The 52,971-nt window shown below is 36.0% G+C and carries 56 protein-coding genes; 28 read left to right on the top strand and 28 right to left on the bottom strand.

Annotation, left to right across the window (positions count from 1 at the left end; all coding sequences use genetic code 11):
• Window positions 1-927 (top strand): hypothetical protein (locus tag M900_RS00665; protein WP_021272907.1); only part of this gene is annotated, 927 nt, incomplete at its 5' end.
• A gap of 15 nt (window positions 928-942) precedes the next feature.
• On the opposite strand, the gene M900_RS16775 is transcribed toward M900_RS00665, so the two are convergent.
• The 3 genes from M900_RS16775 to mgtE all read right to left on the bottom strand — a co-directional run bounded on the left by M900_RS16775 (window position 943) and on the right by mgtE (window position 3,550).
• Entirely contained in the window at window positions 943-1,491 is a 549-nt protein-coding gene (locus M900_RS16775; RefSeq protein WP_021272880.1) for an HNH endonuclease, read from the bottom strand.
• A gap of 206 nt (window positions 1,492-1,697) precedes the next feature.
• Entirely contained in the window at window positions 1,698-2,162 is a 465-nt protein-coding gene (locus tag M900_RS00655) for a DUF3617 domain-containing protein (protein WP_021272869.1), read from the bottom strand.
• An 11-nt stretch (window positions 2,163-2,173) separates the two neighbouring features.
• Window positions 2,174-3,550: a magnesium transporter gene (gene mgtE, locus M900_RS00650; protein ID WP_021272900.1), complete on the bottom strand. Its 1,377-nt coding sequence runs from the start codon at window positions 3,548-3,550 to the stop codon at window positions 2,174-2,176.
• Window positions 3,551-3,649: 99 nt separating this feature from the next.
• On the opposite strand from mgtE, the gene M900_RS00645 reads away from it, so the two are divergent.
• Window positions 3,650-4,753, top strand: coding sequence for a methyltransferase (locus M900_RS00645; RefSeq protein WP_021272881.1), 1,104 nt, complete (start codon window positions 3,650-3,652; stop codon window positions 4,751-4,753).
• Between the two features lie 48 nt (window positions 4,754-4,801).
• Window positions 4,802-5,797: a type I glyceraldehyde-3-phosphate dehydrogenase gene (gap, locus tag M900_RS00640; protein WP_021272911.1), complete on the top strand. Its 996-nt coding sequence runs from the start codon at window positions 4,802-4,804 to the stop codon at window positions 5,795-5,797.
• Between the two features lie 22 nt (window positions 5,798-5,819).
• On the opposite strand, the gene M900_RS16770 is transcribed toward gap, so the two are convergent.
• Complete coding sequence (locus M900_RS16770) at window positions 5,820-6,287, bottom strand: Hsp20/alpha crystallin family protein (protein WP_021272905.1); 468 nt, start codon at window positions 6,285-6,287, stop codon at window positions 5,820-5,822.
• Between the two features lie 89 nt (window positions 6,288-6,376).
• Entirely contained in the window at window positions 6,377-6,727 is a 351-nt protein-coding gene (locus tag M900_RS00630; protein ID WP_157680500.1) for a hypothetical protein, read from the bottom strand.
• A gap of 71 nt (window positions 6,728-6,798) precedes the next feature.
• Between M900_RS00630 and M900_RS00625 the strand changes: the two genes are divergently transcribed.
• The 3 genes from M900_RS00625 to M900_RS00615 are packed head-to-tail and all read left to right on the top strand — an operon-like array spanning window position 6,799 to window position 9,945.
• Window positions 6,799-7,392, top strand: coding sequence for an energy transducer TonB (locus tag M900_RS00625; protein WP_034730599.1), 594 nt, complete (start codon window positions 6,799-6,801; stop codon window positions 7,390-7,392).
• A gap of 60 nt (window positions 7,393-7,452) precedes the next feature.
• Window positions 7,453-9,453: a TonB-dependent receptor domain-containing protein gene (locus tag M900_RS00620; RefSeq protein WP_021272893.1), complete on the top strand. Its 2,001-nt coding sequence runs from the start codon at window positions 7,453-7,455 to the stop codon at window positions 9,451-9,453.
• 9 nt (window positions 9,454-9,462) lie between these two features.
• Window positions 9,463-9,945, top strand: coding sequence for a hypothetical protein (locus M900_RS00615; RefSeq protein ID WP_021272914.1), 483 nt, complete (start codon window positions 9,463-9,465; stop codon window positions 9,943-9,945).
• 14 nt (window positions 9,946-9,959) lie between these two features.
• On the opposite strand, the gene M900_RS00610 is transcribed toward M900_RS00615, so the two are convergent.
• Entirely contained in the window at window positions 9,960-10,844 is an 885-nt protein-coding gene (locus M900_RS00610) for a DMT family transporter (protein WP_034730594.1), read from the bottom strand.
• Between the two features lie 163 nt (window positions 10,845-11,007).
• Here M900_RS00610 and M900_RS00605 point away from each other — a divergent pair, with 163 nt between their 5' ends.
• The gene (locus M900_RS00605) at window positions 11,008-11,202 is read left to right on the top strand and encodes a cold-shock protein (RefSeq protein WP_021272866.1); all 195 of its coding nucleotides are present in this window, start codon (window positions 11,008-11,010) and stop codon (window positions 11,200-11,202) included.
• Window positions 11,203-11,263: 61 nt separating this feature from the next.
• Here the strand turns inward: M900_RS00605 and M900_RS00600 are convergent, their stop codons facing one another.
• Window positions 11,264-11,704, bottom strand: coding sequence for a hypothetical protein (locus M900_RS00600; protein WP_021272889.1), 441 nt, complete (start codon window positions 11,702-11,704; stop codon window positions 11,264-11,266).
• Between the two features lie 50 nt (window positions 11,705-11,754).
• Between M900_RS00600 and M900_RS00595 the strand changes: the two genes are divergently transcribed.
• Complete coding sequence (locus tag M900_RS00595; RefSeq protein WP_021272870.1) at window positions 11,755-12,384, top strand: hypothetical protein; 630 nt, start codon at window positions 11,755-11,757, stop codon at window positions 12,382-12,384.
• Here the strand turns inward: M900_RS00595 and M900_RS00590 are convergent, their stop codons facing one another.
• On the bottom strand, window positions 12,385-12,933 hold the full coding sequence (locus M900_RS00590) for a hypothetical protein (protein ID WP_034730590.1): 549 nt from the start codon (window positions 12,931-12,933) through the stop codon (window positions 12,385-12,387).
• 150 nt (window positions 12,934-13,083) lie between these two features.
• Here M900_RS00590 and M900_RS00585 point away from each other — a divergent pair, with 150 nt between their 5' ends.
• Window positions 13,084-16,056: a hypothetical protein gene (locus M900_RS00585; protein WP_021272878.1), complete on the top strand. Its 2,973-nt coding sequence runs from the start codon at window positions 13,084-13,086 to the stop codon at window positions 16,054-16,056.
• 104 nt (window positions 16,057-16,160) lie between these two features.
• Window positions 16,161-17,909 carry a BCCT family transporter gene (locus M900_RS00580; RefSeq protein ID WP_021272913.1) on the top strand — a complete coding sequence of 583 codons (1,749 nt, stop codon included), beginning with the start codon at window positions 16,161-16,163 and terminating at the stop codon, window positions 17,907-17,909.
• A 38-nt stretch (window positions 17,910-17,947) separates the two neighbouring features.
• Here the strand turns inward: M900_RS00580 and M900_RS00575 are convergent, their stop codons facing one another.
• Window positions 17,948-18,355 carry a hypothetical protein gene (locus M900_RS00575; protein WP_021272890.1) on the bottom strand — a complete coding sequence of 136 codons (408 nt, stop codon included), beginning with the start codon at window positions 18,353-18,355 and terminating at the stop codon, window positions 17,948-17,950.
• Between the two features lie 68 nt (window positions 18,356-18,423).
• Between M900_RS00575 and M900_RS16765 the strand changes: the two genes are divergently transcribed.
• Both M900_RS16765 and M900_RS00565 read left to right on the top strand, forming a co-directional pair.
• Complete coding sequence (locus M900_RS16765; RefSeq protein ID WP_198295914.1) at window positions 18,424-19,161, top strand: biosynthetic peptidoglycan transglycosylase; 738 nt, start codon at window positions 18,424-18,426, stop codon at window positions 19,159-19,161.
• A 68-nt stretch (window positions 19,162-19,229) separates the two neighbouring features.
• Complete coding sequence (locus M900_RS00565) at window positions 19,230-19,727, top strand: Hsp20/alpha crystallin family protein (protein ID WP_021272884.1); 498 nt, start codon at window positions 19,230-19,232, stop codon at window positions 19,725-19,727.
• Window positions 19,728-19,736: 9 nt separating this feature from the next.
• On the opposite strand, the gene M900_RS00560 is transcribed toward M900_RS00565, so the two are convergent.
• Window positions 19,737-20,147, bottom strand: a complete 411-nt coding sequence (locus M900_RS00560) for an MAPEG family protein (RefSeq protein WP_021272915.1) — start codon at window positions 20,145-20,147, stop codon at window positions 19,737-19,739.
• Between the two features lie 135 nt (window positions 20,148-20,282).
• Here M900_RS00560 and M900_RS00555 point away from each other — a divergent pair, with 135 nt between their 5' ends.
• Both M900_RS00555 and M900_RS00550 read left to right on the top strand, forming a co-directional pair.
• Window positions 20,283-21,872: an ABC-F family ATP-binding cassette domain-containing protein gene (locus M900_RS00555; protein ID WP_021272872.1), complete on the top strand. Its 1,590-nt coding sequence runs from the start codon at window positions 20,283-20,285 to the stop codon at window positions 21,870-21,872.
• Window positions 21,873-21,976: 104 nt separating this feature from the next.
• Window positions 21,977-22,696, top strand: coding sequence for a penicillin-insensitive murein endopeptidase (locus M900_RS00550; protein WP_021272891.1), 720 nt, complete (start codon window positions 21,977-21,979; stop codon window positions 22,694-22,696).
• Here M900_RS00550 and M900_RS00545 read toward each other — a convergent pair.
• The 3 genes from M900_RS00545 to M900_RS00535 all read right to left on the bottom strand — a co-directional run bounded on the left by M900_RS00545 (window position 22,686) and on the right by M900_RS00535 (window position 25,506).
• Window positions 22,686-23,249: a hypothetical protein gene (locus M900_RS00545; RefSeq protein WP_021272867.1), complete on the bottom strand. Its 564-nt coding sequence runs from the start codon at window positions 23,247-23,249 to the stop codon at window positions 22,686-22,688. The genes M900_RS00550 and M900_RS00545 overlap by 11 nt on opposite strands.
• Window positions 23,250-23,252: 3 nt before the next feature.
• The gene (locus M900_RS00540; protein ID WP_021272868.1) at window positions 23,253-24,503 is read right to left on the bottom strand and encodes a hypothetical protein; all 1,251 of its coding nucleotides are present in this window, start codon (window positions 24,501-24,503) and stop codon (window positions 23,253-23,255) included.
• Window positions 24,504-24,636: 133 nt separating this feature from the next.
• Window positions 24,637-25,506 (bottom strand): endonuclease/exonuclease/phosphatase family protein, encoded by an 870-nt coding sequence (locus M900_RS00535; RefSeq protein WP_021272883.1) that lies wholly within the window; start codon window positions 25,504-25,506, stop codon window positions 24,637-24,639.
• 189 nt (window positions 25,507-25,695) lie between these two features.
• Here M900_RS00535 and M900_RS00530 point away from each other — a divergent pair, with 189 nt between their 5' ends.
• Window positions 25,696-27,120: a phosphatidylserine/phosphatidylglycerophosphate/cardiolipin synthase family protein gene (locus tag M900_RS00530; RefSeq protein WP_021272879.1), complete on the top strand. Its 1,425-nt coding sequence runs from the start codon at window positions 25,696-25,698 to the stop codon at window positions 27,118-27,120.
• Here the strand turns inward: M900_RS00530 and M900_RS00525 are convergent.
• Window positions 27,117-27,854 carry an acyl-[acyl-carrier-protein] thioesterase gene (locus tag M900_RS00525; protein WP_021272917.1) on the bottom strand — a complete coding sequence of 246 codons (738 nt, stop codon included), beginning with the start codon at window positions 27,852-27,854 and terminating at the stop codon, window positions 27,117-27,119. The two genes, M900_RS00530 and M900_RS00525, sit on opposite strands and share 4 nt — an antisense overlap.
• A gap of 93 nt (window positions 27,855-27,947) precedes the next feature.
• On the opposite strand from M900_RS00525, the gene M900_RS00520 reads away from it, so the two are divergent.
• A complete protein-coding gene (locus tag M900_RS00520; RefSeq protein ID WP_021272899.1) occupies window positions 27,948-28,469 on the top strand; it encodes a lipocalin family protein in 522 nt (173 codons plus the stop codon).
• On the opposite strand, the gene M900_RS00515 is transcribed toward M900_RS00520, so the two are convergent.
• Window positions 28,466-29,398, bottom strand: a complete 933-nt coding sequence (locus M900_RS00515; RefSeq protein ID WP_021272864.1) for a DUF2817 domain-containing protein — start codon at window positions 29,396-29,398, stop codon at window positions 28,466-28,468. The genes M900_RS00520 and M900_RS00515 overlap by 4 nt on opposite strands.
• A 41-nt stretch (window positions 29,399-29,439) precedes the next feature.
• The gene (locus M900_RS00510) at window positions 29,440-31,440 is read right to left on the bottom strand and encodes a urocanate hydratase (RefSeq protein WP_021272863.1); all 2,001 of its coding nucleotides are present in this window, start codon (window positions 31,438-31,440) and stop codon (window positions 29,440-29,442) included.
• Between the two features lie 175 nt (window positions 31,441-31,615).
• On the opposite strand from M900_RS00510, the gene M900_RS00505 reads away from it, so the two are divergent.
• Both M900_RS00505 and M900_RS00500 read left to right on the top strand, forming a co-directional pair.
• Window positions 31,616-31,957, top strand: a complete 342-nt coding sequence (locus tag M900_RS00505; protein WP_021272906.1) for a hypothetical protein — start codon at window positions 31,616-31,618, stop codon at window positions 31,955-31,957.
• Window positions 31,958-32,122: 165 nt separating this feature from the next.
• Window positions 32,123-32,605 carry a CarD family transcriptional regulator gene (locus tag M900_RS00500; protein ID WP_021272888.1) on the top strand — a complete coding sequence of 161 codons (483 nt, stop codon included), beginning with the start codon at window positions 32,123-32,125 and terminating at the stop codon, window positions 32,603-32,605.
• On the opposite strand, the gene lysA is transcribed toward M900_RS00500, so the two are convergent.
• Window positions 32,595-33,818, bottom strand: coding sequence for a diaminopimelate decarboxylase (gene lysA / locus M900_RS00495; RefSeq protein WP_021272916.1), 1,224 nt, complete (start codon window positions 33,816-33,818; stop codon window positions 32,595-32,597). The two genes, M900_RS00500 and lysA, sit on opposite strands and share 11 nt — an antisense overlap.
• A 66-nt stretch (window positions 33,819-33,884) precedes the next feature.
• Window positions 33,885-34,487, bottom strand: coding sequence for a sterol desaturase family protein (locus tag M900_RS00490; RefSeq protein ID WP_021272876.1), 603 nt, complete (start codon window positions 34,485-34,487; stop codon window positions 33,885-33,887).
• A gap of 207 nt (window positions 34,488-34,694) precedes the next feature.
• Between M900_RS00490 and M900_RS00485 the strand changes: the two genes are divergently transcribed.
• The 4 genes from M900_RS00485 (at window position 34,695) to M900_RS00470 (ending at window position 38,849) form a co-directional block, all read left to right on the top strand.
• On the top strand, window positions 34,695-36,032 hold the full coding sequence (locus M900_RS00485; protein WP_157680499.1) for a hypothetical protein: 1,338 nt from the start codon (window positions 34,695-34,697) through the stop codon (window positions 36,030-36,032).
• The gene (locus M900_RS00480) at window positions 36,022-36,498 is read left to right on the top strand and encodes a hypothetical protein (protein WP_021272894.1); all 477 of its coding nucleotides are present in this window, start codon (window positions 36,022-36,024) and stop codon (window positions 36,496-36,498) included. Before M900_RS00485 ends, M900_RS00480 begins: the two co-directional genes overlap by 11 nt.
• Window positions 36,499-36,639: 141 nt before the next feature.
• The gene (locus M900_RS00475) at window positions 36,640-38,226 is read left to right on the top strand and encodes a hypothetical protein (protein ID WP_021272896.1); all 1,587 of its coding nucleotides are present in this window, start codon (window positions 36,640-36,642) and stop codon (window positions 38,224-38,226) included.
• 50 nt (window positions 38,227-38,276) lie between these two features.
• A complete protein-coding gene (locus tag M900_RS00470; protein ID WP_021272874.1) occupies window positions 38,277-38,849 on the top strand; it encodes a glutathione S-transferase family protein in 573 nt (190 codons plus the stop codon).
• Here M900_RS00470 and M900_RS00465 read toward each other — a convergent pair.
• From M900_RS00465 to M900_RS00425, 9 genes are all read right to left on the bottom strand, one after another.
• Window positions 38,839-39,912: a peptidogalycan biosysnthesis protein gene (locus M900_RS00465; protein ID WP_021272898.1), complete on the bottom strand. Its 1,074-nt coding sequence runs from the start codon at window positions 39,910-39,912 to the stop codon at window positions 38,839-38,841. The two genes, M900_RS00470 and M900_RS00465, sit on opposite strands and share 11 nt — an antisense overlap.
• Window positions 39,896-40,414, bottom strand: coding sequence for an NADPH-dependent FMN reductase (locus M900_RS00460; RefSeq protein ID WP_021272875.1), 519 nt, complete (start codon window positions 40,412-40,414; stop codon window positions 39,896-39,898). The genes M900_RS00465 and M900_RS00460 overlap by 17 nt, the downstream gene beginning before the upstream one ends.
• A complete protein-coding gene (gene astE, locus M900_RS00455; protein WP_021272871.1) occupies window positions 40,407-41,429 on the bottom strand; it encodes a succinylglutamate desuccinylase in 1,023 nt (340 codons plus the stop codon). The genes M900_RS00460 and astE overlap by 8 nt, the downstream gene beginning before the upstream one ends.
• Complete coding sequence (gene ilvA, locus M900_RS00450; RefSeq protein ID WP_021272909.1) at window positions 41,429-42,637, bottom strand: threonine ammonia-lyase; 1,209 nt, start codon at window positions 42,635-42,637, stop codon at window positions 41,429-41,431. The genes astE and ilvA overlap by 1 nt, the downstream gene beginning before the upstream one ends.
• 24 nt (window positions 42,638-42,661) lie before the next feature.
• Window positions 42,662-43,162: a TetR/AcrR family transcriptional regulator gene (locus tag M900_RS00445; protein ID WP_021272885.1), complete on the bottom strand. Its 501-nt coding sequence runs from the start codon at window positions 43,160-43,162 to the stop codon at window positions 42,662-42,664.
• 20 nt (window positions 43,163-43,182) lie between these two features.
• Window positions 43,183-43,662: an FxsA family protein gene (locus tag M900_RS00440; protein ID WP_021272903.1), complete on the bottom strand. Its 480-nt coding sequence runs from the start codon at window positions 43,660-43,662 to the stop codon at window positions 43,183-43,185.
• Window positions 43,663-43,728: 66 nt separating this feature from the next.
• The gene (locus tag M900_RS00435) at window positions 43,729-45,567 is read right to left on the bottom strand and encodes a DUF4105 domain-containing protein (protein WP_021272902.1); all 1,839 of its coding nucleotides are present in this window, start codon (window positions 45,565-45,567) and stop codon (window positions 43,729-43,731) included.
• Between the two features lie 33 nt (window positions 45,568-45,600).
• Window positions 45,601-46,029: a DUF3015 family protein gene (locus M900_RS00430; protein WP_021272897.1), complete on the bottom strand. Its 429-nt coding sequence runs from the start codon at window positions 46,027-46,029 to the stop codon at window positions 45,601-45,603.
• Between the two features lie 71 nt (window positions 46,030-46,100).
• Window positions 46,101-46,796 (bottom strand): SH3 domain-containing protein, encoded by a 696-nt coding sequence (locus tag M900_RS00425; protein WP_021272892.1) that lies wholly within the window; start codon window positions 46,794-46,796, stop codon window positions 46,101-46,103.
• A 151-nt stretch (window positions 46,797-46,947) separates the two neighbouring features.
• Here M900_RS00425 and M900_RS00420 point away from each other — a divergent pair, with 151 nt between their 5' ends.
• From M900_RS00420 to M900_RS00410, 3 genes are read left to right on the top strand one after another with little or no spacing between them, the layout of a single operon-like run.
• Window positions 46,948-47,676: a hypothetical protein gene (locus M900_RS00420; RefSeq protein ID WP_021272886.1), complete on the top strand. Its 729-nt coding sequence runs from the start codon at window positions 46,948-46,950 to the stop codon at window positions 47,674-47,676.
• Complete coding sequence (locus M900_RS00415) at window positions 47,676-48,029, top strand: hypothetical protein (protein ID WP_021272910.1); 354 nt, start codon at window positions 47,676-47,678, stop codon at window positions 48,027-48,029. The genes M900_RS00420 and M900_RS00415 overlap by 1 nt, the downstream gene beginning before the upstream one ends.
• Window positions 48,014-49,033 (top strand): hypothetical protein, encoded by a 1,020-nt coding sequence (locus M900_RS00410; protein WP_021272901.1) that lies wholly within the window; start codon window positions 48,014-48,016, stop codon window positions 49,031-49,033. The genes M900_RS00415 and M900_RS00410 overlap by 16 nt, the downstream gene beginning before the upstream one ends.
• 6 nt (window positions 49,034-49,039) lie before the next feature.
• Here M900_RS00410 and M900_RS00405 read toward each other — a convergent pair whose 3' ends face one another.
• Window positions 49,040-49,549 carry a TerB family tellurite resistance protein gene (locus M900_RS00405; RefSeq protein ID WP_021272877.1) on the bottom strand — a complete coding sequence of 170 codons (510 nt, stop codon included), beginning with the start codon at window positions 49,547-49,549 and terminating at the stop codon, window positions 49,040-49,042.
• Between the two features lie 123 nt (window positions 49,550-49,672).
• Between M900_RS00405 and clpS the strand changes: the two genes are divergently transcribed.
• The 3 genes from clpS to M900_RS00390 all read left to right on the top strand — a co-directional run.
• On the top strand, window positions 49,673-50,041 hold the full coding sequence (gene clpS, locus M900_RS00400; protein ID WP_021272882.1) for an ATP-dependent Clp protease adapter ClpS: 369 nt from the start codon (window positions 49,673-49,675) through the stop codon (window positions 50,039-50,041).
• Window positions 50,042-50,057: 16 nt separating this feature from the next.
• On the top strand, window positions 50,058-52,421 hold the full coding sequence (gene clpA / locus M900_RS00395) for an ATP-dependent Clp protease ATP-binding subunit ClpA (RefSeq protein WP_232422275.1): 2,364 nt from the start codon (window positions 50,058-50,060) through the stop codon (window positions 52,419-52,421).
• A 368-nt stretch (window positions 52,422-52,789) separates the two neighbouring features.
• On the top strand, window positions 52,790-52,971 hold a 182-nt coding region (locus M900_RS00390), incomplete at its 3' end, for a hypothetical protein (protein WP_021272918.1).

Here is a 52,971-nt window from a genome sequence, read left to right as displayed (position 1 = left end):
ATGAATCTTGGCATGGTTTGCATCAATCATCTTATGATATATCGCTGCCCAAATTTAGACTGCCATTCAACTACTAAAAACAAACTTATTTCCAAAGATGGATTCTTTTTTCGGAGAAGTGATTCGAGAAAAATCCAACGTTTTGTCTGCAAAACTTGCGGAGGAAAGTTTTCTCGTGCAACTTTCGCTCTTGAAAAATATCAAAAGAAAAGACGCATCAACCGAAGACTATTTTTAGATCTCGCTACGAACAACTCCATGAGATCATGTGCGAGAAAATACAAGGTAAACTACAAAACTGTACAAAGTCGCATGAATTACTTCTCTAGAAAGGCAAAAAAGAACCAAAAGAAGTTTCTTAAGAATTTAGAAAAATCTAAAGTACAAGCGATGCAATTTGATGATTTGGTCACTAGTGAGCATACTAAAATGAAGCCGCTTTCGATTACTATAGCAGTCGACAAAGAACGTCGATATATACTTGCAGCAAAGGTTTCAAGCATTCCTGCATTTGGACTACTCGCTGATAAATCACGAAAAAAATATGGATATCGACCAAGTGATCATGAAAGAGGATTAAAAGTAGTATTTGAAAAGATTAAAAATGTTGTCGCTCAAGATGCAACAATTCAATCAGATGAGCACCAAGCATATCCAAAATTTGTGAGTAGGTATTTTCCTGAAGCTGAATATAAGAGATACAAAGGGGGACGAGGTTGTATCGCTGGACAAGGTGAACTAAAGAAGCTCAGATTCGATCCACTTTTTACACTTAATCACACGTGCGCCATGTTTAGGGCAAGTGTTAACAGACTAGCAAGAAGAACTTGGTGTACGACAAAGAGAATCGACATGCTTCAAAAGCATGTCGATATTTTTATAAATTACTATAACTCTATTTATTTGAGGGATGTTGTCCCCATTTAACTGGAGCAGTTTATATTAAGAGAGGGGAAGGACTCGAGGGTACTCCTTGTTTTTCAACTCAGCTTTAAACCTTTTACTGGCTAGAGCTTGCAATAGTTCGAAGTTATAGACATATTTTCTTTGTAGAAGTTTATTTTCATTCACTTCACGTAAAAGTGCTATGAGATGATTAGACTTCCTATAGTCTGTTTCGTCTGTAAACGATTTGCTTTTATTGCAGTCCGGACAAAGTACTTGTAAATTATCGATCATATACTCTAGATGAGGGTAGCGTGATTTAGGTTTAATATGATCAATATGCATTGATTCTGTTTTAGTTCCGCAACAAAGGCAACGTTCACCTTGTATGGCCAAAACTTTTTCTCTGAGATACTTCCAGTTAGAAGTGTCTCCATAAACTACTTTCGAATCTGTAGTTTGGTTTAAATCGGAAAACTTAATCTCCATCTGTGCATGACTTAATTTCTTCGACGGTAGTATTAAAACTGTGAACACGCAAATCATGGCAATTAAGCTACTAACGTAGAGCGTACCTGAAATAAGGATTCCTTGAAAATCAATCATTGTTCTCTCCTTGTGCATGTGTGTGTGCATTCGTGAAAGTTTTTATTCCTTAAAAACTAACTCTATATTTCTTATGAACCTCCTTTAAGAACACAATGTTCTTAAAGATACTCTCGCAAAATTGATGCCAACAATTCGTAAAATATTGATTATTAATTGACTGCAAAAAGACACCGAGTAAAACGCTCGGTGATTATTTGACTATGTTATTTGCAATTAGATTTGATGAAAGCACCACTGAAAGTGATTTTCATGTTTTTGCCTGATGCGTCTTTTCCGGAGAAATCACCCGTATAACTTTCGGTATTTGTTCTTTTTAAAGTTGCTGTCCCTGTGATTTTTCCTTCACATGCTACAGATGTAGAGAGTTGGTCCGCTGAATTTTTAATAATTTTTATTTTACAGTCTTTGTTTTGTGGAATTAATTTTTCAGGAGAAGTTAGCATTTCTTTTGTTATACACTCTTCTGTTTTTCGAGGACCCATCTGCGAAGCCATCATCGAAAGGACCATTTGAGCTTGCTCTTTTGGAAGGTTTTTAATTTGTGCCTGAACCTGTGGAAGGCTCATGATTGAAGCTGCATCAAGATTTACTGTTTGTTCCCAAAGACCAGGTTTGATATCAAGTGCGTAAATTTTTGAAGCAATAAGAAAACCAAGTAGTATCTTCATAAAATTCTCCATTAGAGCATGATTAATTTTGCAAGACCAAGAAAGCTAAAGAAGCCAACTATGTCAGTGATTGTTGTCAGCAGAACAGTACTTGCGACTGCTGGGTCAATATCTAACTTTTCACAAATCAGTGGAATAATTGCACCGAAGAATCCAGCAAAGAGTAGGTTGATAATTGTAGATAAACCAATAACAACGCCAAGTAGTGGCATCTTAAACCAAACGTAAGAAAGTAACCCTACGATGATTGCAAACATAAAACCATTAGCGAGGGAAAGAATGACTTCCTTTATAATTGTTTCTTTTGCATCTTCTTCGGAGATGTCACCAATCGCGAGCTGTCTAACTGTAACGGTTAAACTTTGAGTACCTGCATTTCCTCCCATCGATGCTACGATAGGCATAAGGATGGCAAGAGAGACAAGAGATTGAATTGTTGAATCAAAGAAAGAGATAACAATCGACGCTGCAATTGCAGTTAAAAGATTAATTCCAAGCCAAACAGCTCGTGTTTTAATAACGTTAAATAGGTTCGAGTCTTGCTCTGCCTCATCATTAACCCCGGCAAGACCATAGATCTGCTCTGTAGCCTGTTCCTCGATAATATCGTAAATGTCGTCGGATGTAATACGTCCAATTAGAATACCGTCCTCATTGAGAACAGGGATTACTGAAAGGTTATACTTACTTACTTTTTCAACAACGTCAGAAATGTCTTCAAGGTGATTACAATTAATTTGGGTATATTCTTTTTCCTTGTCTTCAACAATATCTTTGAAAGTCTTTTTAAAGTCCATAATAATAACTTCTTCAAGACCAATCGAGCAGATGAACTTCTGGTTTCGATCAACAATGAAAACATGATAGATATTATCAATTTCTCTTTCGGACTTCAGTTTTGCAAGCTTTTCAATTGATGCACCAATAGTGTCATTTAACTTCGCATCGAAAACTTCGGTCTGCATATATGAACCGGCGGCGTCTTCATCATATGAGATAAGTGACTCGATAAGATCACGATCTTCTTTATTGATGTTTGCAAGAATACTTTCCGCAATAGTTTCATGGTTTTCACTAATATTTTGGATGAAGTCAGCAGCATCATCGGTATCCATTTCCGAAGCAACTTTAGCAAGCTTAAATGAGCCGAGGTACTCAGCAGCGTCTTCTTGGATATGGGCCGGCATTTCTGAGATAACTTCGGCAAGGAGTTCGTTTGGAAGTTTTTTAAGAATGATGTGGAACTTATCCTCATCCATTTCTTTAAGTTCAAGAAGTTTTTCCTTAATATCATAAGGGTAGAGAACCTTGTTCTCATTATTATATTGATCAATATCTATTAAGATACTATCAAATAAATCTTGATTGTTTTCTTCAACTTCTTTCACTATCTATATCCGTTTAGAGAATTAGCTAATTATATCTTAACCTCATGTATATTAAAACAAGAACCTTTCTTCTATTTTACTGTCATGATATAAAACAATATGGATAAAATATTTGAAGACCTATCAAAACTAGAGCGCTACCCAAAAGATCAGGATGTGAATCTTCGCCCATATGATGCGGCTGATGAACTTGTCTTAGAATACCTACTCCAACATCGAGGAGCTGGTGTTTTAATTATTGAGGACCGCTTTGGTGCCCTAACTTTTAATATTGATAATGTCGTTGATGTCGTGACTGATTCATTTATAAGTTTTCATGGCATAACAAAAAACGCAAAGAATCTTGGAAGAGAGTTAAGGCCAATAAAAAAGTCTTTAGAAGATGTAAAGGAGTGGGACAAGATTGATATAGTCGTTTTCAAAGTTCCAAAGAACATGTCTTATTTTGAGGATGTCATAAATTTTCTTGCGACAAAACTCACGGAAGGAACGGAAGTTATCTGTCCTGCGATGATAAAGCATTTACCAAAAACTGTTTTTGAAGTTTTGGAAAGTAATTTTGGAAAAACCTGGACAAGTCTTGCCAAGAAAAAAGCTCGACTAGTGTTTGGAAAGCTTGAAAAAAATAGTGTCTCAAGATTAACGAAATATCCTCTCGTTGTTAACTTTGACGGTTTTGTAAAACCATTTACTAATTATTCAAATGTTTTTAGTCGTTCAAAGCTTGATATCGGAACAAGGTTCTTTCTTGAGAATATACCGACAGGCTATAGAAGAATTCTCGATCTCGGCTGCGGTAATGGAGTAGTTGGAATTAAAGCTAAGCTGGTAAATCCGGAAGCTGATATTTCATTTGCTGATGAATCAGCAATGGCGATTAGAAGTGCAAAAGTTAACTTTGAGAACTACTTTGCGGATGAGCCCATTACTTTTTGGACGAATTGTTTTGATTCAGAGTTTCATGATGAGAAATTTGACCTAATTTTATGTAATCCGCCATTTCATCAACAGACTATTGTAGGAGACTTTATTGCGCTGCAGATGTTCAATGATGCTTTTCAAAGTCTTGAAAGAGGAGGCTTACTTCGCGTTATTGGGAATAGACATCTTAATTATCATATTAAGCTTAAGCAAATCTTTGGAGATTCGAAGACAATTGCAAGTAATAGTAAGTTTGTGATTATTGATTGTCATAAAAGATAGGACTAGAGTATACATAATATTTAGCTAGTAATTAAAAAAAGAGGTTATATGTCAATTAGAATTGGGATTAATGGTTTTGGTCGAATTGGTCGTTGTGTTTTTAGAGCGGCAATCGCAAAAGGTGATGTAGAAATTGTTGGTATCAATGATTTATTAGAGCCAGATTATATGGCCTATATGCTTAAGTATGATTCAACACACGGAAGGTTCGATGGAACAGTTGAAGTTGTTGATGGAAATTTAGTTGTTAATGGAAAGAAAATTCGTGTAACTGCACATAAAGATCCAGCTCAATTAAACTGGGCAGAACTTAATGTTGATGTTGCAATAGAGTCAACTGGTCTTTTCTTAACAGATGCCGATGCTCGTAAACATATTCAAGCAGGGGCTAAGAAAGTTGTAATGTCGGCTCCATCAAAAGATGACACGCCAATGTTTGTTATGGGTGTTAACCATGAAGCATATAAAGGACAAGATATTGTTTCTAATGCTTCGTGTACGACAAATTGCCTTGCACCAATAGCGAAGGTTCTTCACGACAATTGGGGAATAAAGGATGGTCTAATGACAACTGTTCACGCGACTACGGCGACTCAGAGAACTGTTGATGGACCTTCTGCCAAAGATTGGAGAGGTGGTCGTGGAGCAGGACAAAATATTATTCCTTCTTCTACAGGGGCAGCTAAAGCTGTTGGAAGAGTAATTCCTGAACTTAATGGAAAGCTAACTGGAATGAGTTTTCGTGTTCCAACTCCTGATGTTTCAGTTGTTGACTTGACTGTTAATTTAGAAAAGCCAGCAACTTACGAAGAAATTTGTAAGGTGATGAAGAAAGAAAGTGAAGGAAGCCTTAGAGGGGTTCTTGCTTATACAGAAGAAGCAGTAGTTTCTAACGACTTTATTGGTGAAACTTGTACATCGGTTTTTGATGCAACAGCAGGTATCGCTCTTACAGATACTTTCTTAAAAGTCGTTGCTTGGTATGATAACGAAATGGGTTATTCAAACAAAGTAATTGATCTTGCAAAATACATCTCTCGTTAATTTATAAATAAAGGAACCCCTCTTATGAAGAGGGGTTCTGTCTTTCAAATATTCCATTTCTTTCTGATTTAATTTCTATTCTTTTAACAGGTTTTTCACTTTCTTGGATTCTTGGGGCAGCAAGGGAAAGGACACCATTTTCAAAGTGAGCTTCAACTTTTTCTAGATCATAGCTATTAGGAACTCTAAAGCTTCGTTTGAAACTTCCATAGTACTTTTCACTATAACCTTCAGATTTCTTTTCTTCTTTTCTTTCACCAGAGACTGAAATGATATCATCGTTAATATCGATGTTAATTGAGTCCTTGTCGACCCCTGGGATATCAACACTTGCGAAGAAGACATCGTTCTCTTCCCAAAGTTCTAGTTTGGGAAACATTTCATCTGCTTGAAAGTTTCGTACATTTTTAGGCCAAAAGCCTTTTTCAAACTCATCAAATAATGCGAATGGATTCACCGATCTTAGCGGTGCAATTTCAAATCTTTTCATAGGAACCTCCAAATTATTAAGCACTCGGAGTGGCCACTTCCTTTCTAAGAATAAGATGGTAGGAGAATAAAAATCGTCAAGGGGAAAAATTATTTTTTAGAATTATTTAAATGACTTATGTCGTGTTCGATTTCTTTAATTCCAGCTTCGATTGCATTTCCACTATAGTCTATCGGTTTGATCTCTTTTGGTGTTACACTATCTTGGTAATCTGATGAGCAGCCGACTTTTGTGAAATCATTGTGAAAGTCCATAGGATCACGTTCAGCATCGAGAACTTCAGGTTCAATATTATTTTCTTCTTTACTTTTACGGGTTGCTGAACTTATTGATGGAGAAATAATGATCGCCAAGATAACAAGAATAATTATCAAATGAAGAAGATGTCTACGTTCTGTAATCGAAAGGAAGCTTCCTCCGAATACATAGGTGATGATCAAAAATAATGTAATACCTATAAAATTTTTAAACATGTAATACTTTTACTCTTTTTTGGCCTATAATAAAACTCATGAAACGTAATTTTGTCACACCTTTAGCATTCATAACATCGCTTATTGTTCATGCAATGATGTTAATTAGTGCTCAGAAAGTAGAAATTGTGACAAAGAAAAATTTTGGAGAGACATTATCTGAGAAGTCTCTCGCAAGAACTTCCATTTTTCTCAAATCGCATAAAGCTTCTAAATCACGTCTTAATCAAAAGATCGTAGAGAAGAAGCTAAAAAGGACTATTAAAACTCCTTCAGTAAAGGCCGTTGAGCCTCAATTAAGTGTTGCTAAGCGAGAAAATAGGAAAAGCCAAGGGACAAGCGACTCCGTCGCGAGGTACACGAGTGTCATTCGAGAGATGATCACTAAGAATAAAAAGTATCCGCGAGTCGCAAAAAGGCTTAAGCAACAAGGAGTTGTTAAGGTCTACTTTGAGGTGAGTTTTCCTAATAAAATTAGTAACTTAAAAATAGTGGAAACAGCAAAATATGACCTTTTAAATAAGTCGGCGTTAGAGACAATCGAGAGTCTCGAAGATCTTCCACAGGTTCCAGATGAGCACGCAGAGGCACCAATTCAGCTTATTGTTCCCCTGAACTTTGAAATATTGTAACAATCACTATCTTCTACAATTACGTGACACATTATGAGATTTTTGTGCTAAGTTTGAGCAATGAAACAAAAGTTTATTGCCATGCTTCCAATTATATTGTTGGGCCAATCTTATGGTCAGGATGGGGTCTATAATCTTGAGACAGTAAATATTTATGAAGGACAAGATAGTGGGCAACAGCTTCAACTTTCTAGTGATGTAGAGTCAAATTCCTTTGATTACCTCGGGCAAGACTATCTCTCAAATACTAATAATTCTTCACTTGATGATATTTTGAAGTTTTCTTCAAATGCCACAACTTCTGGGGGACCACGTTCAAGTGGTGAGGCCATTCAGGTAAGAGGTCTTCAGGCCTCAAAACTTTATATGTATGTGGATGGGGTGAAACAGAGTTTTAGAACAGATCACAATACGATGATGGCCATCGATACGGCGAATATCAAAGAAGTTAAAATTGATAAGGACACTTCAAATTTCTCAAGAAGTGGAAGCGTTGGTGGAGGAGTGAGCCTTCGCACTATCGAAGCGACTGACTACTTAAATGCAAAGGAAGATTTTGGGGCGTCAATTCAGTCTTCTCAGCAGGGTTCGAATAAAGAAAAATATGTAGGAATAAAAATTTACGGAAAAGATAAAAAGTCGAATTATATTTTAAGTGTAGGAAACAGAGATGCGAGCAATATTGTTCTAGGTGATCGCTCAACACTACCTCATTCGAATTTTGAAGATGATAGCTTTCTCGCTAAGTACAAGTTTAACTATCGCAATTTTGATTTTCTTCTTCAGGGTGACTATTTTACTCGTCAAGATAATGTTCCAATAAATCCGACTCTTGATCCTCCTGAGGATGATTTAGAATTAAATGGTGATAATACAATTAAAAGAACTACGCAGCTTGTGGGCGTTGACTTAAGAAAGCAACAACTCGAGTTGAGAGCAAGTAATACTGATCAAAAACTGACAAAGGTTCGAAAGAGCGATAAGCAAATTGAAAGAAGAGATATTAATTCGAAGCAACTTTCTTTGAAAAAGAAGACTGTTATTTCGAAAGTTAGTCTCCTTTCAGGAGTAGAATTTTTAACTGATACTCTTTCTGGAAATAGAAATATTGAGAAACTTGAATCATATCCAAGTGGAGAGTCTCGTCAGAAATCAATTTATGTAGATGGAGTTTTTGTATCTGATTATTTTGATCTTAGCGCTGGGTTAAAATATCAAGATTATAAATTAAACTCAAATAAATTCTCTGAGCGTGGAGATAATGGGTTACTTAAAAAAGCTGGAGTTCGGTTTAAGCCTACTCAGGCACTGACTCTTAGTGTGAATTATAGTGAAGGATTTAACGCTCCTAAGGTTCAAGATGTTTTTGCTGACGGACTCCATCATCCAGGGGATGGTTTCTTCATTGCTGATAATTATTTTATTCCTAATGAGGATTTAAAAGTAGAGAGGTCTAAGACTATTGAAGTTGGGGTAAAATATGAAAGAAACTTATTTTCATCTGAGGATTTGATCTCTTTAACGGCATCTCGTTATTGGAGTCATATCGATGACTATATCTCTCTCGAAAAAATTGATCGTGCTATTTTTGATGGTGAAAATGGTACTACTCAATCAGTGAATATTGACTTAGTTTCTCTTACTGGTGATGAGCTGGGTCTTGGGTATATTTATGATCAATTTGAATCACGGATTTCTTATACAAAGATTCGTGGGACAAATAAAATATTAGGACTTTATATTGCTGATCTTCCTGCTGATCACTATAACTTCTATCTTGCACATCATCTTGATCAATACAGCTTTGATTATGGTTATCAAAGTGTATTAAGCTTAAAGCAGGATCGAATCAATCGTGAAACAACAGAAAGGACTGATGAAACACCTCGCTCATTTGTTCACAATGTTTTCCTGTCAAAAGGATTTTTTGGTGACGTTGTTAAAATAAATATGAACTTTGATAATATTACCAACAGACGTTACCGTAAGCATGCTTCTAATATAATGGAAGCAGGTAGAGATTATAAAATAAGTTTTGAATATAAGGTTAATTTTCTATAGGAGTATCTAATGAAAAAAATGATTCTAGCCCTTTTAGTTATGGCAAGTAGTGTGAGTGCAGCTTTACCTCAAGGGAGTTTTATTCTTCAAAAAATTCAATGTAGTAATGGAGAAGACTTAAAGCTTGGTGGTAAATTTATGCAGTATGATGTTCGTTTTGATATCAGTGATGCGGAAATTAAAATGACTGCTATCGCAAAGAGTGCAAAATGGGCTCCATTTAAGCTAGATTGTACTCAGATCAACTTAGGGAAATACTCTCTAATTGATGACAATAAGTACGAAGGGTTTCTTGCTGTTGACTCTGTAGAGTGTAATGCCAAAGCCTGGGAGTCAATTCTTAGAAAGCAACTTTTTGGGGTTGAAGAGCAAGGTGTATTTACATACTCAGTTAACGGAGATGAATTAAGAGTGTTTAATGAACAAACAGTTACTCCTTACTCGTGTAAGAAAACTGGTTCATACCCAATTTATATTTATAAAAAGAATTAATAAAAAGAGGAGGTTTAGGCCTCCTTTTTCTTTTCCTTCGAAACCATCGCAATATAAATTCCAACTAAACTTAATACAAGACCAGAGCCTTGAATTATGTTTATTTCCTCATGGTAAATCAGAACACCCAGGATTGTTGCAAATACTGGTTGTAATAATAAGATGAGACTTACAAGTGCGACAGGAAGAACCCTAATGGCCTTTGAGATAAGTATCCAACCAAATGCATGAATAACTCCACCGTAAATTAAAGCGTAAACTATATCTATGCCTTGTGGTACGTGAACTTCTTTTTCTATAACGATGAATATGAATGAAAAAATTGAAGCAAAGAAAGTTAATAAAAAGATTGGCCATGCACCAGGGTTCTCGGCTTGTTCATTTGCTTTTTTTAAAGAAAGAGTAACAAAGCTATAACTTAAACCAGTGAGAAGACCATAGAATATTCCTTTCATTTTCAAGCTTTCAAAATCAAATGAGGCTAGTGAAGAAGTTGTCATTATCACGCCAAGTGCTGTTAAAAATAAAGCTAAGAAAAAGTACCATCGTGGTCTTTCGCCGAGAAATAGAATTCCGATCAAAACAAGGTAGAGTACTTGTGTATTTGCCAATAATGTGGAAATTCCTGCTCCGATATAAATAATTGAGCGATGCCAGAGCCAAAGGTCGCAAGAGAAGAAAAATCCCCCAAGTAGGCATGGGACAAGCATTTTCTTCAATTTCATAAAATCTATCTTAGATTTCTTCATTAAAAGAATTAGGGCGAGACAAACAAAACCAATGAAAAACCTATAAAAACCAATAGTTGAAGGCGGTAGCTTCATGGCTTTTGAAATTATAGGACTAAACCCTATTGCAAGTGCACCACCGATCATGGCTAAGATGTTGATATCAAACATGAAAATATATTAAATTTGTAAGTTTATGTTTGGCTACTTAAATCAACTTATTTCACTTTTTAAAAATATTTTCTTTACCTAGGCGTCAACTCACTATAAAATACGTTCATGATTTTTTGTTATATACGCGAGTATATAACGTTTATGTTTTAAAGGAATTTTTATGGAAACAGGTAAAGTTAAATTTTTTAATCAAGAAAAAGGCTTCGGTTTTATTACTCCAGATGACGGAGGAAAAGACTTATTCGTACACATCACTGGTGTTGAAGGTGGACAAATCTCTGACGGTGACAAAGTTGAGTACGAAGTAGGCGACGGATTAAAAGGTCCATGTGCTGTAAAAGTTAATCGTATATAATTAAAATAAATTTTTATATAATTAACTAAAGAGAAGGGAGCTGATGCTCCCTTTTTTGTTTCTAGTTTCCTAGTTCAAATAGTTCTTGTTCTTGAAGTGGTTGTCTTGTGTAACATGTACCTTTAATATTTCCTTCAACAGCGTTGATATTTGCAAGAGACGTTTGTAGGGCCTCATAACAAACATTACTATACTTCATTGCTGTTAGTTTATTATCTCCGCTACATGACTTTACAGCTTCTGCAAAATTATCACGGCACTCTTTAAATGAATTCTTTGCAGTAAAAAATCCCGCATAAGAGTTCAGTAAATTTCTACAAACAATATCAAAATTAGGTGTTGGCTTTGAAGCTTCCTCAACCGCTCTGTTGTATTCGTCTACACCAGTGTTGAAATAAGTAGTTGCAAAATTGTAATGGTTAACTCCGTTGTTAAATGAAGTCCCACAATCTCCAAATACTGTTGTTGAATATAATGTGATTAATGCTAGAAATAGTTTCATCCTCTGCTCCCTGTGTATGAATACTTTGAAAAAGTGTATCCTTTCGAGGAATGGAATGTCTACAAGCTAGGCAGCTGTCTAAGTTCATAGGAGTTGTTTCGTTTATTTCAGCTAGTTACGACTCTGTAGATGGCCCAGATCTTGAATTATTAGCAATGATGAGAAAACTAATTGTTCTTAATATTTTGTTGCTAATTACTTCTGTGACCAAGGCCTCGGAGTTTAGTTATATCGTTGGTGGAATAACTCCTCATATTCAAAAGCCTGAAGGTAAATACTCTAAGCCTTTATGTAATGAGCTTTCAGAGGGGTCAGGGATTATCTATACAGATCTTAAATCATTTAGAGTGCAAAGCAGTGAGAATGAACAGTGGGGCTTTCTAGTAGGAGAGAATTCCTATTGTAAACCAATATGGGGCGGAACATATTCGTATCAATTTTATCAGAGCGAGCGAGTAGAGCTTCAAGCTACAGTTGGTTTTTATCATTTTGATCAAGAAGGTTTTGATTTCTCTGAGGGAGCATACTTTGCCAACGTTGGAAATTTCTACTTTGTACCAATTGTTGGAGTTGAAATGAATTTTGTTCTTTATACTTCTAAGTCACTGGAGGTGAAGATGATGAATCTCGTCACCCCAGTTATTAGTCATCATAGTCTTGGGTTTATATTTCCAATCTAATCACTTACAGTCTATTGAGTGAAGCATACTATCTACAATATGATTACTTTTCTTATATTGCTTCTCTGTAAATAGAGTATTGATATTGAATAGTTCATCGACACAATTAAAGAAGTAAGTTCTTTCAAAGTATGTTGTTCCAAGAACTTTATATTGAAACCCGATTGAATGTACTTCCTTGATATTTTTCCAAGACTCGTGCGAGTATGGTAAAAATCTAATTAACTGCCCTTTATTTTTTGCTAGCCATTTTTTACGGCCCTGCTCGTAATCAGAAACAGAGGTTTCAATTTTCTTTTCATCAAACTTGAAATCTTTTACTGTTGTTGGACTTACTGATACCACAATTCTTTTCTTGTCTTTCACTGGCCCAAGTAAAACAAGTGGTGAACTTGATAAGTTTTCTACAAATTGCCAACTTTTATCGACATCAATAGAAAATGTTTTTTCAGAAATACTATAGGTATTTAATTTAGCATAGGAACTTAACGTAGGTAGAAAAAATACTACAAGTAGTTGTTTTAAAATGGATCTTCTAAAGTTACTCAACATAATGTCCTTAATTGTATCAACAAATTAATTTTACTTCATCTTAATTTAAAAAAATTAACTTCGAAAACTCTTGCGAAGTATTAAAGTATTTTAACAAATGATTCGATTAATTACACTGATAGGAAAAAAAGGAACGGTACACATAAAATGTTTTCTCTAGTTAAAAAACAGTTATTTATCTTATGTATCTTATGTCTAACTCAAGCGCATGCTCGTGAGTTAGCTTTTGATGAAAAAGTAGGTCTTTTGGAGAGTAGTTGTTTTAATGGTGAAGAAATTCTTCCCGACAACTATGTTGAACAAATAGATGATACCTGTTTAAAACTAGCGCTCGAAATTAATGATGATGTTCAAGATGCTGAAGAGGAAAGTGCTTCAGGAGATAACAATGCAGGTATGCCTGACGCGCTTTTAGGAGAAGTGACATGTTCCGGTGAGGATGTTCTTCAAACGTCTGAGATCGAGAAATTGAAGCTTATGGCAGCAGATGCGACTGCGCAGGTGAAGTGTACACCTCAGGAAGTAAAAAAGAATCAGGACAGCTGTGAGAATGTCTGGACCTGTAATAGTTATCGTTCAATAAATGCCGCTGCGGAAACATTATTGCCTGAATTCGTAAGTAAGAGAATTAGTAATGGTCTCGCAAAGAAAGTGAAAGGAGATGATGAACTTCCTTCTGATTGTCTTGACAAGGGTCAAGGTGACTGTCTTACAGAAGTTACCACTGCTTTTCTTTCAAGCTTTTGGTCAACAATGACTAGTGTGTGGGATGTGGTAAAAACTGGAACAAGCTATCTTTTTAGCCCATCTAGTTGGTTTGATAGTAAGTTAGATGAAGCTCATGCAATGTCTGAAAAAACAGATGAAGATGTAAAGAAGTTAACTGAAGATCCTGCTGGATACTTTGCAGATATGATGTCTAATATGAAAAAGAGTCTCGACACTTGGATTAGATCTTCGGTTCTCTGCCAGGAATGGGAGGGGACACCACATATGTCAGAGTGTAAGACTCCGCTTGCTAGTTACGAGTGTATCGACTGTAATGATAAGATAAACGCAACATGTGCTGCCGTTGGAGCAATTACATCAGAGCTTGGGGTGATGGTCTTTACCGCTGGTGCTGGTAATATGGTGTCAATTGGTGCAAAAGTTGGTGCTCATACACTGAGAAAGCTTTCACAAAAAGTTGCAACAAAAATTCAAAAAGTTTCTCCAACGATGAAATCTCCGGCAGCAGTTGCTGCAATTAAAGCTGAAAGTAAAATTATAACAAGTGTAAAAAATGTTGGTGGTACTGCTTCTACAGCAATTGCTAGATCTGCTGAGATACTAAAAAAAGGTAAGGCATTATCTGAAAAAATTATTGCTCATGTAGAAGAGCTAAAAGTTGTAAAGGCAACCTTAGCTGTTGGGGATTTTTTAAGTGATCCTCTTCGTATGTCTAAGAGAATGTCGAGAATGGGTGTAAACACATCGAATAGAATTTTAGCTAGCGCTGGATCTGGAGCTGTTGCCAGAAGATCTCGAATAGCCTTAGCTATGGATGCTAAGTATGATGAGAGAAGAATAGTTAGACAAGTAATTGATAAGCGTGATGATCACACAAAACGAAATGTAGCGATTAGAGGAACACGTACTTCTCAAAAGGTTAGATCTGAATATCAGCATATTGCTGGACACTCAAATCAAAATAATAAGCCTAAAGATGTTGCAAGTTCCTCTACGGGTGTTGGTTCTAGAGATACTAAAAGTCGTGATTCAAGATTCGAAGATAAGGCCAAAAGAGTAGAAGAGAAGACAACAAATAATAAACAACAGGACTCTCTTGCTTTGGACCATGGAAAGAGTGGCCAAAATCAGCATAATAAAGGAAATGACGGGCAAACAAATGGAAGCTCTAATTCTTCTCATCATAAGAAAGACGAAAACTCTAATACAAATATAGATAAGCTTGCGAGTTTAGGAAAAGCTGCTGTCGCAACGGGAATTGCTTCAAAAGCTGTTGATGTGTTTGGGGAAGAAGGAAGAAGTGCGAGAGAAAAATCTGAAGCGAAGAGTAAAGAGGTGAGTTCTCTGAAGCAAGCAAAAGAGATTTTAGGCGCCAACTCAGTTCAGGAGATGGCCCAGAAAGCTGCTGCTCTTGAAAATGTTTATAATGAATCAAATCGTGAGCAGATGGTTGATAGGATTGCACAAGAGTCTGGTGTTAGTAGAGATGTAGCAAATTCTGTCTATGACCAAAGAGTCGCTGAAATTAAAGCTGCAAAAGAGTACGTAGCTCAAGAGGGAAGTTTGTCAGAGAATAATAGTTCTCAAAAACTGTCAGCAGCACAAAAAAATCAAGCAGCAGAGGCGGAGCTTGAAAAACTTTTTGGTAAAGCAAATAACACTAAGAAGACTACTGTTATGGAAAACTTTGAAAAGAAGAAGGGTGAGTTAGAAGCGAAGCTTGCAAAACTAAGCAATAGTTTAGATGATAAGGAAAGTAGTAAATCTCAAGAAGTAGAAAGTGTACAAAATCAAAGTATAGCGACCACTTCAAATACTCGAAAAACTCAAAGTAGAGCGTCAGCTTCGGCAAAGTCGGTTTCTTCGTCTGGTAGTATCTCTCAAGGTATTTCAAGTAGTGTTAACAGCTCATCTGTTGGAGTTATTCCAACTGCACGCCAAGGTAATCCTGTTGTCAATGGACAATTTGAAGATGAGAATTCACCAGCATTTGCAGTTCTTAAGGAATTACAGGATAACGAATCGATTGAAGCTAATTTAAAAGTTGGTAGCAAAGATGATAAGCCAAAAAATGATTACGAAACTGTTGCGGTAACTAACTTATTTCAACTTATTAATAAAGATGGAGTTGAATTAGAGAATGATGTTTCTGTACATTTTGCAAATGCAGTAGACGTTTCAGATAAAGATTTATCACCAGATTATATTGAAGCATTCAATAAGTTTATGGAAAGTAATGATAAGGCTAAACTTAGAATTGTTAAACAAATAGCAGATGGAAAGCTTGAGGTTATCGAAGACAACTCGGGGACTCAGTATTCTATTATTTCTAAAGCTAACTCTATGAAGTTAATAAGAAATGAGGAATCTCGTCGCATGCTGAATAATTAATATTGAGCGATTCGCTTTTTCCTAACTCTCTCAGTTTTTTATAAATGAATGGTTCCTCCATACGATTATGTAAGGAGGAATTAAATTTATAAAAAAGAGAGTCTATGGAAGATCACAATGAAAAGACACAATTATTAAATAAGCTTGAAAAAGCGGAAAAGAAAGCGCGGAAGCGGGCCATTCAAGATCGTGAACCATTTAAAGGTTTGCAGATTAAACCTACTTCATCTTTGTTCAATGATTCTCCTGCGCAGGAGCCGGGGGAGAGTAACTGGACAGGATATGGTTTTGATATTCATCCTCAGGTTACATTTATTGCCTCAGCACTACTTGTCGTTTTTATAACTCTCTGTCTGATGTTTCAAACAGAATCAAAAGAGTTTTTTGCTGAAGTGCTGAAAGTCATTTCTGTAAAGTCGGGATGGTTCTTTATTTTAAGTTCAAATATCATGGTGATTGCCTGCTTGTTTTTTGCCTTTAGCCGTTTTGGGAGTATTCGAATTGGAGGCATAAAGGCAAAGCCAGAGTTTTCAAGAAAGGCGTGGTATGCCATGCTCCTTAGTGCAGGGATGGGCATCGGACTTATGTTTTGGAGTGTCGGTGAACCTATTAGTCATCTTCAAGCACCGTCTCCGATGTTTAATTCTCTTGCCCCTGGATCCGCAGAAGCTGCTCAAGCAGCGATGGCCGTGACGTTCTTTCACTGGGGACTTCACCCATGGTCAATTTATGCACTAGTTGGTTTAGGACTCGCTTTCTTTAGTTTTAACCGCGGTCTCCCACTTACAATTCGAAGTATTTTCTATCCTCTTCTTGGTGAGCGAATATATGGTTTTTGGGGAAATGTAATTGATGTGCTCTCTGTTCTTGCGACTCTCGCAGGTTTAGCGACTTCCCTTGGTTTTGGTGTTCAGCAAGTGAATGCCGGATTAAACAAACTATTTGATGTTGAAATTTCAGTTACAGTGCAAGTGATTCTAATTTGTATTATCACAGGATTTGCGACTCTTTCTGTGGCATCTGGACTTGATAAAGGTGTAAAGTATTTAAGTGGGATTAATATGGGGCTCGCTGCCATATTTATGCTTTTCTTACTTGTTGTTGGACCAACTGTTTTTATCCTTGGAGGATTCACTCAGAGTATCGGTTTCTACATTCAAAAATTACCTCAGCTTAGTCTTTGGACAGAGACCTTTAAAGACACTAATTGGCAGGGAGGATGGACAGTCTTTTACTGGGCATGGTGGATTTCATGGTCACCATTTGTAGGGATGTTTATTGCTCGTATTTCTAAAGGAAGAACAGTTAGAGAATTTATTATTGGTGTAATTTTAATACCATCTCTTCTTTCATTTATTTGGATGAGTGTATTTGGCGGTACTGCAATCTTTAGTGAGTTAAATCATCATGGAAATATTTCGGCGGCCGTAAAAGATAATGTTGCGACAGCACTCTTTGTTTTACTTGAAGATTACCCATTATCTGGTCTTCTGTCTTTTATTGCGATCATACTTGTTTCCGTGTTCTTTGTGACATCTTCGGATTCAGGTTCACTTGTTGTTGATCATTTAACGTCAGGTGGGAAACTTGATTCACCAATACCCCAAAGAATCTTTTGGGCCGTGATGGAGGGGATTCTTGCTGTCACCTTGTTACTTGGTGGAGGATTGACGACATTGCAAACAGCTGCGATATGCACAGGACTTCCGTTTGCTCTAATATTATTAGTATCTATTTACTCAATATATATCGGACTATCACAGGAATATCATATTGAAGAAGTTGTTGAAGAAAAGTTGAAAGAAGTAGAATATGAACATATGCTAGAGGAAACTATTAAGTCATTAACATAGAATTAAAAAAGGGTTACAAATGTAACCCTTTCTTTTAGTTATTCTTCTGTTGTAAGTAAGGCAATTGCAAGATCAACAATTAACTGATCATCCTCTTTACCTTCAAACTCAATCTCATACTCATCGCAAAGTTCTTCAAGTTCATCTCTTTCACAATCCATTAGATCAAGAAGTGCTAGTTCGTAAGTAATGAGCACCATAAGATTTTCGTGCTGTCTATCTGTAGATTCAAGCCCGATTGAATCTACAGCTTCCTTAATCTCTTCGAAAGTCATCTTTTCATTTTCTTCATAACGATAAAGAAGAAATGATAAATCTTCAGCATCGTCATCATATTCAGCATCAATATTTTTATCTTTACAGTATTTAAGTAGTTTATTCTTTGGTAGACCTAAGTATTTGTTTTTCTTTGGGTCTAGTGCGTTGTAAAGTGGATTCTCTGTCATTTTTACATCTCCCTGTTTGACATCGTTATAGCTCAATTATTATAAGGAGTCTTGAACTATTTTTTATGATGAAGAAACTATTAATACTCACATTCATTGGGGTTTTAGCGCTTGGAGGATGGCTCTACCAAGTTCTAGGAATCTCCCAGATTAAAGCGCTCAGAGAAGGATATGTTGAGATCACCAAGCCTAAAGAAGGTGGTGTGTCTTATAAGGTTGTTTCCCAAAGACCAAAATCTTGGATAAAGATTTCTGCAATTCCTAAAGATGCCTATATGGCAATTGTTATCAGTGAAGACTGGGCTTTTTTTGATCATCATGGGTTTGATTATGAGCAAATAGAAATCGCTCTCATGGATGCCATCGATGGAAAAAAACTTCGTGGTGCAAGTACTATTACACAACAATTAGCTAAGAATCTTCTTTTTGATTCGGAGCGATCTTTTCTTAGAAAAGTGTTAGAGCTTGGAAGTTCAATTGCCCTTGAGCACTACTTAAGTAAAGATAAAATTTTAGAAAGTTATCTTAATATTATTCAATACGGAGAAGATCTCTATGGAATCAACCAGGCCTCTCAGTTCTACTTTGCTAAATCAGCAAAGAATTTAGAGGTGAAAGAAGGAGCTTTTCTTGCGATGCTCTTACCAAGTCCTGTACGTTATGCTCAATCTTTCTATGATAAAGAATTAACTATTTTTGCATCTCAAGTGGTTGACTCAATAATTGATAAACTTGCAATTGCAAAAGTCATCACTAAAGATCGAGCAACTGAAGTAAAAGGTGAGCCTTTACTTTTTAGGTTTTAATAAAAATTTTCATAATCTTGACATTTTTTAACTCCGTTTTATCCTATAATAAATCTGATGGAGGTCTCATGAAACACTTAGCTCTACTTGTGCTATTAACTTCTTCTCTTAGTGCCCATTGCGAAAGCACTGGCTCTGAACGTAAACCCTTTAACCCATTCGATCCTCAGGCCCAAGTAAAGCAAAAATTTTCTAATCCTGGCGATGCTAGAGATATTGGCGCAATAAAAAAATTATTCTTTGGTAATTCGATTCAAGGAATTACTGGCTCAATTATGGAGTCAAATGATGTTGAGATAGAAGCTCGTGAGGATGATAAGTTTAAGTATGTTGATATAATCGCTGAAGGGGTCAATAAAGATGACCTTAAAATCAACATTAAAGATGAGATGATAATGGTAAGCGGTCAGATCAAGAAAGAGGAGAAAAATGAATCAGGAGAAATCATCTCGAGTTTCACCTCAAGTTTTATGCGTTCTGTTCCTGTGCCTGAAAATGTAGACTCACTAAACCCTGACTTTGACTTGAGTGGAAAGAAAATTATTATTAAATTTAAAAGAAAATAAAGGCCTTAGCTAAAAGGCCAGTCTGATTGCTAGAATAAGAATGATAAGCCAGCTTAGAGCAAATGATCTCATCCTATGCATAACATTGTTGTGAGTTAGATGAATATAGCTATGAATTATTCTGAGAGCAACAAATACCCATGCCATTGTAAGACTAAAGATATCCACTCGGTTCATAACAAATGTAAATACACATACAACGTAGAAAAGGGTTGGGGTTTCCAGTAAGTTTGTATAATTTCTTGCTGCTTGTATTGCAAGTTCTGGTACATCATCATTAGTTGAGTAGGTACGAAAGTGCTTCATGCTAACTTTCTTTTCTTTAAGGGCCTTGACTCTTCTTAAGAACATTACCCCCATGACAAATGCGGTTAATAAAATCATTGCAAGACATGGAAAATATATTAAGTTTTGGTTCATGAGTACTCCTTAGTATTTATTTATATAGTATTTCCTCTTTATCGCCTTATGGCTTTTTGCGGTGTGTATAAAACATTGGAAGTATCGTATTTTTTATGATATTGTGGCCAAAATTTATTTAAGAGGATTGTTGAAATGATTACTGTTCAAAATGTCAGTTTAGCCTTTGGCGGCAGAAAATTATTTGATGATGTAAATATCAAGTTTACACCAGGAAATTGCTACGGACTTATCGGTGCTAATGGAGCTGGGAAGTCTACGTTTCTAAAAATTTTAGCCGGTGACATTGAGCCAAATACTGGTGAAGTATTTACAGCTCCTGGACAACGTATTTCGGTTTTAAGACAGGATCACTTCGCATTTGATGAGTATACAGTGATGGATGCTGTTCTTATGGGAAATGAGAAATTATATAAAATCATGCAAGAAAAAGATGCTATTTATATGAAAGACCCGTTTACTGATGAGGATGGAATTAGAGCATCTGAATTAGAAGCTGACTTTGCGGACATGAATGGATGGGAAGCAGAATCAGAAGTTGGTGTAATTCTAAGTGGTCTTGGAATTGGCGCAGAACTTCTTCAAACGAAACTTAAAGATCTTCAAGCAGATGTGAAAGTTAAGGTTCTTCTCGCATCAGCTCTTTTTGGTTCTCCTGATATTCTACTTCTTGATGAGCCTACCAACCACCTTGATATCAAAGCGATTCAGTGGTTAGAAAACTTTTTATTAGATTTTAAAAATACAGTTATCGTTATTTCCCACGACAGACACTTTTTAAATAAGGTTTGTACAAATATTGCTGATATCGATTTTGGGAAACTGACTGCTTATGCTGGGAACTATGAGTTTTGGAAGAGTTCAAGTGAACTTGCACAGAAACTTAGAGCTGCAGAAAATAAGAAGGCGGAAGAAAAGGCACAAGAACTTAAGGCGTTTATCCAGCGCTTTAGTGCGAACGCTTCGAAATCTAAGCAAGCAACTTCAAGACAGAAACAACTTGATAGAATTCAGCTTGATGAACTTCCTGTATCGACAAGAAAATACCCATACGTAGATTTTAAACCAAATAGAGAAGTAGGTAAGGAAATCCTTAGAGTTGATGGTATTTCTAAATCAATTGATGGAGTAAAGATTCTTGATAATGTTTCTTTTGCAATCAACAAAGATGATAAAATTGTCTTCTTATCAGAAAATGATTTAACTCAAACAACATTATTTGAAATCCTTGCCGGTGAGATGGAGCCAGATAGTGGAACTTATGAATGGGGTTCTACAATCACTACTTCATATTTCCCAACAGATAACTCAAAATACTTTGACAGTGGAAGCTTGAATCTTGTTGATTGGTTAAGACAGTACTCTCAAAACAAAGAAGAAAGTTTTATTAGAGGTTTCTTAGGAAAAATGCTTTTCTCTGGAGAAGAGGCGCTTAAGAAGACTAATGTTCTTTCCGGGGGGGAGAGAGTTAGGTGTATGCTGTCAAAGATGATGCTTTCTGGAGCTAACGCAATTATTCTAGATGGCCCAACTTCCCACTTAGACCTTGAGAGTATTACTTCCGTAAACGATGGTTTAATTAGATATAATGGTGGAGTAATTCTATTCACTTCACACGATCATGAGTTCGTGCAAACTGTTGCAAATAGAATTATAAAAATTGATGGTAGTATTCAATTTGATAAGTATATTACTTATGATGAGTATCTCGACCTAAATAAATAACGGTATAAAAGATCAAAAAGCTAGGTTAAATGTCCTAGCTTTTTTTTTATTTAAAAACAGTATAAAATCTAAGTTCATATTAAATTTTTAAAAGAGGTTACAGGATGTATGCTTTTATTACTTTGATCTGCCTTTCAATGGCATTTTCTTCAAATGCAGCTGAAGCCGTAGGTTTCTATTCAAAGGGTAGTCTTAAAGATTCACTTTCAATTATTGATAGAAATATTAATGTAGTTAAACTCTATAAAAGTAGAGGGAAACAATATGCCACCGAAGAAATGTTAAATCTCATTGAGGGGCTTGCAAATTTTTCGAGAGAAAATTTTCCAAGCGCAGAGAGTATCCAAGTTGGAGATCTTGCAGCTGTTAATGGTGGACGAGCAACTCGCCATACAAGTCATCAAAATGGTCTCGATGCTGATATTGTTTATTATCGCGTGAATGAAAAAGCGCAAGACGTTAATAATCCAGAGTGGGCAGAATATTTTGTATCAGGATCAAAAGTAACTAAAAACTTTCATGTTCAAAGAAATTATACGGCGCTAAAGTACTTGGTTGAAAATTATGACGTTCGAAGAATTTTTGTTGATACTGCAATAAAGAGAGAATTCTGTAAGTTAGCATCTAATAGTGGACAGCTGAAAGATCCTGGGACTGTAGAGTTCTTAAGAAGACTAAGGCCAGCTAAGCTTCATCAAACGCACTTTCACGTTCGTCTTGGTTGTCCAGAAGGAAGTAAGAAGTGTGAGTCCCAGGCCGAACCACCGAAAGGGGCTGGTTGCGATAGTATATCAATGGAGTGGGAAGAAGTCTCTAGTTGTTAAATTTACAGTTGAGGTTGGTTGAAATAATCTCGATCAACTTCTCATTTTCGTAATGAGTGAAGATTTCATTTTCACTATCAAGCGTCTGATTAATCCCACTCTCTGTGAAAAGAAATACATTGATATTCTTATTGAAGAAAGCAAATTGCTTTCCTGGTTGGTACTTTGAAGATTCGATAATAACCGGAAATTGATCACTATCTTCTTTATAGACTAGGTAAGTTGGTACATCCCCCTCTGCACCATCATCATAGAAAAAGCGTGTTCGATAGACTTCTCCTTCGTATTCGAAATGTTTGTTGATGAAGCGTAGATCTGATTTTGTACGAAGCTTACCTGCGCCAAGCTTTCTATAAGCTCGCTCACATGCGAGTGACTCACCTGATTGATGCTCTTTGGGCATCATTATTTCTTTTCTCTTGATCTGTTTTTCTTCGAATGTGAGTGTTGTAGGAGATTGTTGGCCGAGGTGTTGTTCAGAGGTATAGAAATAGTAGAGAACAACACCAATAATGAGAATAACTAGACTAGGTATTAAAACTTTCTTATTCAAAAATTAGTACCATCTTTTACAGCTAGTCTTTGGTCCTGTTTTTTCTCCCCAACGAAGCTCTACTGTATCATTTGGGTGTGAAGAGAGAAGACCATTATTGATTCTTCTCCAAAGTTCTTTAAGTGAAATCTTTGAAGAAGACGAGTAGTTTACACTACAAAATTTAAGTAAGTCTGCTTCAGGCATATGAACATTCTTAAAGATTGCTTCTAAGATTTGAACATGCTCTGGATTAGCTCTACTTAATTCACCATTTTTTTCAAGTTCAGTATACGTATCTTTTAGTCTTACAAATGTTTCTGTTAGGGCCTTATCTCTTGCTGGAGTTGAGTATGTATCGAAGTCTCTATAATCCATACACTTGTTACCAGTTTGAGAAAGGTAAAGAAGTGCTTGGTCAACATACTTGATTCTTGCAACAGCTTCTTCACAAGTAGCCGTTAAAGCACGATAGAGCTTGTTGGCAGGATCCTCGTCCTCTGTCTTTAGAAGAGTCTTTACGTATGCAAAGAATTTCTTACTTCCTAAGTCTTGAGCAATTTTGAATTGATGATTAGATGCATTTAACTCTTCTGGCAACGAGTTGATTGAGACTCCAATATGCTCTGGCCATCTTAGTCTCTTAAATCCCCACGGATCATGTGGAAGATTTACAAACTCTTTTGACTTACGTCTTGTCATCGGCTCCCCAGCTGCTTTAATTGCTTGAGTTGAGTAGATCGTATCAAAAGTACCAACAGGGTTAATATTTTTTATATTGTAAACGTGACGAATGAAGTTTCCATTACGTGCTTTAATCTTATAAGTGAACAAGCTGCCGGCATTTGTTGAAGAAAGTTCGATTGGATAAGAATCGAAGTAAGTTAAGTTTTCACTCCCAACACTTGCTCCAATTGTATTAATCATCGCGACAAGTTTCTTGTTTGGAGCACCATATTTATCCCAGTTATTTAATTCATTGTTAAAAGTCTTAATCTTTCCACGTGAACCTGATGGATTTTTTACAGCAAATGGAAGAGAATGTTCAAATGAGAAGATCGCTCGTAGTGCATAAGCTGCATCTGCACAGTCTGCCTTAATTCCATAATAAGGAGATTTCGGATCTATAAACATTGTTTCATTAACGTTTGAGCTTTTTATCCAATTTGAGTATTCTTCTTCATAATTCATATCCCATGAATTAGTCGCTTCCCAAACAGCAGAATAAGATAAACTTGTGATAAGAACAAAGATAAGAGTAGTAACTAGTTTCACAATCGCTCCGTAATTTTATTGATAAAACCTTTTAGAATTGGGCCCGCATTTGGTCAAGGAAGAAACCATTAGACATGCGTCAAGTCTCGAGAAACGTATCTAAATAATTTAAATGCTAACTTTTGAGTTAGGATTATTGAACTTCAACAGTGATCGGACAGTGGTCAGAAATAAAGCGATTGTAGAAGCTTAAATTACGGTATCGATATAGCTTCGAGTTATTATTGTTACATGCTTCAAAGACATCAACACTTTTAATATTAAGTTGATTAGAGATCCAAAAGTGATCAAAGAGGTGTCCATAATTAAATGACTTGAATGTATTTTTAAAATTGTGTTTTACTCGCTTCAATCCAACTTCTTGGTACAGTTCATCCATTCTCTCGAGATCTCCAACTGGAGCACCTGAAAACTCCTTGGGGTAAGAATTAAAGTCACCAAGAAGAATGACTGGAAGTTTGTCTTTATAAGACTTAATTCTTTCTGTAAGAAGTTGGGTTTGTATCTCACGCATTTGTCCCTCTCGCTTTCCAGCCTTGAGGTGAACACCTAATACATGTGCGAGGAACTTCTTTGATTTTTTTTCTTTAATTACTCCAGATATAGCAGGGCGAAGTTTTGAACCATTGATTGTGGCGATATCTTCAAAAATATTATTGTCATCACCTTCTTCCGGAGAGAATGAATACTTGTCTGTATGACATAGAACGAGATGTTGATGACGTGAGCCGCTTCCTAGATAGGTATGGCAATCGAAGTTCAATGAAGCCATCAAGTTGATTAGTTTTTGGGTGTCGACAACTTCTTGGAAAAGAATCACTTCGGTTGTTGAGAGATATTTTGCGATGAACTCACTCAGCCAAGGTGCACGGTATTCGTCAGAATTCTTACCTGAAAGCTCACCACCTGAACCAAACCATTTCAAGTTAAAACTTGTGATCTTAAGGCTAGCGTTGGCATGAAGAGCTGCCATTGCAAATACTGTGATAATAATTTTTTTCATTAATCTTCCCTGACTATGTAAAAATAATATGTTTGGCCGATTGATAAGTCTAATCTTTTTATTCTCGCGGTAGTTAAGTTATTGAAAAAAGGTATGGGCGAAAAATCTCTTAATAAATTTCTTTTAAGACAATAAATTATGCGATATGCGTTGTGTGCACTTTGTTATTAAACGAGTTTGGGGGAATGAATGAGATTACAAAGTTTACTATTCGCAGCTTTATCACTATTTATCACGTCACAAAGTTTTGCTAAAACATCTGCTTTGTTCTCGCCACATCAGGGAGCTGAGGCTTTTGATAAAATCTATGATTATAGTGCCAGTGCAACTTCGAAACTTTATGTGACTGTATATAGTTGGTCAGACAAAAAGGCTCTCGAAGCTATGACGACAGCAGCGAAAGCGGGAGCCGAAGTTAAAGTGGTACTTCATCCCACACTCGCACGAACTCAGAGAGTTATTGATTACGCAAAAGAATTAGAATTAAGTGGTGGTCAGGTAAAGATTGCGACTATGAATATGCATGAAAAGTTCTTCATTATTGATGAAACAATGCTTATTAATACTTCAGCAAATCTTTCCGGTGGAGCAAAGTCAAAATATAGTGAAAACTTCATTTTCCATAAGATCGAAACAGAAACGGAAAAGTCGCTTTTAAAAGAATTTAATCAAGAGTTTGCAGTCCTTTGGAATACTGGTAAGGACTTTATTAGTGCAGATGAAGTTAATGCTCCTGCATTGGAGTCTGTAAATTCAACTAATCTACCAACTTCAAAAGATGTTTCTCTTTATTCATCTTCTATGAACTTCACATTAAAAAAGAACTCTACAACAACTAAGGCCTATGGTGAAGGTAAGTACTTCGCACTTAGCAAACGTGGTGGAGCAAAGAATCACACTTGGCTTGTTAGAGATTTAATCATTAAAGAAATTAATGCAGCGAAATCGAATATCTACCTATCTCTTAATCACTTAAATATTAGAGATGTAACAGATGCTCTTATCGAAGCGGTTAAAAGAGGAGTAGATGTAAAACTTGCTGTGGATAATCAAGAATTTAAAACAGCTCCAAATAACAAAGAGATGACCCCGCAGTTTGTTGCGGACTGGAAAAAAATCTCTAAAGAAGAAGCACCTGTTCGAGTTAAGTTTTACAGTTTCGCACCTTCCCCACGTTACTGGTTTTTAAATCACCATAAATATATTCTTATTGATTTTGATGAGAAGGATTTAACCAAAACAAAGTTAATTTCTGGATCATATAATATCTCTAGAACTGCGGAACAAAACCAGTTTGATAATATGGTTATCTACCAAGGACTTGAGTTCAGTGAAATCTATAAGGCGTTTAAAGGAGAGTTTGATCACCTTTGGAGTTTAAATAGAGATAGCGAAGATCGTCCAGATAGTGAGATCTTTGATGGGCTGACAAAAATTGAAAAGGATTCAATCTCTCTACACTCGTATACACCAATTTCTCTTACTTGGAATGAAACTCTTGCAGTGAGGAAAGAGGCTTATAAGAAAGCTCCTGGAATGTTTAAAAATATTTTTAGAAAGAGAGATTGTAAGTATTATGGTCTAAAATCAGGAGAGTTCTACGGTTGTCCTTAGAACTCTAGCTCTGCTAAGAAATGAGTCTCGCTTTCGCTCTTAAAAACAATAGTGTAACAAGACTCATTCTTTATCATTCCAAGCTCTAGTGCCTTAATATGAAAAGGCACTTCCTTCTTGAAAATTGCACGTATCTTCTTTGGCCTCTCAATTTGATTGTTCATCATATAATCTTCTAATAACTCAAAGTAGACAGTATTGTTTAAGTGATTATTGATATCATAATCTGTGTAGCGAAGTTTATATTCAATTTCGTTTTGAAGATTGAAGTCTTCCTTGATTCTCCATGTGTTATCAAGTCCTTCAAAATTCGAAGTGGTAGATGGAGTGAAGTTTGGAAATAGTGATTGATTAAAGGCCACTGGTGACTTCTTTACGAGATCAAGATAAATCCAGCTGGTATTTGCAGTAATAAGTGTTTTGTCTTCACAAGTTACCTCAAACTCTCTGAAACCTTTAAACTGTTGCGTCCCGCGCGACCAAGTCGAAAGCTTTATATCTTGTGCTAGAAATGGGGTTTGCCTAAGGTCGAGTTCAATTTTTGTCAGAACCCAGGCCTGTTTTTTCTTTACAAGTTCATCCCAGGTTTGTGCTCTTGAGGTGTAGTGATCAAGTGCGATATTTTGAAAGAGTAGCATAAGTTTTTTTAAACTCAGTTGGCCTTTCGGACAAACGTCTCCAGCATTAATGTGATAGAGGTAAGTAAAAACTGAATCCTTGTATATCTTTTTCATAAGGCCAATATTATTCCTGTGTCTAAATTTTGTCTAGTTGTTTTGCCATTACCAAATTTGTATAAGTTGTTAACATATAACAAAGGAGTAGTAATGAAGACTTTATTAGTGATGGTAGCATTTGTATCTCAAACTCTTTGTTTTGCAGCAAAGCAACTTCCAACTGTATCACAAGTTGAAGTTGAGCGCTACGTAGGGAAGTGGAATGCAGTTGCAGCTCTTCCACAGAGATTCACAAAGAAATGTATTGCTCAAACAGCAGATTATGAACTAATTGGTGAAGGAACTGTTAGTGTTCTTAACACTTGTATTAAAAAGCATGGAAAGACTAAAACAATCGAAGGTAAGGCCGTAGTTAAAAATAAACTAACTAACGCTTCTCTCGAAGTAACTTTTGATAATTTTTGGACAAAGCTTTTCAGAGTTAAAGGTGATTACCAAATTTTAAAATTAGATGAGAATTATGAGTATGTTCTAGTTGGTTCGAATAACAAAAAATCTCTATGGATTATGTCTCGCGAGACATCTATGCCAGCTGAGGTTTTTCAAGAGTATGTAGATTACGCAAAGACTCTCGGATTTGAAACTTCAGAGCTTGTGATCAGCAAATTTTAATCTCGTTTAGAGTAATTATCGAGAAAGCTTCGAACGATATTGATGTAAATTTCTTGTCGCTTTCGAAGCTCTATTTGTCCCGGAGACTCAATGGTGTAAGCATACTTGGCCTTCAAGTTTGTTTTGAAAAAACCTTTGAGTGTTCCAGGATTAAATGATGCTGTCTCACCAGGTGAGTATAGAATGTAAGATGTTTTACGCGGATCTTTTACATTTGGTACATTGTACGGATACTGGCCATCTTTTGAAGTTAGCATATAACTTTCATCAATGATTGATAAAGATTCTTTAGTTAATTGATCGTCTTCCTTATCTGCTTTGATAACAAAGAATCCATTTTTGGTGTAGGCCTCGTGAAGATCGAGAGCGAGTTCAAATTCCTCTCCATCGAGTGATTCTTGAAGAATTTTTGTAACACCTTGTTCTTTTCCTTTTGTAAAAGTTCGATTGAGGTCGACATCGTTCTTTAGACGACGAGTGTTTTGACGTAATCCCCCTGGGTTTAGAGCAGGGAAGAAAACAAAGTCAAACTTTGTTCTCATGTTCTTATCATATACAATTTGATTAATGACTTTTAATAAAGTACTGACACCCACAGATTCATTTCCATGAACACCTGAAGTGATAATAATTTTCTTTTTATCTCCAGTTCCATAACCAGGCATATCGATACGATAGATTGGCTCACCGTCGTATTGCCCCTCTATCTTTGTAGTTAGTTGATTTGGAAACTTACTTTCAAGGGCCTCGATTTCTTTGAAAACTCTATCGAGATTAATCTGATAATTAAATGGGCTCGTAGCATGTAAGTAAGTTTTAAAAAGTTCTGTGCAGGAAGAGTCTTCGATACTACTAATTGAACGATTCTGACTATTCGTTGCACAAGAGGTAAGGAGAATAGATGATATAAAAAAAAGGACTAATTTCATTTAGTCCTTTTCGAAAATATTTTAATTTTACTTGAGAGTTTTTATAGTAAATCGTCACTTACAAGATTTGGAATAGTTACCTTTAAAAGAGGCTCTTTTTCCATCGCTCTCTTAATTGCAAAAGTAGCGCCCTCATTTCTTGCCCATGATCGTCTATTGATACCATTATTTACGTCCCAAAATAGCATTGATTTAATACGACGATCACAGTCTTCACTTCCATCAAGTACCATTCCAAAGCCACCATTCATAACTTCTCCCCAGCCAACGCCACCTCCGTTATGAAGAGAAATCCAAGTTGCTCCTCTAAAAGAGTCTCCAACAAAGTTTTGAACGGCCATATCTGCTGTGAACCTTGATCCATCATAAATATTTGATGTCTCTCTAAAAGGAGAGTCTGTACCTGAAACATCGTGATGATCGCGACCAAGGACAACTGGAGCTTTTAGTTTTCCGTCTCGAAGGGCCTTGTTAAATGCAAGAGCAATTTCAATCCGCCCGTCACTGTCTGCATAAAGGATACGTGCTTTAGATCCAACAACGAGGTCATTCTCTTTAGCTCCTTTAATCCAAACAATATTATCTTGCATCTGTTGAGTAATTTCACTTGGAGATTCTTTCATGAGTCTTTCAAGTACTTCTGTTGCAAGTTGGTCAGTCAGGTCAAGGTCCTCTTGTGTACTTGATGTACAAACCCATCTGAAAGGGCCAAAGCCATAGTCAAAACACATTGGTCCCATGATGTCTTGAACATATGAAGGATACTTGAAATCCTCTGTAGAACCAGGCTTCATAATGTCAGCTCCGGCACGTGAGGCCTCAAGAAGAAATGCATTTCCATAATCAAAGAAATACATTCCCTTATCTGCAAGTTTATTAACTGCATTGACGTGTCTTACTAAACTTTTTTGTACTTCTTTTTTAAATTGTTCAGGGTTATTTGCCATCATTTCATTTGATTCTTCAAAAGAAAGATCGGCAGGGTAATAACCACCGGCCCATGGATTGTGTAGAGACGTTTGGTCAGAACCAATATCTACATGAAGATCACTTTCTGCAAACTTTTCCCATAGATTAATAATATTTCCTTGGTACGCAAGAGATACGGCTTCTTTATTAGTCTGTGCCTTTTTAATCCTCGTCATTAATTCGTCGAGGTCAGTGAATACTTCATCAACCCATCCTTGTTCATGTCTCGTCTTAACGGCCTTAGGATTAACTTCAGCCACCACTCCAATACATCCTGCAATAACAGCTGCTTTAGGTTGAGCTCCTGACATTCCTCCAAGTCCAGCTGTCACGAAAACCTTTCCGGCTGTTTCTGTTACAGCTTCTTTTGAAATCTTTCTGAGCGCATTTAATACTGTAATTGTAGTTCCGTGAACAATTCCTTGTGGCCCAATATACATGAATGAACCAGCTGTCATTTGACCGTATTGAGTTACACCAAGTGCATTAAATTTTTCCCAGTCATCTGGCTTCGAATAATTTGGAATCATCATTCCATTTGTAACAACAACTCTTGGAGCATCTTTGTGAGAAGGGAATAACCCTGCTGGGTGACCAGAGTAAAGAACAAGAGTTTGTTCATCTGTCATTGTCGCAAGATATTGCATTGTCAGTAGATATTGTGCCCAGTTTTGAAAAACTGCGCCATTTCCACCATAAGTAATAAGCTCATGTGGATGTTGTGCAACAGCATAATCGAGGTTATTTGAAAGCATCAGCATAATTGCAGCGGCCTGCTTTGATTTGTGTGGGTAATCGTTAATTGATCTCGCATGTATTTTATAATCTGGGCGATAGCGGTACATATAAATGCGACCATACTTTTCTAATTCTTCTCTAAACTCTGTCACAAGTTCAGGATGAAGATCTGCTGGAAAATAACGAAGGGCATTTCGTAGTGCTAACTTTTTCTCTTCTTCGTTTAATATATTTTTTCTTTTTGGAGCGTGGTTAATACTTGTTTCGTATTCTTTCTTCGGTGGAAGAGTTGAAGGTATTCCATTTAAAATGGCTTCTTTGAATAGATCAGTCATTTGTGTCCCTTTTTTCGATTAATTTCGCAAATAGTAGCGTTTTTCACTTAGTTTTTCCATGAGAAGTTTTACATGTTTTCAGTATGTTAGAGTGCTTTATATGATTTCTTTCAGGGGCCGTTTACGAAGAAAAATAAATATGCTTTGATGCGCAAAATTATTTGGAGATAAAAGTATGTTGAAGTTGTTAAAAGGTATTGTTCTTGTGACTGTTCTTGCGATTGGAATGAAATCATTTGCTAACTATTATCCGAACGGATGGTTTTATCCACATGCAAAAGACGTAAGATGTTTTGCTAATCCTCAAAGTGCACGTTGTGTAATCGTAAATAGCTTTGGTGCACCTCTATTTTGTCAAGGTGTTGTATTTGGGCAAAGTCGCTTTGGAGCAGCTCTTCAGTCACACTTCAGTGGTTGGATAGGAGCAGGACAGAGTGTTTGGGCATTCGTAAATGCTATTAATCCATATAATGATCCGATTATTGGCGCAAATGTTAATGTTCAGTGTAGATTTTAATAAAATTTCTTGAAGGTTCTTAAGTCAAGGGCCTTCATTTTTCCTGATTAAACCCCTCTGTTGACGCTACTTTGAACATTTGAGATAATGAATACTCCATTGTTAGTGATAGTCGAAAAAATCATCAAGCAATTCAATTTTAGATAAATCTTTCGGAGTCTTCTTATGAATAAGAAATTATGTATTAATGATAAAGTTATCTCGTCAAGTTTTGGTCTTGGGGTAATTGTTGATATTGAAAGGCCAGAAGGGACGAACCGTGATTTTTATGTAATTGAATCAGTTGATCATAATATTAGAACGATGGTTCCACTTGAAAAGTCTGCAACTTTTAGACTTCTAACTCCACAAAATGATCTTAATGATCATTTGAAACTTCTTTCAAGTGAAGTTCCAACTCCAGAGTTTGATTCAAAGAAAGATCGTATTACATATTTCAAGGGACAAGTTACTCACCAAAATATTGATGAGGTTTTTATGAATGTAAGAACTCTCGTTTCTATAAATGATAGGGGAGCAGCGGAAACAAAAATTCTAAGTAATTTTCTTGATAATATTGTTCTTGAAGTTATGACTGTTTTTGACCTCGAAGAAGCTGAGGCCAAAGATCTAGTTAATAAGTCTCTTGAGCAGAAATTTAAGATATAATCTTTCCTTCTTTGGTGATGAAAATTTCACCAACTCGTTCTCTCATATTATAGGTTGAAGACATTGTGTGCCCATAAGCCCCAACGTCTTCAACAACAATCAGATCATCTTTTTGAAGTTTCGTCATTGGTCTTTTTGAGGCAAAACAATCAGTTGTTTCACAAATTGGTCCGACGATATCTGTTAGCATCAGTTCTGACTTACGAGCTTTTACGGGAGTAATCTCATGATAAGCTCCATAGAGTGATGATCTCACGAAGTCATTCATTCCACCATCTACGATGACAAAATTACAATCGCCCGACTTCTTTGTGCGAAGAACTTTTGTCAAAAAATATCCACAGTAGGCACCTATAAAACGACCAGGTTCAAAAACGATTCGTGGTCTCTTGTCTGTTTTTGTATAATAATTTTTTTGAAGTGATTCTTGAATGGCTTGCATATATTCAAGTGCACTAGGTGTGTTTTCTTTTCTTTCATAATCAACACCGAGTCCACCCCCGACATCAAGAAATTCAAGATCTAACTTAAGATCAAGAGCGAGTTGGCACATTTGCGCGACCGCCTTCTTTGTCGCCTTTAGGCACGTCAGTTGACTACCAATGTGAATACTAAGACCTTTAAGGTCACAGTGTGTCCAGAGACTTTTCTTCTTAACTGCTTTTGCTATGTCTTCTTTTAGGATACCGAACTTATGTGTCTTATGCCCTGTAGAGATATGTTTATGGGTCTTGGCAAGAACTTCAGGGTTCAGCCTAAGGCTTATTCTTGCTCGCTTATTTAATTTCTTTGAAATAATATTTATCTCTTTAAGTTCTTCAACTGACTCAACATTGAAAGAGTAGATGCCATCTTTTGAAGCTCCTAGTGCAAGAGTTATTTCTTCGGCTGTTTTTCCAACCCCCGAAAAGACAATTTTATTTGCAGGTATTTTAGCTTTTAAAGCTTGCTTTAATTCTCCACCGGAAACAATGTCTGCGCCACAACCAAGCTTCGCAAGACTCTTCAAGACATTGATGTTGTTGTTTGCTTTCAGTGCAAAACAAACCATTGGCCTGGTGATTGTGGCTTCAAGGGCAGAATTATAGAAATCGAGATACTGGTCTTCGAGGGCAAGCTGAGAATAAATATAGAGTGGTGTTCTGTAGTCTCTAGCAATCTTTTCAAAGGAGTAGTTATCGACGTGGAGTATTTGTTTAATAATTTTTTTCATACTCTAATGATATGCATTTTTTGAAAAAAAGGTAGAGGTTATTTTATCTCTTTAAAATGGAGCAGTTTATATCTCTTTAACTGTCGTCGATTTTGCAACTTCATTTGATAAAGGGTAGGTACCAAGAACTTTGTCACCAAAGTTTGATGTTACCCCCCACCAATAGTTTTCATTTTTATAATGGTGAAGAAGGTGAGAGTTCTTTAAGGCTTTTCCCCATCCTGTTTTAGGATAATATGAGTCCACGTGATGAGCCAAATGTATCCATTCGTAGAAGAGATAATAAGTAAGGCTTACAAAGGCGAGATATATTCCAATATCAATGTTTTGGGTAACAAGACAACCTAGGATAAAGAATTGAATTGGGATTGATAGTCCGGCACTAAGTGGTGCAAAGAGGAGATCAACTTTTTTGGGATATCGATGATGATCTCGATGGAGGCGGTCCATATATTTTTGCTTTGCTTCTGACTCATTAAGAGCGCGTCCATGTAAAACATATTTATGAAGAAGCCACTCATAAAATGGAGCAATTATCAGAATTAAAAAGAGATAGCTATATGGAAGTAATAAATTCTTTGAGGCTAAGTATATTAGCATAATAAGACTAAGGATTAGGTAAACCCAAATCAAAGGATGTTTAAAATAGAGGTTAAATACTTTCACCATACTTCTATTCTATATAAAATATTGAAAATAGACAGTAAAAATTGGCATCTCCAAAGGATGACTGCTCTGCATATGTATTTGATTTAATTTAGATTGTTGGTCGGTTAATAGTTTCTCTCTGGAATAGTAGCCTCATTGAATATACTAATATTTTAAGGAACTTGTCCGATAAGAAGTTGAGTAGAGAAGTCAGTGGAGAACCTAAAATTGAAATTTTTTAAAATTAACTCAAAGTTTTTACTTCTCATATTTTTTGCCAGCTGTGTGGCCACGCAAAATAATATGCAAAATCAGGCTGAGACTCTAGTCAAAGCTAAGAAAAAGCAAGTCGTACAAAAAGAAGAAATCACAGATCCCTACGCAGACAACTCAATCGAAGAGGGTGAAGATTATAAGTCAGAAGAAGAGAAAGCATGGGAAGCTGATGCTAGAAAACTTACTGATAATTTTACAACTTTTCCAAGCTCAGACGAACTTACTGGCTTTATCGATCGAAGCTTATCCTCCCCAAGTATTGGGTGTGGGGACTTTTATGAAGATAGTAATGGTGTAAAGAGACTAGCTAATCCTGCAGTTCGTGGGGCGAGAAAAGTTCTTGCAACTATGTTTCAAAGTTGTTCAGCAATCGATAAAATTATCGACGTCAATACCCCGTCTTTACGAGGAATTCGTGCTCCTAAGAGTGCAGCCGGTCCTCGCATAAGAAATATTACTGATACTAAGGCCTATATAAGTTCACATATTGTACTTAAAGATCTTGGAGAAGATCCAAATTATCCTGGACCTCAGTGTACTGATGCAAGACTTAAGCCTCCTGTATATGGTTATGGTTCACGTAAGGCACCAAATAGAAGTGGGGAGCTTAATCTTTTTACTAAAGGGGAAGGGGTGAGTAGTTCTTCAAAACCTGCGGCGGGAATAGACTGTTCAAGTTTTATCTCTGTTGCATTAGCTTCTCAGGGTCTTAAAGTCCAAACAGACTCCGGACCTTTTTCAAGTCTTACGACAACAAACTTTAATCAAACTCTTCACAGTAAAAAAAGCTGTCTTGATACGGCAAAATTTGATGCGAACAATACAATTCAAGCTGGAGATATGATTAATGTATCTGGAAATCATATTGTGATGGTTGATGAGATTGGGAATGATCCACTTGCAATTAAAAAATACGCAAAAGCTAATAACTGTAAAGGTATTAAAATTAGTGATTTCAATTTCACATATATTCATAGTGGTTCTATAAATAATGGCTATGGTCCATCAAGAGTACATATCTCAAAGCATAATGGTGGAACAATGTTTAATAACCTTAGATTGTCTGCAGTGAAAATGTGTCAAAAAATAGTAAAAGGAACTCAGACAGAGGTTGATAGTAAGAAGTTAACTTTATCACCAAAGTTTGATATCATTAGACATCGAACATCTGATCCTGAGTGTATTTCTGATAAGAGAATTAAGCTAAAAGGTGAAGATTGTATTAACGGCTGTTACGATAAAGCGACAGGGACAGAAATTATAAATCAAAGGAATACTCGTGAAGTTTAGTGCATTTCTAAGTATGTTATTTATGTTTAATACATTCGCGCTTGAGTGTCCGAGTAGTAAGTCGCTTCAAGAAAAAGCTCTTGACGTCGTTGAAGTTGATTTATCTGGTGCACGTATTGATGGAAACAATGGAAGTAAGTGTCTTGCTCAAAATAAATTTCCACATGCTCTTGTTGTGTTCGATGCTTCAAATGAGTTAGAATCAAATCCTAATTTCATTGTGGACTCGATGAAGGATGTCAAAGTTCTTGAAGTAAATGTTGTTGATAAAGATGTTGAAGCCTACGTTGCAACAGTTGAGATAAAAGCAAAAAGTACTCAAACAGGTAAGGTGCAGGTCATTAAGGATAAGTACTACTTTTCACTTTATACCACAAAAGATAGTCAGAAAGCCTACGGTTGTGCTGGTGTATACCAATATCCAGAAAATATCTATTTATTAAAATCCTGCCAATCTAAGGACTAGTTGCTTAACTCTTTCCTCGTTTTTAATAGCTTAAGAGCTCTATCTATTGATAGAGGCAATGTCTTATTATTCTCATATTTTATCCATGATATCTTTATATTCTAATTTTAAAATTTCCCATATATCTACTAGGAATTATTTATGGGAAATAAAAGACCTAACTTTTTACAAAACTACATTGGTTTATTCATTATTTTTTGCGTCGTCTTTTCAAGTTTATTCTATTTCGAGAATAAGAGACTAGAAGCAAAGAAGTTATCTTTAATGGAAATCTCAAACCAGGGGGCAAAACTAACTGAGCATATTTATTTTGTTGCACAAATTCAGGGCCAGTTGCAGCAGTCTGTAGAGAATATGATAAATGATATAGAGCGCTTCAAAGCAAAGAACCTGAGGTTAAGTGATTTTTTAGTTAGTTTTGAAAATAGCAATAAAACAATGAAGAAGAATATTGATGCATCTATTAGTGAATATAATGAAATAAAAAAATATCTTCTTGAAGCAAAATCAGAATATCTTCTAAAATTTCTATCAATTGAATTATACCACAATGAAGCAATTTATCTCAATAATACCATTGAAAATGCTAGCTCATTAGTAAAGACTGGTAATCTTGGAGCTACTGAAGTTGATAAAGCAGTAAATGAGTTAGCTCGTGCATCAGAGTCTATAAAAAAAGTAAGTCAAACTTACCGTGAAGAAGTTCGCGCGATTGAAAAGAATATCCAAGAGGTTGTTGCTGATGGCTTCAATGACTTATATAGCAGTAATTTTGTGATGACAACTGTTAGTGTGGGCGTGGTTTTGAGTCTACTCTTGTATACTCTTTTTTCCTTAATAATTCCTTTACATAAAATTGCTCGCCATACAGACTCTCTCTTATCTCATGAAAACTTTGTTGAAGACTCATGGGCTTATCCCGCAGAGTTGCAGGAAATCATTACTAGTATGAAGAGCTTTTCTACGAGAGTATTGTCTAAGGAGCAACAGCTGAGAGATGATAGGGCAAAGTTTATAGATTATTCAGAACATAGGAAACAACTATTTGCTCAAATTGATAAAGAATTAAATGTGCCAATGGAAGTTTTAAATCGTACTCTTCATCGAGTTCATGAGGATAATCTCAGTAAGGAGAATCTCAAGCTAGTTGAACTAGCAGAGAGTGAATATCTCCACCTAAAAGATTTAATTCGTAATGCTTCTGTAATAAGTACGAGTGAAGAGGCTAGTACAAATTATGAAGGGAAGTATATGAACACGGATGTAAATGAATTTCTCAGTGGGTGTGTGAACTCTATTGTAAGTGAACTTAAACTTGATAAAAAAGTCTTTACACAGATCGCCCCATCAATACCGACTCATATATATCTGGATCAGCCTAAAGTCAGAGACATAATTAAGTATGCTATTGAGAGTTTGAGTATTTATAAAAACGAAGGAGTGCTTGCGTTAACTGCGACTGATACCAAACTATACGAAGAGCAATATATTCTCGTCGATATTTACTTTGAAAAGCAAGATAACTTAAAAAATAAGCAAGGTTTTAATTATCTATCTCTCTTTGGCGAACATCGAGCAAATAGCACAACTTTTAAAACTTTTCAGACGATGGCCAATAATCTTGGTGGGACCCTCGACTTTAAGATAAATGGAGATACTTTACTGGAATTTCGCTTGATGCTTCCACTTGTTGGAATTGATGAGTTGAACGAAGAATTAGTTGGATAAATTATATCTTTAATCTATCATCTAATGGTATTTAATTATTGGAGGAATAGATGAAATTAATTGGATCCAAAACATCTCCGTTTGTTAGACGCATTAGGGTTATTAACGAATTAAAAGATTTTAAATGTGACTTTGAAGTACTTGATACTAGATCTCCTGAAGGCGTTCAAAGAGTCAGTTCTCTAAGCTCAATTAGAAGAGTACCGTTACTTATTGATGGTGATTCTGTTATTTTCGATTCTTTAATCATTGCAGAATATTTACTTGCGAGTATTGGTGAGACACTTTCAATCCAAGATAAAATGAAGTTAAAAATGATTGATGAAATTAATGATTCTGCTGTTCATTTATTTCAGTTAAAATTCTTCGGTGATGATCCTGAATGGAAGACAAAGTTTGCGATGAACCATGTAAAGAGAGTCGAGGACTGTTTTGCAGAGGTTGAGAAAGATATCAGCTCATACGATAGCGACTTATCAATTCGCTCGATTTGGTTGTACTGTTTAATTGACTGGATCAAGTTTCGCAACATTTTTGATCTTGATAAATATTCACAAATATCAAATTTCTATAAGACTCAGTCTGTAAAAGATATCTACATCGAAACTGACCCTAGGGAGTAATCTTGTAAGGTAAATAGTTCTTGAGCTCTTCTATTGAGCTCAGGACTTCTTCATTTTGCTGATCGATGTGGTTAAAAATGATCTCTCTAGCTCTATCTTCTTTAAGATGATGTGAGCTTAGGATTTCAACGGGTGTAAAGCCTCTAATTAGTTTTTGCTCTCCTTGGGCCCCTGCTTCGAAAAGCTCTAACTTATGCTTAATAGTGTATTCAATTCCAAAATAATAACACATATAGAAATGCAGTAGAGGGATGTCTTGTATATTCGCATCAATTCCCCAGTAGCGACCATAGAGAGTCTTGTCGGTTTTAAAGAATGTACTCATGGCGATATTTTTATTATCCTTCTTAGCAAATAGAACTAGAAAATTATCACCTAGGGAATCTTTTAAGCCTAGAAAGAAATCTTCTTTTAGGTAAGGGATAGCACGTTTTTTTGATATCGTACTCAGGTAAAGTTGATAGCAGTCGTTTGCAAGTTCTTTTGAAAGGTTAGAACCCGAAATAAGCTCAAAATCAATATTATATTTATCAATTGCTTTAATTTCTTTTTTTATTTGTTTTCGCTTTCGTGCTTTGAGATTATTTAGATAATCTTCAAAAGATTTATACATATTATAAAAATGATACTGAATCGTCTTTTGGGTTTTATAGCCATAACTTTCAAGTAGTGCCGCTAGTTGACGATCGATAAATAGAAAGTGATGAGAATTTATAGACTGAGTCGTATAGAAAGCGATCGAAGCTTCTAGTAACTCTATATCAATTCCCAGTGGGAACTTTGGAGCGTTTATAGGCGTGAAGGGTAGGGAGTGGACCATTTTAGGATAATAATCCATTCCTAGGCGATTGTATAAATCAGCCCAGGCCCAATCAAATATATAATCTCCATAACTGTGACCTTTGATGAAGCTAGGGAGAATAGATTTTTCATTTGAAAAGTAGATTGGCTGCCAGCCGGTCTCTGGTATTGTACAGGAACTATTTTGTAGAAGATGCAAGAGGTTCAGTGGAAACCTCTTACAGTCAAATTTCTTATCGTCTATTTTATCCGAGACTTGCATACTGGACTAATTGTCTCATCGCCGCATCTAAGCTATCTAGATTAAGTGGTTTAGAGTAAGTCGTGTGAAGCTTTCTTGCGATAACATTCACTCCAATAAATGAAAGTTGGCTTTGCATTGCTTCTAGAACGTGGATTCCTCCACCTCCACTATGAGTAGCAATAATTGCTGGTTTTTCATTAAAAACCTCTCTCCAGTCTTCGTTACCACTTCTACTTACCCAAGCAATAGAGTTAATGAAGATAGGTGGAACTGAACCATTGTACTCTGGAGCAATAAAGATGTAACCATGGCTTGGCTTAAGTTCTGAATAGAGGTCTTTTGCTGCTTGTGGAATTCCATTGGCCTGCTCTTCATCATTTGTGTAAAGAGGAAGAGAGTACTGGCTTAATCTAATAATATTGAATTCAACATTATCAACTTTTGCATCTTTAGTTATTTGATTTGCAAGATCGAGATTCTTTCCATCACTTGCAACAACGATTGTAATTTTCTTAGTCATTTCTTCTCCTTCTAAGAAGTAGTCCAGCTCTTTGTCCAATTTCCACGTCTGTATTTGGAAAAATTAGAGCGAGCTCATCTTCTTCAGTTTTATATATTTTACCATTATCTTCATAAAGAGGGGTGTCTTTAGCAAAGCTTTCAAAGTTATCGACATCTTTTGTGTACAGAAACTTGAAGTTACTACCCTGCTTAATGATTGATGAATGAACATCGTACTTGATAAGTGATTCACTCGGCTTCTCTCTTGTAACATAGTGTCCAGAAAGAAGTGATCTTAGTGTGTCATCAGCTTTTTTAAAATTTTCTGTGGGGTTCTTTCCAAAGGGCCATACTTTTCCAAGCTCTACTGTGAAACTTTCAGCTCTTAGCTCATTGGCACTGAAACATGAGAAAGTTGTGGATTTTGATTTAGAAAAGAGAACCGCCTCACAACCAAGATCTTCCATGAAGGCAATCTGTGTCTCAGACACCTTTGCCCTTTCTATTGCAAATGGATAGATCGCAAATTTTTCATGCTTGGAAGGTTTGATTGCTGTGTGCAGATCATAATGTGCAAGTTGATGTTTATTAAATTCATTTCGAAAGTCGTAACAAACCTTTTCAAGCTCTTCTGCTCGAGTTGTCTCATAACAAGGCTTAGTATTCCTCCAGGCTCCTGCAAAAAGCCTATTTAAATTAAAGTCAACAAAGCGCTTTTGAATATTCATAGATTTTGGTGAACCGAAGATAAAAAGTGTCGGTGCACAAATCTGAAGAGAACCTTTAAAGAAATCTTTTAAAATACCATCAACAATTTCAATCGGAGCTGTCTCGTTACCATGAATTGCTGTTGAGATGATATAGGCATGACTGCTATCAACATTGTTTGGAATAATTTTTAAAAGACCTGTTCCAAGAATCTCTAATGTGTAATTTTTACGAATATCTTTTTCAGACGGGAGTCTACTCTCATTTTCTTTCGTCAGTTCAAGAAATGAACTTCCTTTATATAGTTTCTCGATTATAGATGGCATTATTCTCTCGTTAATTTGTATTCACTAGTTCGAAGGGATTCGATGATCTCTTCGATATGCTGATGACCTTTTGTCTCTAGAGAGAAGTTTACAGTAGTTTCACCTAGGTGTGTATTGGCAAAGTTTCTATTGTGGTGAATTTCAAGAATATTTGCACCGTGTTTTGCAATTGTTTTGGTTATATCTGCGATAACTCCTGGAGAGTCGGGAACAACAATCTTAAGATTACATCTTCTCCCATCAGCAGTTAGGCCTCTTTCAATTACTTTTGATAGAAAGTTCAGGTCGAGGTTTCCTCCAGAAACAATGATCCCAACATTTTTTGATTTGATATCGGCGATTTTTCCCGAGGCCAATGCGGCAAAAGCACAAGCTCCTGCTCCTTCTGTTAAAACTTTCTCCACTTCAAGTAGCATCATGATAGCATGGGCAATTTCAGCCTCTGAAACTGTTACAATCTCATCGACATACTTTTGAACCATTTCAAAAGTATTCTCTTTAATCGTTGTGACAGCAATTCCATCTGCGATAGTCTTCGCTTTGCTGATAGTTGTGATTTTTCCATTTTCAATACTCGTTTTCATGGCCGGCATTTGTGTTGCTTCAACGCCAATGATTCTAATCGTAGGCTTTAAAGTTTTTAGCGCAAGTGCACAACCTGAGATGAGACCACCTCCACCAATTGGTATCACGACAATATCGATATCTTCGATTTCTTCAAATACTTCAAGACCGATAGTTCCCTGACCTGCAATAATGTCATGGTCATTGAATGGATGGATGAAAGTTTTACCACCATCTTTTTGCAGTTCTCTAGCTTTTTCATAAGCTTCGTCATAAACATTTCCATGTAAAATAACTTCTGCACCGAATTTCTTTGTTCCTTGTATTTTGGAAAGGGGAGTTGTCTCTGGCATTACGATAGTTGCTTTGATACCAAGCTTCTTTGCAGCTAGCGCTACACCTTGAGCATGGTTTCCTGCACTTGATGCAATGACTCCATTTTCTTTTTCTTTGTCACTTAATTTCTCTAAACGATTAAGTGCTCCACGAACTTTATACGCTCCAGTTAACTGAAGATTCTCTAGTTTTAAATATACATTACATTTAACCATTGAACTTAACGTTGAAGAATATGTCGTGGGTGTTTTGATAATTTGTTTTTTTATGCGCTCTCTAGCTTCTAATATATCGTTGAACGAAATCATTTTATCTCTTTTTGTTATATTTGGTTATTCAGGGAAGAACTCTTCCACTTGCGCTTCGGTAAGGTCACCATACATGGCCGCCCCCAATTCTAGCAAGTATATTTTTAAAATATCATTTGGCTTCATTGCTGGATAGAGCCTTTGTAGCAGGGAGAAGAGGCGTTCTTCTCCGACTCGGATAATCTCTCCAATGAAGTTATCTTGTTTTCTATTTAATATAAATAGAACCAAAAGATAAGGCATTCTCTTTATTTCTTGAAGTGCTATTTTGATACGATATTGCACTTGGACAGGCTCATCTTCGAAGAGATTGAAAATCTTTTCTAGCATAAATTTCACGGCCTCACTTAGAATGACCTGCTTATCTTTGCCCAAGTAATAATAAACAAGGCTTCTTGTAACATCAGCTTCTTTTGCGATATCTGAAATTTTCCAACCCAGATGACCTTTTGAGACTTCAAGTTTCGTTACAGCATTTAAGATCCTAAAGTGGACCTCTTGTGATTTTTCGTCAGTATGTTCCATAGGATACTAATCGGTTGAAACTATTTTTTTTTGAATTCTGCCTCGTAAGTATCAGGCCCAACTTGACGGTTTGGCCCAGGCGATTCTTGCTGATTCCTTGTTCCAGATGAAAAGCTATAAAACTGAACATTTCCTGACTGAATAGCTCTTTCAAAATACGATTTGAAGAAGTGAGCAATCATTATTCTTGTTACAGGAAAAACCATGGCGATTCCCATAATGTCAGTTAGGAATCCTGGAGTTAATAAAAGTAGACCACCGCCAAAAACAAGTAAGCCATGGATAAACTCATTCGCAGGAACCGCTCCGCGAGAGAGGTCCTCTTGAATGCGAGATAGGATCTGAAGGCCTTGACTCTTAGCGAGGTAGGCTCCAGTGAAACCAGTGAATAGAACAATAAATAAGGTATTTAAACCACCAATTTGAGCACCAATATTAAATAGTAGGTATATTTCGAGCGCTGGTATTACAGTAAAAAGTAGCAATAAAATTGAAAACATCACTCCTCCAGAGTGGATTGGTTAAAAATGTAAGATGGGTGCTAAGGAGAGGAAGTCAAGGGAGCTTTAGAAGTTTAATTGGTAACCAATTGAATATATTGGCTTTATCTCTGCGTTTTTTTCAAAGATTAAGGCTATTTGTGACTGTTTTGACACTGGTATACGAGCCCTTGTCTTAAGATTTAAAGAGAACTCTTGCGTATCTTTAATGTCATACATGTAGCTTAAGTCGATCGAAAGATTGAGGAAGCTATTGTTGGTAACGAGTAGGAAGTTAGGACCAATAGTTGGAATATAGCGGCCGACTTTAAGATCATAGCTATTATCTGATTTTACAAATAGCGAGGTTGTAACTTCTTTAAAGATGAAACTCTTACCAAGAGCGATATTCATATTCTGTGAATAACGGTTTTTAAGTGCATATTGATCTGATTCAAGAGAGAGTGTGAAACGCCAACTTAGTTTATTTGAAATGATTGACTTTGGTCTAATCGCCTCGACATTCACGAAATCAATTTTATCAAGACGTAGCTTCTGGTTCTTATCAAGGTAAGTAAGTTTCATATTAAAAAGCTCAGAAGTCGCGTAAGGTATGTAACCAACTTTATCCTCAAGATAATCATGGAGAGCAAAGCGAAATTCAAAATTTAGATTATTACTGTCTAGCTGTTCATTTCTTGCATAACCAACTCTGATTCTCTTTGAGTTATGTGCTTCGAGGGGAGAGTCATACTTTACAATATTGCTAAAATCGAGAGCTTTAGATGATGTATTAATTTCACTTCTTTTAAGGTTTAGTGCCAGTTTCTTTTTTACAATATTTTTATAACCCTCATTTTGTGAAGAGGCGAGAGTCTCGGCATTATTAAAGTCGATGAGTTCAGTTAAAAAATCTAAGAGGTCCACTTTGTCCTGTTCTGATAAAGCTTCATAAACTTTTAAATCGGAGACAGATTCTTTTTCAATCGAGTCTTGATAAAGACCTCGAAGTGAACTTGGGATAGTTTCAATTCGCTTTAGGAGTGTCTGATATTTTGAAGGACGAATTCTAACTTCATCAATGATCTCGGCTTTTTTTATAGCATGTAGGGTATCTATGGGTGGAACAAAGAAGCTTAATTTTTCAATAAGATTTGCTCCTGGCTTAATCGCATCAAGAAGAGCTAGCACATGGTATGAGCAATTTTCTTTAAAATAGAAATAATCAAACTTCGCGCGATTCATTTCAAGAAGATGATATATAAATTGCTTCTTTTCATCTTCATTAAGATTAATTTTAAATGTCCAAAGATCTCGGGACTCCATGTCGTTATACTCTTTGATCTTCACATAATATGGCATCAAAGAAAATTTCCCGTAGAACCCCCCAAAGATACCTAGAACACCATACATGATAGGGTTTAATGTTGTGACTTGAGCTGAGTAATCTACCCCGTAATCAAGGTAATCATTGTTTTCATCTTTAGAGTCTTTACTTCTAAGCTTTAAGAAAGTGTGACCAAAAGCCGATGCCGGCTTTTCGATAAAGTAAGAACTAAACACGAGAGAAACTGAATCGAGATTGATCTTATTAAATAAATCCTTAGTCTTCTTACATTCAAGAGGACTGAAAGGAAGTTTCATTTTTAATTTTTTACTGACATAAGTTGCTCTTGCTGGGAAGAGGCAAATTGTATGACTCTCAGATATCTTTGAGATCATCATACTTTCTTTTGTTGCCTGAAATTCGGCATCTGGGAATTTTTTCCCATCAGGAGAAAGAAAAAATTCACTATTATCAGCCTGGCTTTCGTATGAACCAAAGATTGATTTCTGGTATCTCAGGAGTTTAAGCCACTGATCATCAAATTGACTTGCTGAAACAGGAGTTGAGAGAAATATAAGTGTAGATAAAATTTTAAGCATTTTAAAAAAGGCCCTATTACTAGGGCCAATTGATTACATTTGGATTAGTGTAGAAATTCTTGTGTGAATATCTTTTGCTGCCATGTCACCAGAGAAAATTGTTTTGTAGTTTTTCTTTAGTTCCATTTTGTTTGCTTTTGGAGCATTAATTAGAGTTAAGTAAGCATCAAGAGTTTGACCTTCTCCTCTAGAAATGTCTGTTGAAAGTGCTGTTAGGTTGTTTTCGATGAAAGAAACAGCAGAAACTTGTGCACTTTTAGCATCTTCACATCCAAGAGTACCTGTAGACATACCAAAAGTTTGGTTACCTGAAGTACCGTTGAAAGTAGCAGCAAGAACATTAAACACTAGTCCTTCTTTACCTTCGAAAAGAACAGAACCAAGACCACAACCTGCTGGCCCGTGAGCTGCAAATGTAGATGTTGTAGCTAATAATGCAATTGTTGCAAAAATCTTTTTCATTTTAATCTCCTCAGTTTTTATTGATACGAGAATTTTAACGGTATTTGGAAAATGTGCAATAGGAAATTAGCTTATATTTTCTTTAAGTTTTCTCCGTAAACCCAACCTTTATACTCTGTGTTTTTCACGTAATCTTTAAAGTTAATTAATTTCCAATCACCTTTTTCTTCGATGATTTTAATACGTGAATTCGGAGGTATTACAAGTTGAATCTCTCCTTTAGTACTAGCAATTGTTCGCATGTTTAAATATTTCGTTGTGATATATGTTGGCGTCTCAACAACCTTTGCTATTGGCGCTGGAGTGACGACTAATTCTCTACTCTTTTTATTGGTGTTAGAAAGTATATACGCCGTTGTGACAGAAACAATTGATAAAATAATTAGAGAATTCAAAATTAATTTTTTTTGATTCTCATTACTTTTAACAATTACTTCTTTTAACTGATCCACTTCAAGAGATTTATCATTACTTGGAATATTTTCAGGAATAAGACTCTTCATTGTTTGCTGATTGATAATAAGAGATTGTACCAGACCTTCTAGACGATCAAGTTTCTCTGTTACTGCACTTGTATCAATCTTATTCTGTTGGGAGTTAAATTCATCTTTTGGTAGCACAGTTTGTGTTGTTGATCTAATAAGATCTGAAACTGGTGTATTTTCATTCTTCTTGATATTTCTATCGAGCATATTTTGAAAATTGATTTTTGCTTTAATCTTTTTTTCAAAATCATCTAAAGAGTTGTCTGTGTGTGTCTCTTTCATTGATCTACTTCCTTGTAAATAAATAATAATTTGAATTATTGTATAAAAATGGTCGCTTATTAGCAATTTTTTTCTCTTCTTTAAACTTTTTTGAAATATTCTGTGCATTCTTTTTTTATGACCGAAGAGTAAGATCATCAAAGGAGTTTTAATGAGTGTTTATCTCGATCATATTTATATCAAACCTTCAGAAGCGGCTTACAAAGATGCTTTCAAATATTTCAAAAATTTATTACCAGAAGAGATCTTCGTTCATGGCGAAAGTGATGATCCGGAGATGCCATGGGGTGGCTTTTATATTTATTTAAAGAATGGTTTTTTTGTTGAATTTTTGGACCCTAGGGTTTGTGGAGAAGCAAAAAAAGTAGGAATTAGTCTTTCTTGCTTAAAAGAATTTAGAGGTAATTTTATCGATCTGATTAATTCTTCAAATGAAGGAAAGAGCTTAGAGAATGTTTCGCTTCCTGAAGAGGATACGATGATTAATATTTGTAGACTACATGACGGAGATTTTCTCTCAACATGGGGAAGTGAGTACTCAGATCTTTGGTATAAAGAATGGGGCGGGCAGATTGCAAAGTACTCAATGCTATCTCCACTTGGTGCGACTTCTCATATTGAAGTCCATACAAGTAATGCTAACCGAGAAACAATCGGGTCACACTTTAATTGGATTGACCCAAGAATTGGCAGTGGTGAAGTCGTGCAAATGCCTCTTCAAAGTGGAAGCACTGGTCTTTGTTTTAATTACTTTGATGAAGGAAAAGAACTTGTCATTATCGACTTTGAGATAGACGAAAAAATAGATAGAGAGCTTGAGACAGATTCTTTTCTCATAAAATTTGATGAAAAATTTGGAAGAATTATCATCGAGCTATAATGAAGCTTTATTTTATCATTCTAGCGATTGTCCTTACTCTAATGGCCTCAAAAGTTTTGGTTGAAGATATTATGATGGTTGATGATGCTATCGATATTCAAATAGAGCTTAAGAGGTTTTGTGATAAGAATAATCGTTATCCCACTAAACTAGAATTTGAAAATCTTAGGCCCTGGTTGAGGGATAAAAGAGGTAGAGAGTGGTATTACTGGGTAAAGGATAATTATCGTTCGGCGACCTTTCAATATCCAATGTCTTTTCCGTTGCCATTTGCCCCTGGGAGGGCTAAGGTTTCCGAGTTTATACCAGTAATTTATGCTAATGCAGTTAATAATCCATGTCTTTTAAAATAGTTTTTATTTGTATCACCATTTTTTTACAAACTTCATCTTATGGCACAGATAAGGTTCAAATCTTTAATGAGAAAAGAGATGGTTTCTTCTTTCCTGTAAAATATTATTTTAATGGTTCATTTGATGTTATTCAAAATCCAGAGTGGTTCCAGCAAGATGATTATAGAAGAAAACATCAAGAAGTTTACAATCGAATAAAAAATCCTGATAAGTCTATTCGACGTGATGGTGGTTATGGAAAGTTCTTTCGTGATGAGTTTTTATCTTCGCGAGTTATTCCAAATATCGGATTACACACAATGGGGGCGAGTTATGACTCCTATTGGTTAACACAATATTTTGAGTATTATAATTATCCTATAGCTCCACTTTGGACTCTTCTTACGACCTACGCGACACATCTTGGAAATGAAGCTCTTGAGACTTCACATGAGGAGATTACAAGTCACGATCATATTGCTGATTTGTACGTTTTTGATGTTCTGGGTTTTGTTTTAAGCACAAAGCATGAATGGATCGAATTTCTAACTCAAGATCTTGGAATGAGAGCATGGCATGGACAACCTATTTGGGATGTGAGTACAGACAATGTATTCAATCCTGGACTTAATTACATCTATCGTCCTGAGTTTTTAAAATTCTCAAATTATGCGCCTATTATTCACACCGGTATGCAAAATATGGGTGGACTTTCAATGTATCAAGGAGAGAGGACGCACTCGTTACTTGCGGGAATCGCTTTGACAAATCCATTAAAGCAGAAAGGAAGATTTGTTATTGGTTATTATTTTGAAAGAAATGATGAGCTTGTCGCGTCTGTGCTTTTAAATAGTGGAGAGAATATGAGGTATAAAGTTAATCTCTATCCAAATTTCTCACCAGTATTTATCGAAAATAAGTATCTTCAAAAATTGTCTCTGGTTTTTGGACAAACCAGGGCCCGTGACTATCTTCTGGGATTTAATTTCAATTTACCAATTGGTCTAGGGAAGGGCGGAATTTAGTTCCGCTTAATCTTTTTTCAAAATACCAAGAAAATCTTTAACCCCAGCCTGAGCAGCTAGAAAATACTTCTTTTCAAGAAGAAGAGATTTCGCAATGTAGCTAATCTCATTAGATTCTTCATTATCAACATTCCCATCACTGGCTGCAACGGCAAAGAGTAATTCGAGAATTGTGTATTTTGCGTCGTTGTTTAATATATTATTTAACGGTGTACAGTAAATACGGGAATCAAGTCCATAAAGCTCTTTCATCTCATCAACTGCAATCTTAGTAACAATTTCAGCCTCTGGGTCAGTTAATTTCATACACTCAATGAGTGATTTCTTTATATGTTCCTTCTCTTCGTCACTTACGTTAAAGTCAACATAGGCGACTCGGGCCAAGAGGCCAGAAAGGCATGCCAAAATAACTAACTTATTATCATCAAGATGTGAGAAGTCAGTACTTAGCTTTTGGTGAATCTTATTAATAAACTCTTTCTTTTCAGCATGTATAAAAAGGTCAAAAAATCCCATGAATTGTCCAATGTTTCGTATACTTATTTACATATTATGAGTATATCATAAGATTTTGTCTAATTCCCGGCCCTTGTAAACTATCAGGTACAGAGAGATAATACTTAAAGGAGATAATTTAATATGGAAGTGAAAATTAATCTACAAGCTCTTGACATGAAAAGCTTTAATCCCATCTTAAGTACTGGAGATGAAGAAAGCGACGGTGAACTAGGTGTTATTACGCGTAAAAAGTTAAAGCGCCCGCCACGTTATAAAGTTCTTTTACATAACGATGACTACACCACGATGGAGTTTGTGATTTATGTATTAGAGAAAATCTTTGGAAAGAATCAAGAGGAGGCATATGCCATTATGCTCTTAGTTCATAACGAAGGTCGTGGAGTTTGCGGAATTTTCTCCTACGAAGTTGCAGAGAGTAAAATGAAGAAAGTTTCACTCGAAGCTAAACAAAATGGCCATCCACTGCTTTGTACTATGGAGCCAGAATAGGAAACAAAAAATTATGATGTCAAAAAAACTAGAAACAATTATTAATGAGGCAATTCGTCGCGCTAACGGATTAAAGCACGAATACCTCACTCTTGAAAATGTTCTTCTTGCTATGCTCGGTGACGAGCAGGTTGTGGATATCTTAACTCATTGTGGGGCAGAGGTATCTGAGATGAGAAGAGATCTTGAAGAGTTTATTAGTGATGAATCAAACTTTAGCATTTTGAGCTCAGAGCAGATTGAAGATCTCTCTAAAAGACAATTTGTTAATGATGAACTTAGATCTCTTGCTAAGGAAAATGGAATTGAATACCAACCAGAAATCTCATTAGCACTGCAAAGAGTAATTCAGCGCGCTGCAATTCATGTTCAGTCTGCGGGAAAAAGACATATTAAAGGAGTTAATCTTTTAGTCGCTCTTTTCCAAGAGAAGGAGAGTTTCGCTCTTTATACAATTCAAAAACAAGGAATCGAGAGATTTGATATCGTGAGAGCAATTTCTCATGGTATTGATGCTCCAGAAAGTGCTGTTGAACAAGATAATGTTGAGCGACTTGGTAATGATGACTTTGAAAGTGAGGATATTCCTACTAAGAAGACAACATTCCTTGATAAGTACTCTCAAAATCTTAATAAACTTGCTCTCGAAAATAAAATTGACCCTCTTGTGGGAAGAGAAGAAGAAGTGGAAAGAATCGTTCAGGTCCTTTGTCGGCGAAGAAAGAACAATCCTCTTCTCGTTGGGGAGGCAGGGGTTGGAAAGACTGCGATCGTCGAAGGTCTTGCAAGAAGAATTAATGAAAGAAATGTTCCAGAGATTCTCTTTGATACTCAAGTCTTTGCCCTTGATATGGCCTCGCTTGTTGCGGGAGCAAAATATCGCGGGGACTTTGAGCAGAGACTTAAGGGTGTGATCAAAGAACTTCAAGAAATGAATGATGCCGGAGAGAACACCATCCTTTTTATTGATGAAATGCATACGGTGATGGGAGCAGGGGCGACAACAGGTGGTTCAATGGATGCCTCTAATCTTTTAAAGCCAGCTCTTAGTAATGGAACTTTAAGATGTATCGGTAGTACGACATATGGTGAGCATAGAAAATTTATCGAAAAAGACCCCGCATTTAATAGAAGATTTCAAAAAGTTGATGTGGATGAGCCATCTTTAGATGATACCTTCCATATCTTGAAAGGACTTCGTTCTAAATTTGAACAATTTCATGAAATTAAGATATCTGATTCTGTTTTAAGAGCTGCGGTTGACCTAACTGCAAGATATCTAACAGACAGACACAATCCAGATAAATCAATTGATGCTATCGACGAGGCCGGTGCTCTTAATAGAATTAGAACTCAGAGCAAGAGAAAGTCGTCGATTTCTAAGAAAGATATTGAAGTTGTTGTGGCTAAAATGGCCAATATTCCAAAGATTACTGTGGAAACAACTGAGAAAGATAAGATTAAAAATCTAAATGAGAACCTTAAACTTCTGATTTATGGACAAGACCATGCGGTAGATCTCGTCACTCAATCGATCATTATGTCTAAGTCAGGTCTTGGAAATGAAGATAAACCAATCGCTAGTTTCCTTTTTGCTGGCCCAACTGGGGTAGGGAAGACTGAACTTGCAAGGCAACTTGCAAGTGAACTTGGTTGTCATGTTGAAAGATTCGATATGTCTGAGTTTATGGAAAAGCATGCCATTTCTAAACTTATTGGTGCGCCTCCGGGTTATGTTGGTTATGACCAAGGGGGGACTTTAACAGATGCGGTTAAGAAAAACCCTCATTGTGTTGTGCTTCTTGATGAGATTGAGAAGGCACATCCGGACCTTTTTAACATTCTTTTACAAGTTTTAGATCATGGAAAGCTTACTGATTCGCAGGGAAGAGTAACTGATTTTAGAAATACAGTCATAATTATGACAACAAATGCTGGCGCTAAAGAGATGGATACGGGAAGTATTGGTCTTGGAAGTAAGGTTGATAGCAATATTTCAAAGAGAGATAAGACGATAAAGAACTTTTTTTCCCCTGAATTTAGGAATCGCTTAGATCAAATTGTCCATTTTAATAAACTTGGCACAGAATTTGTCATAAAAATTGTAGAAAAGTTCCTTTCGAGACTCGAACATCAATTAACTTTAAAAAATGTAGAGCTCGAAGTTGAGTATGAGGCTAAAAAGTGGCTTGCCGAAACTGGTTTTGATGAGAAGATGGGAGCTCGACCAATCGCTCGAATCATCGACCAGAAGCTGAAGACGCCACTTTCGTCTGAGGTTTTATTTGGAAAATTGACCAAGGGTGGGAAGGTTTTAGTTAAAAAAGTAGGCAATGATGTATCCCTTGAATTAACGGCCGCTAAAGAAAAAGTTCATTAAAAAATTAATAAAAAATTAACCACGACTTTTAGAACAAAAGCCCCTCCGAAGAGGGGCTTTTTTAGTTTTTGGAGAAAAAAAAGTTACTTTTTTTTTGTCTTTTTTTTTAGTGTGGGTGAACGTTGAAACATCGATGGATATTGGTTTTTGAAGTTTTTGCTTTGAGGTTATGGAAGCTTTAGGGGTCGGTTGAAAAAGAAAAAGTTTAAATTTTTTTAAAGGAAAATTTAATTTTTTCCGAACTGGGGGAATAAGAGAAAAACTTAAAAAGAATTAGGAAAGGCATAAAATTTTTATTTTTTTGTTTGCACAGAAATAAAATGTTGTTTATCCTATGAATAAGTATTGAAAAAAACCAGGAGGATGTCATGGCAGTAAAAAAAGCAGCCGCTAAGAAGACAGCAAAAAAAGCTACAAAAAAAGTAGCTAAGAAAGCAACAAAGAAAGTAGCTAAGAAAGCAACTAAAAAAGTAGCTAAGAAAGCAACTAAAAAAGTAGCTAAAAAAGCAACTAAAAAAGTAGCTAAGAAAGCAACTAAAAAAGTAGCTAA

The sequence above is a fragment of the Bacteriovorax sp. Seq25_V genome (assembly GCF_000447795.1).
In the GTDB taxonomy this organism is placed as follows: domain Bacteria; phylum Bdellovibrionota; class Bacteriovoracia; order Bacteriovoracales; family Bacteriovoracaceae; genus Halobacteriovorax_A.
The sequence above is the reverse complement of the archived record's forward strand: the minus strand, read 5'-3'. Positions and strand labels throughout refer to the sequence as shown.

Bases quoted from the DNA above. Each gene is read 5' to 3' on its own strand.
- clpS (WP_021272882.1), top strand. From the start codon at position 49,673: ATGGAAGTGAAAATTAATCTACAAGCTCTTGACATGAAAAGCTTTAAT.
- M900_RS00410 (WP_021272901.1), top strand. From the start codon at position 48,014: ATGTCTTTTAAAATAGTTTTTATTTGTATCACCATTTTTTTACAAACT.
- M900_RS00500 (WP_021272888.1), top strand. From the start codon at position 32,123: ATGAATAAGAAATTATGTATTAATGATAAAGTTATCTCGTCAAGTTTT.
- M900_RS00565 (WP_021272884.1), top strand. From the start codon at position 19,230: ATGAAACACTTAGCTCTACTTGTGCTATTAACTTCTTCTCTTAGTGCC.
- M900_RS00510 (WP_021272863.1), bottom strand. From the start codon at position 31,440: ATGACTGATCTATTCAAAGAAGCCATTTTAAATGGAATACCTTCAACT.
- M900_RS00550 (WP_021272891.1), top strand. From the start codon at position 21,977: ATGTATGCTTTTATTACTTTGATCTGCCTTTCAATGGCATTTTCTTCA.
- M900_RS00465 (WP_021272898.1), bottom strand. From the start codon at position 39,912: ATGCAAGTCTCGGATAAAATAGACGATAAGAAATTTGACTGTAAGAGG.
- ilvA (WP_021272909.1), bottom strand. From the start codon at position 42,637: ATGATTTCGTTCAACGATATATTAGAAGCTAGAGAGCGCATAAAAAAA.
- M900_RS00515 (WP_021272864.1), bottom strand. From the start codon at position 29,398: ATGAAATTAGTCCTTTTTTTTATATCATCTATTCTCCTTACCTCTTGT.
- M900_RS00415 (WP_021272910.1), top strand. From the start codon at position 47,676: ATGAAGCTTTATTTTATCATTCTAGCGATTGTCCTTACTCTAATGGCC.
- M900_RS00425 (WP_021272892.1), bottom strand. From the start codon at position 46,796: ATGAAAGAGACACACACAGACAACTCTTTAGATGATTTTGAAAAAAAG.
- M900_RS00505 (WP_021272906.1), top strand. From the start codon at position 31,616: ATGTTGAAGTTGTTAAAAGGTATTGTTCTTGTGACTGTTCTTGCGATT.
- M900_RS00645 (WP_021272881.1), top strand. From the start codon at position 3,650: ATGGATAAAATATTTGAAGACCTATCAAAACTAGAGCGCTACCCAAAA.
- M900_RS00445 (WP_021272885.1), bottom strand. From the start codon at position 43,162: ATGGAACATACTGACGAAAAATCACAAGAGGTCCACTTTAGGATCTTA.
- M900_RS00460 (WP_021272875.1), bottom strand. From the start codon at position 40,414: ATGACTAAGAAAATTACAATCGTTGTTGCAAGTGATGGAAAGAATCTC.
- M900_RS00490 (WP_021272876.1), bottom strand. From the start codon at position 34,487: ATGGTGAAAGTATTTAACCTCTATTTTAAACATCCTTTGATTTGGGTT.
- M900_RS00620 (WP_021272893.1), top strand. From the start codon at position 7,453: ATGAAACAAAAGTTTATTGCCATGCTTCCAATTATATTGTTGGGCCAA.
- M900_RS00440 (WP_021272903.1), bottom strand. From the start codon at position 43,662: ATGTTTTCAATTTTATTGCTACTTTTTACTGTAATACCAGCGCTCGAA.
- M900_RS00435 (WP_021272902.1), bottom strand. From the start codon at position 45,567: ATGCTTAAAATTTTATCTACACTTATATTTCTCTCAACTCCTGTTTCA.
- M900_RS16775 (WP_021272880.1), bottom strand. From the start codon at position 1,491: ATGATTGATTTTCAAGGAATCCTTATTTCAGGTACGCTCTACGTTAGT.
- M900_RS00470 (WP_021272874.1), top strand. From the start codon at position 38,277: ATGAAATTAATTGGATCCAAAACATCTCCGTTTGTTAGACGCATTAGG.
- M900_RS00610 (WP_034730594.1), bottom strand. From the start codon at position 10,844: ATGTTTGATATCAACATCTTAGCCATGATCGGTGGTGCACTTGCAATA.
- M900_RS00535 (WP_021272883.1), bottom strand. From the start codon at position 25,506: ATGAAAAAAATTATTATCACAGTATTTGCAATGGCAGCTCTTCATGCC.
- M900_RS00430 (WP_021272897.1), bottom strand. From the start codon at position 46,029: ATGAAAAAGATTTTTGCAACAATTGCATTATTAGCTACAACATCTACA.
- clpA (WP_232422275.1), top strand. From the start codon at position 50,058: ATGTCAAAAAAACTAGAAACAATTATTAATGAGGCAATTCGTCGCGCT.
- M900_RS00655 (WP_021272869.1), bottom strand. From the start codon at position 2,162: ATGAAGATACTACTTGGTTTTCTTATTGCTTCAAAAATTTACGCACTT.
- M900_RS16770 (WP_021272905.1), bottom strand. From the start codon at position 6,287: ATGAAAAGATTTGAAATTGCACCGCTAAGATCGGTGAATCCATTCGCA.
- gap (WP_021272911.1), top strand. From the start codon at position 4,802: ATGTCAATTAGAATTGGGATTAATGGTTTTGGTCGAATTGGTCGTTGT.
- M900_RS00475 (WP_021272896.1), top strand. From the start codon at position 36,640: ATGGGAAATAAAAGACCTAACTTTTTACAAAACTACATTGGTTTATTC.
- M900_RS00600 (WP_021272889.1), bottom strand. From the start codon at position 11,704: ATGAAACTATTTCTAGCATTAATCACATTATATTCAACAACAGTATTT.
- M900_RS00560 (WP_021272915.1), bottom strand. From the start codon at position 20,147: ATGAACCAAAACTTAATATATTTTCCATGTCTTGCAATGATTTTATTA.
- M900_RS00605 (WP_021272866.1), top strand. From the start codon at position 11,008: ATGGAAACAGGTAAAGTTAAATTTTTTAATCAAGAAAAAGGCTTCGGT.
- M900_RS00525 (WP_021272917.1), bottom strand. From the start codon at position 27,854: ATGAAAAAGATATACAAGGATTCAGTTTTTACTTACCTCTATCACATT.
- M900_RS00580 (WP_021272913.1), top strand. From the start codon at position 16,161: ATGGAAGATCACAATGAAAAGACACAATTATTAAATAAGCTTGAAAAA.
- M900_RS00575 (WP_021272890.1), bottom strand. From the start codon at position 18,355: ATGACAGAGAATCCACTTTACAACGCACTAGACCCAAAGAAAAACAAA.
- M900_RS00555 (WP_021272872.1), top strand. From the start codon at position 20,283: ATGATTACTGTTCAAAATGTCAGTTTAGCCTTTGGCGGCAGAAAATTA.
- M900_RS00595 (WP_021272870.1), top strand. From the start codon at position 11,755: ATGGAATGTCTACAAGCTAGGCAGCTGTCTAAGTTCATAGGAGTTGTT.
- astE (WP_021272871.1), bottom strand. From the start codon at position 41,429: ATGCCATCTATAATCGAGAAACTATATAAAGGAAGTTCATTTCTTGAA.
- M900_RS00585 (WP_021272878.1), top strand. From the start codon at position 13,084: ATGTTTTCTCTAGTTAAAAAACAGTTATTTATCTTATGTATCTTATGT.
- M900_RS00520 (WP_021272899.1), top strand. From the start codon at position 27,948: ATGAAGACTTTATTAGTGATGGTAGCATTTGTATCTCAAACTCTTTGT.
- M900_RS00530 (WP_021272879.1), top strand. From the start codon at position 25,696: ATGAGATTACAAAGTTTACTATTCGCAGCTTTATCACTATTTATCACG.
- M900_RS00405 (WP_021272877.1), bottom strand. From the start codon at position 49,549: ATGGGATTTTTTGACCTTTTTATACATGCTGAAAAGAAAGAGTTTATT.
- M900_RS00625 (WP_034730599.1), top strand. From the start codon at position 6,799: ATGAAACGTAATTTTGTCACACCTTTAGCATTCATAACATCGCTTATT.
- lysA (WP_021272916.1), bottom strand. From the start codon at position 33,818: ATGAAAAAAATTATTAAACAAATACTCCACGTCGATAACTACTCCTTT.
- M900_RS00420 (WP_021272886.1), top strand. From the start codon at position 46,948: ATGAGTGTTTATCTCGATCATATTTATATCAAACCTTCAGAAGCGGCT.
- M900_RS00615 (WP_021272914.1), top strand. From the start codon at position 9,463: ATGAAAAAAATGATTCTAGCCCTTTTAGTTATGGCAAGTAGTGTGAGT.
- M900_RS16765 (WP_198295914.1), top strand. From the start codon at position 18,424: ATGAAGAAACTATTAATACTCACATTCATTGGGGTTTTAGCGCTTGGA.